General features: G+C 59.4%; 34 protein-coding genes (1 of these 34 running past the window's edge). 7 read left to right on the plus strand and 27 right to left on the minus strand.

Translation table 11 applies throughout. The features are described from left to right. Positions 1–75: 75 nt before the first annotated feature. The 18 genes from H1B37_RS18440 to H1B37_RS18525 form a co-directional block, all read right to left on the minus strand. Positions 76–3,465 carry an FG-GAP-like repeat-containing protein gene (locus H1B37_RS18440; protein WP_182868134.1) on the minus strand — a complete coding sequence of 1,130 codons (3,390 nt, stop codon included), beginning with the start codon at positions 3,463–3,465 and terminating at the stop codon, positions 76–78. A 452-nt stretch (positions 3,466–3,917) separates the two neighbouring features. Beyond that, positions 3,918–4,718, minus strand: coding sequence for a leucine-rich repeat domain-containing protein (locus tag H1B37_RS18445; RefSeq protein WP_182868135.1), 801 nt, complete (start codon positions 4,716–4,718; stop codon positions 3,918–3,920). Between the two features lie 653 nt (positions 4,719–5,371). Then, a complete protein-coding gene (locus tag H1B37_RS18450; protein WP_182868136.1) occupies positions 5,372–8,989 on the minus strand; it encodes a M56 family metallopeptidase in 3,618 nt (1,205 codons plus the stop codon). Continuing rightward, positions 8,986–9,384: a BlaI/MecI/CopY family transcriptional regulator gene (locus tag H1B37_RS18455; protein ID WP_182868137.1), complete on the minus strand. Its 399-nt coding sequence runs from the start codon at positions 9,382–9,384 to the stop codon at positions 8,986–8,988. The genes H1B37_RS18450 and H1B37_RS18455 overlap by 4 nt, the downstream gene beginning before the upstream one ends. Before the next feature lie 170 nt (positions 9,385–9,554). Then, entirely contained in the window at positions 9,555–11,066 is a 1,512-nt protein-coding gene (proS, locus tag H1B37_RS18460) for a proline--tRNA ligase (protein ID WP_182868138.1), read from the minus strand. A gap of 45 nt (positions 11,067–11,111) precedes the next feature. Beyond that, positions 11,112–12,107: an adenosine kinase gene (locus H1B37_RS18465; protein WP_182868139.1), complete on the minus strand. Its 996-nt coding sequence runs from the start codon at positions 12,105–12,107 to the stop codon at positions 11,112–11,114. A 375-nt stretch (positions 12,108–12,482) separates the two neighbouring features. Next, the gene (locus H1B37_RS18470; protein ID WP_182868140.1) at positions 12,483–13,418 is read right to left on the minus strand and encodes a lactate/malate dehydrogenase family protein; all 936 of its coding nucleotides are present in this window, start codon (positions 13,416–13,418) and stop codon (positions 12,483–12,485) included. Positions 13,419–13,598: 180 nt separating this feature from the next. Beyond that, a complete protein-coding gene (locus tag H1B37_RS18475) occupies positions 13,599–14,468 on the minus strand; it encodes a class II aldolase/adducin family protein (RefSeq protein WP_182868141.1) in 870 nt (289 codons plus the stop codon). A gap of 70 nt (positions 14,469–14,538) precedes the next feature. After that, positions 14,539–14,817 (minus strand): EutN/CcmL family microcompartment protein, encoded by a 279-nt coding sequence (locus tag H1B37_RS18480; RefSeq protein WP_182868142.1) that lies wholly within the window; start codon positions 14,815–14,817, stop codon positions 14,539–14,541. Beyond that, the gene (locus H1B37_RS18485; RefSeq protein WP_182868143.1) at positions 14,814–15,452 is read right to left on the minus strand and encodes a hypothetical protein; all 639 of its coding nucleotides are present in this window, start codon (positions 15,450–15,452) and stop codon (positions 14,814–14,816) included. The genes H1B37_RS18480 and H1B37_RS18485 overlap by 4 nt, the downstream gene beginning before the upstream one ends. 35 nt (positions 15,453–15,487) lie before the next feature. Next, positions 15,488–15,754 carry a EutN/CcmL family microcompartment protein gene (locus H1B37_RS18490; protein WP_182868144.1) on the minus strand — a complete coding sequence of 89 codons (267 nt, stop codon included), beginning with the start codon at positions 15,752–15,754 and terminating at the stop codon, positions 15,488–15,490. 2 nt (positions 15,755–15,756) lie between these two features. Continuing rightward, entirely contained in the window at positions 15,757–17,190 is a 1,434-nt protein-coding gene (locus H1B37_RS18495; RefSeq protein ID WP_182868145.1) for an aldehyde dehydrogenase family protein, read from the minus strand. A 20-nt stretch (positions 17,191–17,210) separates the two neighbouring features. Then, positions 17,211–17,534, minus strand: coding sequence for a EutN/CcmL family microcompartment protein (locus H1B37_RS18500; RefSeq protein WP_182868146.1), 324 nt, complete (start codon positions 17,532–17,534; stop codon positions 17,211–17,213). Between the two features lie 46 nt (positions 17,535–17,580). Continuing rightward, a complete protein-coding gene (locus H1B37_RS18505; protein ID WP_182868147.1) occupies positions 17,581–18,813 on the minus strand; it encodes an acetate/propionate family kinase in 1,233 nt (410 codons plus the stop codon). 98 nt (positions 18,814–18,911) lie between these two features. Further along, on the minus strand, positions 18,912–19,181 hold the full coding sequence (locus H1B37_RS18510) for a BMC domain-containing protein (protein WP_182868148.1): 270 nt from the start codon (positions 19,179–19,181) through the stop codon (positions 18,912–18,914). Between the two features lie 92 nt (positions 19,182–19,273). Continuing rightward, on the minus strand, positions 19,274–19,573 hold the full coding sequence (locus H1B37_RS18515; protein ID WP_182868149.1) for a BMC domain-containing protein: 300 nt from the start codon (positions 19,571–19,573) through the stop codon (positions 19,274–19,276). 41 nt (positions 19,574–19,614) lie between these two features. Continuing rightward, on the minus strand, positions 19,615–20,343 hold the full coding sequence (gene pduL / locus H1B37_RS18520) for a phosphate propanoyltransferase (protein ID WP_182868150.1): 729 nt from the start codon (positions 20,341–20,343) through the stop codon (positions 19,615–19,617). A gap of 55 nt (positions 20,344–20,398) precedes the next feature. Further along, a complete protein-coding gene (locus H1B37_RS18525; RefSeq protein WP_182868212.1) occupies positions 20,399–21,187 on the minus strand; it encodes a DeoR/GlpR family DNA-binding transcription regulator in 789 nt (262 codons plus the stop codon). Between the two features lie 530 nt (positions 21,188–21,717). Here H1B37_RS18525 and H1B37_RS18530 point away from each other — a divergent pair. Continuing rightward, positions 21,718–22,536, plus strand: a complete 819-nt coding sequence (locus tag H1B37_RS18530; protein WP_182868151.1) for an SDR family NAD(P)-dependent oxidoreductase — start codon at positions 21,718–21,720, stop codon at positions 22,534–22,536. A gap of 204 nt (positions 22,537–22,740) precedes the next feature. Here H1B37_RS18530 and H1B37_RS18535 read toward each other — a convergent pair whose 3' ends face one another. Continuing rightward, positions 22,741–25,218: a sulfatase-like hydrolase/transferase gene (locus tag H1B37_RS18535; RefSeq protein WP_182868152.1), complete on the minus strand. Its 2,478-nt coding sequence runs from the start codon at positions 25,216–25,218 to the stop codon at positions 22,741–22,743. Between the two features lie 505 nt (positions 25,219–25,723). Here H1B37_RS18535 and H1B37_RS18540 point away from each other — a divergent pair. After that, positions 25,724–45,058, plus strand: a complete 19,335-nt coding sequence (locus tag H1B37_RS18540; RefSeq protein WP_182868153.1) for a PKD domain-containing protein — start codon at positions 25,724–25,726, stop codon at positions 45,056–45,058. A gap of 31 nt (positions 45,059–45,089) precedes the next feature. Here the strand turns inward: H1B37_RS18540 and H1B37_RS18545 are convergent, their stop codons facing one another. The 4 genes from H1B37_RS18545 to ftsH form a co-directional block, all read right to left on the minus strand. Next, the gene (locus H1B37_RS18545; RefSeq protein ID WP_182868154.1) at positions 45,090–45,836 is read right to left on the minus strand and encodes a ZIP family metal transporter; all 747 of its coding nucleotides are present in this window, start codon (positions 45,834–45,836) and stop codon (positions 45,090–45,092) included. 138 nt (positions 45,837–45,974) lie between these two features. After that, the gene (locus H1B37_RS18550; RefSeq protein ID WP_182868155.1) at positions 45,975–46,451 is read right to left on the minus strand and encodes a hypothetical protein; all 477 of its coding nucleotides are present in this window, start codon (positions 46,449–46,451) and stop codon (positions 45,975–45,977) included. Positions 46,452–46,622: 171 nt separating this feature from the next. Then, positions 46,623–47,225, minus strand: a complete 603-nt coding sequence (locus H1B37_RS18555) for a hypothetical protein (RefSeq protein ID WP_182868156.1) — start codon at positions 47,223–47,225, stop codon at positions 46,623–46,625. A 105-nt stretch (positions 47,226–47,330) separates the two neighbouring features. After that, positions 47,331–49,316 carry an ATP-dependent zinc metalloprotease FtsH gene (gene ftsH, locus H1B37_RS18560; RefSeq protein ID WP_182868157.1) on the minus strand — a complete coding sequence of 662 codons (1,986 nt, stop codon included), beginning with the start codon at positions 49,314–49,316 and terminating at the stop codon, positions 47,331–47,333. Between the two features lie 464 nt (positions 49,317–49,780). Here ftsH and H1B37_RS18565 point away from each other — a divergent pair, with 464 nt between their 5' ends. Further along, positions 49,781–50,317, plus strand: a complete 537-nt coding sequence (locus tag H1B37_RS18565) for a DUF2267 domain-containing protein (protein ID WP_182868158.1) — start codon at positions 49,781–49,783, stop codon at positions 50,315–50,317. A 16-nt stretch (positions 50,318–50,333) separates the two neighbouring features. On the opposite strand, the gene H1B37_RS18570 is transcribed toward H1B37_RS18565, so the two are convergent. Further along, entirely contained in the window at positions 50,334–50,621 is a 288-nt protein-coding gene (locus H1B37_RS18570) for a hypothetical protein (protein WP_182868159.1), read from the minus strand. A 334-nt stretch (positions 50,622–50,955) separates the two neighbouring features. On the opposite strand from H1B37_RS18570, the gene H1B37_RS18575 reads away from it, so the two are divergent. After that, positions 50,956–51,213, plus strand: a complete 258-nt coding sequence (locus H1B37_RS18575; protein WP_182868160.1) for a hypothetical protein — start codon at positions 50,956–50,958, stop codon at positions 51,211–51,213. Between the two features lie 85 nt (positions 51,214–51,298). Here H1B37_RS18575 and H1B37_RS18580 read toward each other — a convergent pair whose 3' ends face one another. Further along, a complete protein-coding gene (locus H1B37_RS18580; RefSeq protein WP_182868161.1) occupies positions 51,299–52,432 on the minus strand; it encodes an ATP-binding protein in 1,134 nt (377 codons plus the stop codon). A gap of 423 nt (positions 52,433–52,855) precedes the next feature. On the opposite strand from H1B37_RS18580, the gene H1B37_RS18585 reads away from it, so the two are divergent. After that, a complete protein-coding gene (locus H1B37_RS18585) occupies positions 52,856–53,503 on the plus strand; it encodes a response regulator transcription factor (RefSeq protein WP_182868162.1) in 648 nt (215 codons plus the stop codon). A 544-nt stretch (positions 53,504–54,047) separates the two neighbouring features. Here H1B37_RS18585 and amrS read toward each other — a convergent pair. Further along, on the minus strand, positions 54,048–55,190 hold the full coding sequence (gene amrS, locus H1B37_RS18590) for an AmmeMemoRadiSam system radical SAM enzyme (protein WP_182868163.1): 1,143 nt from the start codon (positions 55,188–55,190) through the stop codon (positions 54,048–54,050). A 149-nt stretch (positions 55,191–55,339) separates the two neighbouring features. On the opposite strand from amrS, the gene H1B37_RS18595 reads away from it, so the two are divergent. Further along, positions 55,340–55,819, plus strand: a complete 480-nt coding sequence (locus tag H1B37_RS18595; RefSeq protein ID WP_182868164.1) for a MarR family winged helix-turn-helix transcriptional regulator — start codon at positions 55,340–55,342, stop codon at positions 55,817–55,819. 107 nt (positions 55,820–55,926) lie between these two features. Next, positions 55,927–56,844 carry a pirin family protein gene (locus H1B37_RS18600; protein WP_182868165.1) on the plus strand — a complete coding sequence of 306 codons (918 nt, stop codon included), beginning with the start codon at positions 55,927–55,929 and terminating at the stop codon, positions 56,842–56,844. A gap of 368 nt (positions 56,845–57,212) precedes the next feature. Here H1B37_RS18600 and H1B37_RS18605 read toward each other — a convergent pair whose 3' ends face one another. After that, positions 57,213–57,671, minus strand: the final stretch of a protein-coding gene (locus H1B37_RS18605) for an FAD-dependent oxidoreductase (protein WP_182868166.1). It continues 969 nt past the right edge of the window; the window shows 459 of its 1,428 coding nt (coding positions 970–1,428); the start codon falls outside the window, past its right edge — the gene reads right to left on this strand; it ends in the stop codon at positions 57,213–57,215.

Raw genomic sequence — 57,671 nt, forward strand, 5'->3', positions numbered from 1 at the left:
ACCCGCCGAAGACAAAAAAGAGGCCTGACCCCTTTGTTACTCGAACGAAGACAAAAAAGAGGCCTGACCCCTTTGTTACTCGAAGGGGAGTTTCTTTAGGAAACGCTGTCCGAAACGGCCGTAGTCTTGCCCGTCGACATCGCCGTCACCGTCGCTGTCGAAGGCGGTGTTAAAGGCCGGGTGGCTGTCGGGTTTTAGGAACGTCAGCCCGAACCTTCCGTAATCTTGTCCGTCGACGTCTCGGTCGCCATCGCTGTCCCCCAGGAGGGCAAAAAAATTGTCGATTTCGGAAGTTCCGAATTCGTAGACACCGCCTTGCTGCTGGTCTCCATCGCCGTCTAGCAGGACCGTGCTGCCGTATCGTCGCACTTTGTTGGGATCGATGGTCAGTTGATAGTTCCCATCGACCAGCGCGTTGTTTGCGCCCCGCGTCAGGCCGCCGGTAAAGTTGATCGTGGCGACCGAGTTTCCCTGGACGTATCCGAGGGTGAAGGAGTGATCAACGACGCCACCGCCCGGACCACGTTTGATCACCTGAAATGCACCCGGGGCAATCTCGACGCGGTCTTCGAAGGTGACGTTGATCTCGGTGAGATTCGAGTGTTGAGGCTGATTGGGATCGTCGTTGACGACGACCTCGTCGACCTGGGCGATGTCGAAAAGCTTGACCACGTAAATCAGGTCACTTTCGATGTGGTTGTCCCATGCGGTCCCGACCGGGTTGGCGGGATAGACAGCTGTGGCGAATTCACCTTGGAAATCGCCGGAGTGGAACAGCCGAGCCGACGCTCCGACTTTGACGCCACCTCGAAAAGCGACGTCCACGACGAGGTCTCCGCCAAAGACGATCGGGCTGGACGAGACGATCGTCGCGAATTGATAGCCGGTAAATTTGGTCACCGGGCCGAGTTGAATCGGCTGGTCGGCGTCAAGGCGGAGTCCGTTAAACTCCGCTTCAAGCTCTCCGTCCAGCGAGATCTGCACCATCCGATTGATGTCAACATCTTTGGTGCCAGAAAGTCGGATGACCGACGTCACGCCGTGCTGTTCGACTTCGATCTGGCCGTTGCCGACCGGCAGGTTTTGCGTCTTGTAGGTTGCATTGGAGTTGTCTGTGCCTCGGATTTCGACATGCTGCGCGACGGTCCATTGTCCCGTTAGGGAAACGCCGTTGATGTCGATGCCGTCGGGCAAGGCGAAGAATCCGCTCAGAAAATTGACGATGACTTCGTTGCGAAAACTTCCCATGTCGATGGTCAGGGAGTTCGTTGCGGCGAGCGGTGTCGACGAGAGCACCTGATTGGGGAATCCGTAGGCAATGACCAACAGGTCGGTTCCATCGAATTCGATCTCCACAGGCGTCGTGATTTCGTCCGAAAGCTGCACCACGACGTCGCCACCGACCACGACTTGGTAGTCCTCGATTTCGCCGTCGGCCGCGTAGCCGGTCGGATCGGTGATCGTTTCCGAGCCGATCCGCACGCGTGCCATGCGTCTGCCGGACTGAATGTTTGGCGGGACGTTGTAGTTGAGCGTTTGCAATCCGGGGATCACATCGGCCCCGGTGCGAATCCTTTCCTCCGGTTCCCAGACGCCGTCGTCGTCCCAATCGATCCAAGCGGTGACTTTTGCCGCCGATGCGTTTTGCAAGTCGATGTTGAATCCCGCCATCTGCCCCGGTTTGATGTCACCGAATAGCACGCCGTCTTCATCCGCCCCATCGCCGTCGGCGTTCGCCGACGATTGCCCATCACGTTCGACGTCGCGCGTCGGCCCCAGCCTTGGTCCGCTCGCCGCATGGTACGCGCCGAAGTCTGTGATCGCCGTCGGGTAGGGCTCGGGAGCATCCCCGAAATCGGGCTGGTCGAGGTTTCGGTGCCAGGCGAAGACGCCGATGCCGGTGGAGGCCGTCACGACATCCAGATCATGATCTTGATCCAGATCAACCAGCACGACTTCGCGTGGCCCAATGACGGAGCGAATCAAGATTTCGGTAAAGACTTGATTTCCCTCGTTGCGGTACCAGAGGACTTGGTCGTCCTCAGCAAGGGTCGCGACGACATCGGTGTCACCGTCGCCGTCCAAGTCACCGCTGCGCACCGTCCCGACGGCGTTTCCGGTCGACCGCAGGGTTCCGCCGTTGAACCAACCTGCCGCGCCGCGGTATTCAAACCACTCGATCTTGCCGGTCGAAGCACCGGTGAGCAAGTCGAGGTCGCCATCACTGTCCAGGTCGAATAAATCGAAGGACATAAACGTCCGATTGAGGATCCCTCCTAGACTATCAATCCCGAAGCCACCCGAACCCAGGTTTTCGAAATAGACAATCCCGGTCCCATCATTGGGTTTTTCATCGGTCACGAAGACATCCAAATCGCCATCGCCTTCGAAATCGACCAGTGTCAGATCTTTGGGAAGGTCGGCGATGTATCCGAACGCGCTGGTCGGCCGCAAGTCAAATGTCATGTCACCGCGATTGGCAAACCAATAGACGCTATTGTCGCGGGGGACTCCGAATGCGATGTCGATGTCCCCGTCGGCATCGATGTCACCGGCGTCGACCGAGATCGCACCGGACGAGAACACACTGCCATTGATCGAGCGCGCGACAAAGTCGCCGGGCGACACGTTTTCGTACCAGGCAATCACGCGATCACCGTTCCCTTGCGCGACGACGATGTCTTTGTCGCCGTCCCGATCCAAATCGCTGATCACAATGTCCGACACGGTGACGTGGTCGATCAAGTGCGATTGAAATTGATCGGTGCCGTCATTCTCGAACCAGGCCAACTGATTCGTCGATGGGGAACTCGCGACTAGGTCGACGTCGGCGTCCCCGTCGACGTCGGCTGCCGCAAACGCGCCGATTTCGGGAGTGGTTTCATCGTCGATCAAATGGTGTGGCAAAACAACATCGGTTGGTGCGAGCCCGGCGATCGAAAGCGGGTGATCTTCGATTTCTCCGTCCAAGGCTTCGCCGGTAACACCGAGGCCTCCTGCGGTGGACAAGCGAAAACGGCTGTAGGCCAAGCCGGAATCTGCACCGATCGGGACATCAAACCGGACGCTGTTGAAACCGTCGCTCATCGAAAGTGACGATGCGATCTTTTCTTCATCACCGTCCCAGCGGCCGTTGCGATTGAAGTCGATCCAGGCATCGAGTTTCGCCGGACCGTTTTGGACGTTGACGATCACCAAAGCGCCGACTTGTCCGACGTAGATTTGTCCGATCGTCACCCCGTTCTCATCCGCCCCGTCCGCCAACGCGGCGGGCGAAGGCTGCCCATCGGGTTCGGTGTCACGGCTGGCCCCCAGTCTTGGTCCGACGTCGACATGCCTGGCCCCGTCGTCGGCCAGCGTCGTCGGGTACGGTGTCGGGGCATCGCCGAAATCACTGGCCAGCAGATCCCTGCGTTCCAGGAACTCGGCGGTAAGCCGCCGTCGCCGGTTTTCAGTCCTGCTCATCAGAACATTCGAGGCCTCGCGTTTCTTACGCATGTCTTGTCGTTCGCCGATAAATAGGGTCTGGCGGAGGAACGTCAAAGTCCGATCCTAACAAGCCTGCAACACGAGCAGAATTGTCCGTTGACACACCCGCTACCACCTCATGTGATTGTTACGGTGTGCCAGCACTCCTCGGCGATCCCCATCGATGTTCCGAGTGTAAAGGGACAATTCTACTTCAGCTTGCACCTGGCAACCAACTGCCGAGCCGATTCGCGGCGGAATTCCCGACCCCGTTGTTTCGTGGCGTGACACCGCTCACGAACTCTGCCTTGAGGAAATTCTGATACCAATGGTCCGCGCTAAAACGTTGACTGTTTCGGAAGACGGACGCGGCCGGGAAAACGCGTCATGCTCGGCAGGTGGTCGACACGTTCGTTAAAAACAAGCGGCGAGCGGGCGAATCGGTTGTTTTACCTTCCTGCTGTTCTGCGAGCTTTTAAAACTCTCCGTTGCTTCTGGTCCAACCGATGTCGCTCCTCCACTGAAAGGCTGCTGTAGTCAAATTCGAATCTCGTCAATCGGGGGTGCTTAATGAACGCTGCGACTTGTTCGACGCTGAGTCTGACGCGATTGGCTCGGAGCTGCTCGAGCTGCGTTAGGCGACATAGTTCTTCAAATCCTTGGCCGGTAAACTTGCTGTCATTGATGTCCAGGACAGCGAGGGAAGTCAGCTTCAATAGTCCTGGAATGCTGGGGTCGCCAACATCGGTCTGGTTGAGACTCAACTCTTCGCAAACCGTCGCTCTGGCGGCTAGTCGTAGGATGTGATCGGAGGACACATGGTTCCCGTTCAAATTGACGATTTCGGCATGATCAAATAGCCCGCAATCGATCAGGCGGGTAAGAAATCGTTCGCCGAGATTGCACGCGGCAAATGAAACGTTTATTGCCCTGACGCCGGTTATCGAGAACTTTCCCGGTGCGATGTGACAGCCGGTTAGATCCAGACTGCCGAGCGTTGCGATGCGAAGCAAAGCCTTGAACGCCGTTGAGCTGATGTCGCAATTGATCAGAGCGACGGACTCAAGCGACGCCTTGTCGGAAAACCAATCTTCGTTGACCGCAATGCGTTTGTCTGGAACGCTCCTGAGGATTAGTTTGCGTAGTTTTTTTAGGGAAGAAATTTGGCCCAGCAGGTCGTCATTAGGCGACGCACCTTCGTAGCCGTTGATCTCGACGATTTCACCTGTCGAGTCGGTCGTGGTCTTCATGACTGGATTTGCGGCAGAGGGAAGAATCAGAAGGCATAGTAGCACGCCTGAAATCAACTCTCGCGTGACTGCTCACCCAATGCCGCTTCAAAGGATTTCCAAGAATCTACTCAACTGATCGCCCGGGCTCCGAAACGCCAAAGAGTTTCGCTTCAACGATGCGGGCGTTGATGATAGCGTAGCATGGAGCTGCATTACGGAAAAAGAGGTTTGCCAATCGTGTTCGTCGGCTTGGCCGTTGGACTGATGAATGGGCCGTCAATGTAGAGCCGTTGTCCTCAACTGCTCTCCGCTGACCGCGGGAGCGGGAAGAGGATGCCGGGGTCAGCCGCGGGCGGCTGAGGGGGAGTAGTTGGGGACAACGATTCTACAATGGCGTGACCGCGGGAGCGGGAAGAGGGGGCCGGGGTCAGCCGCTGGCGGCTGAGGGGGAATAGTTGGGGACAACGATTCTACAATGGCGTGACCGCAGGAGCGGGCAGAGGATGCCGGGGTCAGCCGCGGGCGGCTGAGGGGGAATAGTTGGGGACAACGATTCTACAATGGCGTGACCGCAGGAGCGGGCAGAGGGTGCCGGGGTCAGCCGCGGGCGGCTGAGGGGGAGTAGTTGGGGACAACGATTCTACCATGGTGGGCTGTGGGAGCGGGGAGGACTACGGTTGTTCGTCCGACGCTTCGGAGATGGTTTGGTAGGCGTACTTCACGCCGCGATAAAAGCCGGAGTTTTCGAATAGAAAGTCATCGCTTGATGCGTAACCGCTTCGGTCCTCGGTGTTGGTGACCTGGGCGGTCAATCGAATGACACCGGTCGTCCCTTCGCGAGTGACGAATAAGAATGAATCACCGCCGTGTTGTGAATCTCGAGGCTTTGGGATGACGCGGCGTGGCACCAGCAATTCGACCGGCTCGGACAGCGGATAAGGAACTTTGCCTTGCGCCATCGCGGGCAGATTTCGGTGGTCGTCCTCGGTGATCTTCCAGACATGCAATCCCAATGGCATCAGGCAATACAGCGGTTCGGTTTCACCGTCGGGCGTGTAGGTAATGCCCACAACATCAAACCCTTCGCGACGTGCCCAGTCGCGGAGATCGGCGGAGTCCAATCGAGTTTTGCCGAGCTGTGCGAGCTCGCTAGGCCAGCCTGCCAGCCGGCCGGTGTCGAGGTCGAAAAAACATTGCTTGCCGGAGTCGTGGACGGACTGGATGATGCCACCGAAACCGCCACTGACGAGTTCGGCTTTCGGGTCGACAAGTGGTTCGTGGGGCTTCGCGGGCGTGACTTCCAAGTCGGTCGACGATTTCAAGTTCACTTTTGAGAAGTCGGGGTCTTCGACAAAGTCTTTCCAGTCGGCTTCCCACCAAGTTGCCCACTTTTGGGCAACACGATCAAACTGCTGATGTGCGACGCGCCGTTGTACCTTTGATCCTTCCAACCTGACCCAATTCAACTCCATTTCATTGAAGCTTTGATTCGTCAGTTTGTGTAACCCGCCGACCACCTCTCGAAAGGCTCGACCGTAGTGGAAGGTTTTCCCACCGCTGCCTTTGCCGAGATCGTGTTGTTGCATGAACCGCCGAAGTTCTTCGTCCTCTTCCAGCAGGAGGCCGAAGTCGCTGCGGCCGGGAAGAAGCGTCCGCGGCAGGGCCCGGATCAATGCGGGAACGGCACGGGGATCGCCGACCGCGCGCAACGCGAACGCCAACTTGCTGATGGGATGATCCCGTTGCTCTTCGTCGAGCGTTTTGGTCAACGCCGGCAGCGCTTCCTCGGGATGCTCGGTCAAGAACTTGATCGCCCGCGCCCAGACCATCGTCGGATCAATTCGGGGACCGTCGGTGAGGATCTCGATGGCATCGTCGATGGTGTTGATCGGCGTCGCGTTGATCCGGCGTTTTTGTTCGATCTCGGCAGCTTTCTTGTCGGAGGCTTCTTTTCGCGTGCGTTCGATCGCGTCTTGAGTCAGTTGATCTGACCAAATGTACTCGAAGGGCGCCTGGCCGGTTCGGTCAGTGACTTTGACGCCCGGTTCGGGCAAAGCGTTGGCTGCGAGTTCGTCCATGTCGAAGTCATCGATCACGTCGACCGTGATTTTAGAAAGGTAGTATTTGAATGTCTCTTGACCCTGGCCACTGGGGTGCACCACGACGCGATCCGCCGTCATGGGCCAGCGGACACCGGGTGCAATTTCTTGGTAGTCTGAAAAGACGGTGAGGTTGCCCGGGTGCATCTGGTCCCATGCGGCGGCGGCCCAACGAGCACGCAGCGCTGTTTGTTCCTCGGTCGACAATCCTCGGCGAAAACGATCGTATTCTTCCTGGCTTCCGATCGCTTTTCCGGCCGCGTCGGAGGCGATCTCCCATCGCTGCTCCGCAGAAACCCTTGACAGATAGTGGCGGCTGACCGCTTTGACAAGCCTGGTCTGCGCTGTGACCCAAACCTGTTCGCTGCGTTCCGGGCCGACGTAGACATCGCACAGTTCGCCGTCAATCGTCTCGGTCCCCGCGTGGCGGTAATGTGCTTGCGATGGAGCGACACTCTGTTCTGCAGTCCGCACCGCTTGACCGGGCCAGGGCAGGCGGTCCCCGGAGGCGGCCCATTGAGGGTAGCTGAACGGATGGACGTGTTCGGTCAGTTGTTCAAGGGAGGCGTAGCGATAGACGTTTTTCGTTTTCTTCGGCTTGGTGGACTGGATTTCACCGATCCAACCGTCTCGGCCGTCCCAGAAGTGCGTTTGACGCCAGGACTGGTCGGGCCGGAAGATGCTAAGGCTGCTGAGCAGCAGTCGGTCGCCGTCCCAGGCGATTTGCGATTCGGTACGGATCTGATTCGGTTGCTGATCCGCCAACTGGCTGCCACGTGCTTTCCACAGACTCGCCAGGTCACGCTTGGGAAACGTCTGCATCCCCGGGACGTTGATTTGGCGAACGTTTTGCTGGAAAGCGATCCGCTTGGTGTTTTGCAATCCGAACGTCCGGGATCGGGCTTCGGCCACGGCGCGGTCGGCATCGGCGCGGTCGGTATCGGCGATGGCGTTTTCCGACGTAGCGGCTGTCCGGTCCGAACCGGATTCTTGCGTTGTGACCTGCGCGTTGGCCTGCCATAGCAGCGAAGCCCAAACCAACGGGACCGACGCGATGGCGATGGCAAATCCGCGACGCGGAAGCTGCAACGGTTCACGCAGTGGTTGGCCCAGCAAACGTGCGATCCGCCGGCGAAGGTCCGAGGGTGCATGGCCGTCGGCCGCGACGGTCGCCAGGTTCGCGGATTCTATGGGACAGGTTGCTTCGGCAACCCGCAACAACGCTTCGGCGTAGCAACATCGTGCTGCGCTGTCGCTCGATGTGTCACCCTCATCGGCACCCCGGCAGGCAATTTCGTCGCAACAATACTCACGCAGCAAGCTGGTTCGACGACTGATCATCCATAGCGCCGGATTAAAAAAGAGCAGTGACTCGGCAAGACGCTGCAACAAGTTGACCCACATGTCCTGCCGTTGCAGGTGGGCGAACTCATGCGCCAAGATCATTTCAAGCTGTTGCGTCGAAAGCCCCATCACTGCCGACGCGGGCATCATGATCGTCGGTTTCAGCAGGCCCAGCACCTGAGGGACCGCGACTTGTTCGGTCGTCGCGAGTCGAGGCAAGACGTGAAGCGACCATCGCTCTGCCAACCGGCGAACGGATGCTAGCAGAGGCCCATCGGTTACCGCACGACTTCGCAGGCGAATTCCTTCGGCGCGGATCATGTCCCGTCCGAGTCGGATCAGCATCACGATCACGCCAAGAAGATAGAGCCCGACAATCCATGAAGGAGCGCCTCGCCACATGTTCTGCCCAATCGCGTTGCTGATGCGATGGTCGTCGCCCACTGCACTGGAATCCGCGTCCGAGTCTGTCGCAGTCGGGCCGGTTCCGGCGACTGCATCACTGCTTGACGACTCGACGACGACCGCCGGCAACGGCATGAATTCTGGTGAGCCAACGTCAGGGAAAGTCCCGGTTCTTACGGTCGCGGGGCCAATGTCCACGGCGCTGATCTGGTCGTTCGCTGGACGGCCGTTCGCAAGCAAAACAAACGTCAGCGGCACGATAGAAATGCTCAGGAACAACCCCGCAACATGCAGTAGGTATTTCCGCTCGACCGTGCTCCGCCCCCATCGACAGGCCAGCCAAATGAACAGCGCGATCAATGGAATCTGCCACAGCGAATGCAGTAGCGCCGCGCAAATCTGCCAACTCAGCTCTGTCGACACGAAGTCCCCAGCGTTCATTGATTCTGCTCCCTACGTTTGCGATTGACCATGCGTCGGATTTCATCCAGCTCCTCGCGATCGATTTCGCCGGTCTCCAGCAGATTCAGAACCATCGCGGTCGGTGAACCTTCAAACAGTCGCGAAAGCAGGTCCGAAACCATTCCTCCGCTGATGCGTTCCTTTTCGACTTTCGGCGAAAACAGGAATGCTTTGCCGTCTTTTTGGCGTTTCAGAAAACCCTTGCGATGCATGATGTTCAGCATCGTGATCACGCTGCTGTGGGTGAGCGTGCGGCCCGCGTCGGATTCCAGGCGGGCGCGAACTTCCCGCACGGGAAGTGGAGACTGGTCCCAAAGGACCTTCAAGATCTCAAGCTCAAGTTCCGTCGGGTATCCCGACTCCGGGCGCGCCATCGGCTCCTCCGCACGACAATCGTTTAATTCTTTAAAAGATTGTAGCGGGCGGCGTGACCGAAGTCAAGAAAAGCGTATCAAGATCATCTGCACGTGTAGACGCGCGGTCGACCACGTGTTCGATGCCCGTCTGAGGACGACAAAAAGAGGCCTGACCCCTTTGTCGCGAATTAGTAGGCCTTGGCGAAGATCGCTTGCTTGGCGGCCGGCTTGCCGGTTGCAAAGCAGGTTCCCGGCGTGTCGTTGTTCTCGCTCGGGACACAACGGATCGTCACCTTTAGTTCTTTCAACAGTGCGTCGATGCTCGCTTCGTCGGCGAAGTGGCAGAGCGCGAATCCGCCGTGGATTTCGGGGGTGTCGGGATTCTTGGGGGTGAAGAAGTCGCGGAAGTCGGCTTCGTTGGTGATCGTGACCGTGTTGTCGCGACGCAATTGATCGGCGCGATCGTAGAGCGATTGCTGGATCTGGCCGAGCAGCGAGCCGATGGTCGAAACGAGTTCGTTGCGATCCATGCCGACGCTTTTCGGTTGATCGCGTCGCCCCATGAAGACGGAGTTCTTTTCCATGTCCTTGGGGCCGACTTCCAAGCGGATCGGGACGCCCCGTTTGACGTGGTGCCATTTTTTTTCACCACCCCGCATGTCGCGGTCATCGATTTCCACGCGGACCGGAGCACCGTCGTAGGATTGTGCCCGCAGTTCATCGCGCAGGGCGTGGATGTATTCCATCACGGCGGCTCGCGAGTCGTCTTTGTAGATCGGCAGGATCACGACGTGTGTGGGTGCCAGTTTGGGCGGCAGCACGAATCCGTCGTCGTCGCTGTGGGTCATGATCAGGGCACCGACCAAACGTGTCGAAACACCCCACGAGGTGGTCCACGCGTATTCGCGTGATCCCGATTCGCTTTGAAAGACGATGTCCTGGGCTTTGGAGAAGTTTTGGCCGAGGAAGTGGCTGGTGCCGGCCTGCAACGCTTTACGGTCTTGCATCATCGCTTCGATCGACAGCGTTTCGATGGCGCCGGGAAACCGCTCGCCGGCGGTTTTCGCACCGATCGTCACCGGCATCGCCATCCAATTGCGGGCGAAGTCGGCGTAGACATTGATCATCCGCTCGGTTTCTTCGATCGCTTCGGTATCGGTGGCGTGAACGGTGTGCCCTTCTTGCCAGAGGAATTCGGCGGTTCGCAAGAACATCCGCGTCCGCATTTCCCAGCGAACGACGTTGGCCCATTGGTTGATCAGAATCGGCAAATCACGATAGCTTTGCACCCACTTGGCGTAGGTCGCGCCGATGATGGTTTCGCTGGTCGGCCGGACGATCAATGGTTCTTCCAACTGGCCGGCCGGTCGCAATCCGCCTTCGGGGTCGGGTTCCAAGCGATGGTGCGTGACGACCGCGCACTCTTTGGCAAACCCTTCGACGTGTTCGGCTTCCTTTTCCAAGAAACTCATCGGAATGAACAGCGGGAAGTAGGCGTTCTGGTGCCCGGTCGCTTTGAACATGTCGTCCAACGCGCGCTGCATATTCTCCCAGAGCTGGTAGCCCCAGGGTTTGATCACCATGCAACCACGGACCGGCGAGTTTTCTGCCAAGTCGGCTGCCTTGATGACTTGCTGGTACCACTCCGGGTAGTCGTCCGCGCGGGTGGGGGAGATTGCGGTCTTGGGGGCTTTGGCCATGTCGAATCAGAATTGTCAGAGAACTGGAAACATCCCTTCACTCAGTTAATCGGTCAATCGACTGAGGTCCTCGATTTCTTCCTTGGTGAATTTGCGGTCCAAGCGGGCACCCAGTTGGGAGACGACGCGGGCGGCGGCGTGTGATGCCAGGTGGCCGGACGTTCGCCAGTCCAGTCCGTTGGTGATCCCGTAAAGCATCGCCCCGGCGTACATGTCGCCGGCCCCGGTGGTGTCGACGGCATCGACCTTCACGCCCTCGATCGGGAATTCTTCGCCGCCGTGCATGACGATCGATCCTTTTCCACCCAGCGTCAGCGCCACGTTTTCGCAGTGTTCGTGGATCTTGACGGCGCACCGAAGCGCGTCGGTTTCACCGGTCAGCGACTTGGCTTCCTCTTCGTTACAGAAGAACAGGTCGACCGGACCGGTGATCAGGTCCCAGATCTCGTCTCGGATCAAGTTGACCAGGAAGGGGTCCGAGGCGGTAAAGGCGACTTTGACGTTGTGTTTTTGGGCCAGTTCGAAGGCCTTGTAAGCGGCCGCTTTGGTGGTTTCACCGGTCAGCAGGTAGCCTTCGACGTAGACATACTTGGAGCTGGCGATCTTGTGTTCGTCGATGTCCTCTGGGCCCAGGCTGGTCGAGGCGGCCAGGTTGGTCAGCATCGTCCGCTGGGCGTCGTCGGTGATCAGGACGGCACAGGTGCCCGTCGGCTGGTCCGCCGGTGTGACTTGGATCGAAACGCCCAGGTCACTCATGTCTTTGAGAAAGAATTCGCCGATCGCGTCGCCACCGACTTTGCCGATGTAGCCGGCCGAGCCGCCGAATTCCGCCAGAGCGACGATCGTGTTGGCCGCCGATCCGCCGGCACAGCGATTCAGCGGGCGTCCGTCCAGACGGCTGAGCACCCCGGATTGTTGTTCATCGTCGACCAGGGTCATGATGCCCTTGTCGAGGGAAAGTTCACGCAGCAGCGCGTCGTCGACGCGTGCCTGAATGTCAACCAGCGCGTTGCCCACGCCAAATACGTCATACAAAGCCATCGGGAGGCCTCTGGGAGAAAACGGTCAAACCGGAAGGCCCGATAGCGTACTGGAGCGGCGTGATTTCGGGAAGTTGCCCCGTTGATCGCGTAAATTTTCCTACCTCCAAGGTCTTCCTACCCTTTCCGCCCCGCTACCGTCCCTGTCCCGTCGGGAGTCAGCAGGGGGATGGCAGAATGATGCGGGGCAGAATGATGCGGGGCAGAATGATGCAGGGCAGAATGATGCAGGGCAGAATGATGCAGGGCAGAATGATGCAGGGCAGAATCATTCGGGGCCTGAAGGCTGTTGTTGGACGGCTGAACGTACGGGAAACGTCAGGAACGGAAGCCGTCGAAATCCCCGACTGAATTCCAGGAACGAAGTTGGACCTATTCAGCCGACCCGTTTCAGGACCACGTCCAGGGTCTTGCGCAGTGCCGCGCCGCTGGCTCGCATGCCTTGGACTTCTTTCGGCCAAAGGTCGATTTCCATCCGGTCGACGACGCCGGTTCGGCCGACGACGGTGGGCACCGACAGGGCCACGTCGCGGACGCCGAAACAACCGTGTTGGACGCTGCTGACCGGCAGCACGCAGCGACGGTCCAAGATCACCGCGTCGATAACATCGCGGATCGCAATGCCGACGGCAAAGCCCGCTCCGCCCTTGCGTTTGATCACCTCTGCACCGCTGCCCCGCGTTCGTGTGAACAACTGCGCCGCAAGCGTCGGCGACCAACCGGGGTACTTGTCCAGCGGCAGCCCTGCGATCGTCGCGCTGCTCCAAATCGGCACCATCGATTCACCGTGTTCGCCCAGGATCAGCGCGCGGGTTTGAGTCGGCGGCGCGTTCAGCTGTTCGGCGATCAACGAGCAAAATCGGATCGTGTCCAGCTGGGTGCCCAGGCCGATGACTTGGTTCTCCGGCAGCCCCAACTTTTGAGCGGCGACGTAGGTCAGGATGTCGACCGGATTACTGACGACCAAGACGATCGCGGTGGGCTTGGGGCCGGCAGCTTTGACATCGCTCAAGATCTGCATAAACAGATCGGTGTTGCGATTGATCAAATCCAATCGCGACTCGTCCGGCTTGCGACGCAGGCCCGCGGTGATGCAGATGATGTCGCTGCTGGGGATGTGTTCGTAACCGCCGCCGGAGATGACTTGGTCGGCAACGCTCGGACCGCCGTGTTGCAGGTCGAGTGCCTGGCCGACCGCCAATTCTTGGTTCACGTCCAACAGTGCGATCTCACGTGCCAGACCGCCACACTGCAGGGCATACGCGGCACAGGAACCGACCAGTCCGCCGCCGCCGATGATGGAAACTTTCATGATGCTGATTTGTATTGGAGGAGTGTTTGTAGGGAGAGATGTCGCGGTGGATGCGTGGGATAGGCTTCCAGCCTGTCGGTTCGGCAATGACGTAGCGGAACGCGCCAAGCGTTTCGATCGGGGGACGGCGCCACGGCGAAAGTCTTGGCGACTTCCGCTACGGCCGTCTGTCGTCCATGCCTAGGCTTTCATCTGCCGCATGACTTCGTCGGTGATCAGTTTGACGAGCTGCTCTTCGTCGATGCCGCCGGGCAGCCCTTGGCCGCCCGCGTCGTCGGCGGGCTTGGCGGGCATCGCCGGCGGGGCGGCGAACGCACGTCGCTCGACGCCCGACTCTTTCCACGAGTCGCGGAAAATGTCGTTGGCGCAGATGTCACAATCCTCGTACGCCTTGGTGTTCCGCGGATCCTTGTATCCCCACTGGTCCTTCAGGTCCAACAACTCTTGCGACTTCTGTTGATCCAGGAAGGAAACGTTGCCGAGTTGTTTGGCGAGCATCAGCATGCGGCAATACGAATCCAGGATTTCGGTCCACCAATACGCCTGTTCGACGGTTTCGCCGTAGCTGACGGTGCCGTGGTTGGCCAGGATCATCACGTTGGTCTTATCGACAAAGGGGATGATCGTGTCGGCGAATGCCTGGCCGCCGGGCGTTTCGTACTTGGTGATCGGGACGTCGCCCAAGAACACTTCGACTTCGGGCAAGATGCACTGCGGGATCGGCTCGCGTGCGATCGCGAATGCGGTGGCGTGCGGCGGGTGGCAGTGCACGACGCTGCGAATGTCTTCGCGTTGTTTGTAGATTTCCAAGTGCAACAACGCTTCGCTGGACCGTTTCTTTCGACCGGCGATCTGCTTGCCGGTCATGTCGATGGTCGAGATGTCTTCGGGGGTGAGGAACCCTTTGCAGTGCAATGTCGGCGTGCACAGGACCTCGTTGTCGCTGATTCGCACCGTGATGTTTCCGTCGTTGGCCGCGGCAAACTGACGGTTGTAGATGCGACGGCCGATGTCGCACATGTCCTGTTTGATCTTATGAACGTTTTGCATGGGATTCTCGGGTGACAGTGGGAGGTGTGTGGTGAAGTGTGTTGGTCGAAGGGGAGTGGGGCTGGGCGAGTTACAATTCGACTTCGTCCAGCAGCGCGACGATGGAGGCGTCGAGTGGCTTGACGTCCGGCTTGAACGGTTGAGCGGCTTCGGGCCCCTCGGCCAAGGCGACCAGATCGCCCATGCCGGTGCCGCACAGGTCCCAGGCCACGATCGTGTCTCCGCCCAGTGGCTCGGTGTCGATGCGTTCGATCGAATCGACGACTTCGACAAGCCGCAGCTTGGCGTTGGCCATCGCCGGATGTGACTTGGAAAGCGTCATCGATCCGATGGTGCGTGCAAGTTTCATCGCGAACCTCCGTCGTTGGGTTGCACGGACTTTGCCGCACAACGGGCGATCCGAACGGCCACGTTGACGGCCGCAATCAGGTTCAGTTTTTGCCGGTCCAAGACCCAAACTTGGGGCGCCATTTCATCGTGGAAGCGTTCGACGTCCGACAGGGCGGCGATCATCGCCGCCGGCTGTCCGTTGCTGCAGCACCGATAGACTTCCGCGGCCGGTTCATCGCACCAACGGATCTCGACTCCCGCGGGCAACACAACGTTGCGGCGATCCAATTGGTTGCGAAGGCTTTCGGGAAGCGACGCCGGCAAGCCGTTGGCTTGATGGTTTGAGTGGCAATCGGCTTGGCCTGCCGCAGCATCGACCGCCGGTTGAATCGTGATCCCACGCCGCCGGGCTTCTTCGCGGGCGGCCGGCGTGATGATCGCGCCGGCTGCGGCGACGACTTGGCCGGTTGCCGCGTGGCGGTCCAAGGTTTCGATCGTGATCAGTTTCTCACCCACGACGGCCGTGGCGGGATTCGCCGAGGACGCAACAGCACCGCCCGATGAATCGCTTTCGCGCAATTGCCGAACCACCCGGCGCGCAATGTCAGCGATCATTGCGGTGTCGTTGCGGCGGTCGTGTGAAAGGCGAGTCACGGTTGGGTTCTTTGGCTGTTTGTTGGTAGGTGTCGTTAGGAATCGGTGTCGTCGATCAGCCCGATCACGGTCCAGCGGGCGGGCGTTCGGTCGTGCCGGCATGCCTCGCGGGCATACGAGCCGTCGCTGGTGATCATCACGCGATCACCTTTGCGCGAGCCCAGTTGGTCCAGTGCGACCAGCGGCGGGCCGTCGGCCTTGTCGGCCACGCCGATCGGCTGCAAAACCACCAGCCGCATGCCGACCAAGCTCTCATGCTTGACGGTGGCGTGGGTCGATCCGAGGACAATCGCCGGCTGCATGCTTAAACCACCCTCAACTCCCCGATCATGCTGCACCGTCTTTCGCGGGTGAACGTGGTCGGAGTGGTGACGCCTTCACCGGTCGGTCCGGCGATGGAAAAGGACAGGTAGCCTTCGCCGCCGAGTCCAAGCGAGGCCATGCAGGGTCCGTTTTTGACGTACAGCGTGGTGTCCAGTTCACGCCCCATCTTGGTCATGTTGCGGACGTTGCGTGAATGGATGATCGCGGTGTGGCGGAAGCCGTGTTCGTAGTGCTTGGCCATCGCGATCGCGTGATCGACGTCGCGGGCGCGAACGAAGGGCAAAAACGGCATCATTTGTTCGACGCTGACGAAGGGGTGATGTTCGTCGGTTTCACCGAACACCATCTCGGTCCCCGGCGGGACGGAGACGCCCGCGGCGGCGGCCAAGAACGAGGCGTCTTTGCCGATGTAATCTTTGCACGCGGCGTCATGCTGGTCATCGCCGACGGTGACGATCGCTTTGCTGGTCAGCTGGGCGATTTGTTCGGCATTGAGCTGGACGGCGCCGGCGCGGCGCATCGCAGCCATCATGTCGTCGAAGACCGAATCGACGACAAAGACTTCTTTCTCGGCGATGCACAGCAGGTTGTTGTCGTAGGCGCCGCCGGTGATGATCGAGCGTGCGGCCTGGTCCAGGTCGGCGGTTTCGTCCACGACGACGGGCGGGTTGCCGGGACCGGCGACGATCGCGCGTTTGCCGCTGTTGAGTGCGGCGCGGCCGACCGCGGGGCCGCCGGTGACACAGATCAACGCGATGCTGCGGTGTTTGAACAGGGCTTCGGCAGATTCCAACGTCGGTTCGGCGATCACGCAGATCAAATTGTCGATCCCGACTTCGGCCGCGATCGCTTCGTTGAATCGGCGAACCCCTTCGGTGGCGACCTTCTTGCCCGACGGGTGCGGGTTGACGACGACGGCGTTGCCGCCGGCGATCATGCTGACGGCGTTGCCGGTGATCGTCGGCAAGCTGTGGGTGACCGGGGTGATCGCACCGATCACGCCGAACGGGGCTCGGTCGATCACGGCCAAGCCGTAGTCACCGCTGAAGGCACGCGTTTCCAAGAACTCGACGCCCGGCGTTTGCTCGCCGAGGGTCTTCAGTTTTTCGATCTTGTGTTCCAGTCGGCCGATCTTGGTTTCTTCCATCTCCATCGTGCCCAGCTCTTCGCATTGCTCGATCGAGATTCGGCGGATGATGTCGATGATCTGTTTGCGATCGGCCATCGTCCGCTCACGCAACTGCTCGAACGCCGCACGCGCGGCGGTGACGGCCGAATCGGCGTCATAGAAAACGCCGTTGCGACCGACGGCCGAAGCCGCTTGCTTGGCCGCCCCGTTTCCCGGCGGCATCGGACCGACCTCGGCCAGGACCTGTGCGACTACGTTTCGGATCAGGTTTTCGTCGTATTGCATGGTGGGTTGCTAGTGGTGGATTATTGGTCGTTTGAATCGTTGCGGGAGTAAACGTTCAACTTGTCGATGTGGACTTGATCGACGATCCCGATGATGACCGCATCGATCGGTAAATGCTTTGTCTCGGGAGTCAGGCGTGCGCTGCTGCCTTGGGTGATCAGGACAAAATCGTTCTGGCCGGCACCCAAGGTGTCGACGGCGATGAAGGTTCTGCCGGTGGTGACGATCGACTGACGTTTCTTGTCGTCCAGCCGATAGGGCTCGACGACCAGCAATTTGTGACCCGTCATCGTCGCAACCTTTTGAGTGCTGACGACCGATCCGGTGACTCGGGCGATGAACATTCGTGTCAGGCTCGCTGGGGTAAAAGGGGAAGATGAACGGTCCGGTTCACGAATGTTTCAATGCGTGCAGGGTCTGGCGAGCGACAATGACTTCTTCGTTGGTCGGGATCACCCACAACTGAGTGGCCGAATCCGCGGCATGAAACGAGGCCTCGCCCATGTCGTTGGTCCGACCACGCAGTCCTTCGTTGGCAGCCGAGTCGACGACGATGCCCAATCGCTCCAGTCCCGCACAGACGCGCTGGCGTACCAGGGTGTCGTTTTCACCGATGCCGCCGGTAAAGACGATCGCATCGGCGCCGCCGAGTGCGACCAGCATCCCGCCCAGGTGACGCCGAATCTCTTCAACATACACGTCCAAGGCCAATTGGGACTGGGCGTCGCCTTCGGACGCGGCTTGCTCCACGTCGCGAATGTCGCCGCTGCGGTTGCTCAACCCCAACAGTCCGCCTTTGCTGGCCAATTCTTTCAGGGCTTGGTCGAGTGAGAGACCGGTGCGCTCCAAGATCAGGGGCAAGGCGAAGGGGTCGAAGTCGCCGACGCGGTTGTTTTGCGGCAGACCGGTTTGGGGCGTCATGCCCATCGTGGTCTGGACGCTTTGTCGATTTTCGATCGCCGTCACCGAACTGCTGCCGCCGAGGTGACAGGAGATCACACGGGCGTCCTGTCGGCCCAGGATTTCTGCACTGCGGTAGGCGATGTAGCGGTGGCTGGCACCATGGAACCCCCACTTTCGAATGTGGAATTCGTCGGCCCACTGACGTGGGATGGCGTACTCCTTTCGAGCCGCGGGAATGGTTTGGTGAAAATCGGTTTCGAAGGCGGCGACCAAGGGCAGGTCGGGAAACCGGGCCTGCAGCGTTTTCATCGCCGCGATGTACGGCGGGTTGTGTGCCGGTGCGGCGGCGTTCATTTCGGCCATCGCGTCAAGCACCTGGTCGTCGACGACAAAGACGCCCGAGAGACGTCCGCCGTGAACGGCTTTGAAACCGATCGCGGCGACCTGCGACGCGTCAGCAATCGCACCGTGATCGGGGTCGGTCAATTGATCCAGGCAGGCTTGGACGGCCACGCCGTGATCGGGAACCGCCATCACCAATTCATTGGACCAATCGCCGATTTCGACCGTGCAGTTGCTTTGCGCATCGCCGATCCGTTCGACCGCGCCTTTGGCAAGGCAACGAGCGTTTTGGATGTCGTCGATCGCTCCATCGTCGGTCATTTCAAACAACCGATACTTGAAACTGGTCGATCCCAGGTTTGCAACCAGGACGAGCACGGGCGATACCCTCTGCGAGAAGTTGGGGGCTGGTGTTGGCGTCAGTTTGTTCTGGTCATCCCGCGGGCGGCCCGGTGATTGCCGCGGCGGGCTGACGCTTAAGCCAAAAAAGCTTTTGCGACACCTTCGGCGGGGCGAGGGATCACGTGGCTGGAAACCAGTTCGCCGACTTGCGAGGCTGCGTTGGCGCCGGCTTCGACCGCCGCGCGGACGCTGCCGACGTCACCGCTGACGACGGTGGTGACGTAGGCACCGCCGATGTCGACTCGTTTGACAATTTCCACGTTGGCCGCCTTGGCCATCGCGTCGGTCGCTTCGATCAGTGCCAGCAAACCTTTGGTTTCGATCAATCCGATAGCGTCATTCATGTTGATTCTGTGTTGTTTCGATTTTGGTGGGGGGAGATTCGATCGCGCCCGATGGCGGGATCGTTCCGACGGTTGCTACTTGTTAGCCGCGACTACTTCTTTGTGGTCGGGGCGCTGGTCTTGAGGACCTTGTTCAAATCGTCGTGTGGACGTGGGATGACCTGAACGCTGACGACTTCGCCGATCCGTCCGGCCGCTGCCGCGCCGGCGTCGGTCGCCGCTTTGACCGCAGCCACGTCGCCGCTGACAAACACGCTGACCAGGCCGCTGCCGACCTTGTCCCAGCCCAGAAATTCGACGTTCGCCGCTTTCAACATTGCGTCGGCTGCTTCGACCAGGGAAACAAACCCTTTGCACTCGATCATGCCGAGCGCTTCATTACTCTTCGCCATTGGAAATCTGCCTATTGATAGGAGAAAAGGAGGTGTAAGAACTATTTGTGGCAGCCGCAGCCGCCCTTGGTCAATTCGACGGTCGAGGCACCGTCCAAGAAACACGCGTTGCCTTCATCGGTGTCGATGTGGACTTCTAACTTGGCCGCCTCGTCGGCACGCACCAGCACATCATCAAAGATCGTCGTGCAATCGTGGCTGGTGACTTTCAATTGCATCATGTCGCCGTTGGAGACACCGAAGTGTTCCGCGTCAAAGTAATTCATGTGGACGTGACGCGCCGCTCGAATCACGCCCTGTTCCAATTGGACGCTTCCGACCGGTCCGACCAGCACACATCCGGGCGTGCCGTCGATGTGGCCGCTGTGGCGAACCGGTGCATCGATCCCCAATGAGATCGAATCGGTGAACGCCAATTCGACTTGGCTGGCGCCACGTGTCGGCCCCAGCACGCGGACGCTGGGCAACATTCGGCGCCGCGGGCCGACGATCATCACGGTCTGTTTGGCCGCGTAGAAGCCGTCCTGGTAAAGGTCTTTGTCCGGTTCCAAGACCGAACCGGCACCGAACAGGATTTCGACGTGCTCGTCGGTCAAATGGACGTGTCGCGCGGAAATGCTGACACGCAAGTTCGGTTTACCGTCGACCCAACCGGGAGGGTTGTTTGCAGGGCTACTGTCGGGCCGAGCCGGCGAGGTGCCGAGACCGCCTGCGATCGCGCGACGAACCAAGGATTCGATTCGGCCGCGGTCAATTTGAGTCGCGTTCATTCGGTTGCGAAAAGAAAGGTTGGGAGGGGGGGAGTTAAATCGGAGACCGTGCCGCTTAAGCGTCGGGTCGGATGTCTGTCTGGGAATCGGTGCCGTTTTCGTCCTCGCGCCGGTTGTCCGCTAACACTAGTTCGATGCCGGCGTCGTCAATCCGCTTTTTCCATTGCGAAGCCAGACCGCGGTCGGTCACGACACCCTGGACGTCCTCCAACCGGCACAGATGGGACAAGCTGACTTTGCCAAACTTCGTGTGATCGGTGACCACATAGGCCTGGTCGGCTGCGGCCAGCATCGCTTTTTCGCTTTCGACCAGCATCATGTTGTTGTTGAAATAACCGCGCTCGTTGATCCCCGCGACCGACAAGAACGCCAGTCGAACGTTGATCTGACGAAGCATCGATTCGGCCATCGGCCCGATCGCCACCGCCGTGCGGCCGCGGACGCATCCGCCGATCGTGACCAGGTCGATCGAGTCACTGCTGGACAGCAGATGTGCGACCGGCAAGCTGTTGGTGACCACCTGCAACCGCCGGCCGACCAGACAACGCGCCAGTTCATAGGTCGTGCTGCCGCCGTCCAACAGAATCGTGTCGTGTTCCTCGATCAACTCCGCCGCCGCCGCGCCGATCGCGGCTTTGACCGACCACGTCGTGTCTTTGCGGCCTTCAAACGCACGGATCGTTGCACTCTCGCCGGTCCAAAACACGCCGCCGTGGGTGCGGCGGACGTCGCCGGATTGCTCCAGTTGCTCCAGGTCGCGGCGGACCGTCGATTCGCTGACCGAAAGCGATTCGGCCAACTCGCCCAGCGACGCGAATCCGGTTTGGCGAACCATCCGGCGCATCCGCTCCCGCCGCCCGCCACTGGCGCCGGATCGGGTGTCGCTGGGGATGCGGTTGGATGAATTGATGGTTCGAACCACAGAAATTGCCTAGTTTGCGCAGGTAATGCGTTTGGTGATAGCTTTCTCTCAAACGTGGAAGATTTCAAGCACCTTGTGACGAAAATTCACCATTTCTGAAAGAATCCTTCCTTTTTATGAAATGGGTGGCATCTGGCTGCAAAGAAGAGGGGGCGCCGTGACGTAGCTACGCTCGCCAGAGCGTGGGAAACACCGGGACGTAGCTACGCTGGCCAGAGCGTGGAGGGGCGCTGGAGGACCACCTTCTGGCGAAGGTAGCTACGCTGAAACGGTGGAGGGCGCCGGGGGACCACCTTTTGGCGAAGGTAGCTACGTTGAGACGGTGTTCTCGCCTGTTCTTTCGGCTCTCTGGTTTCCGCGCCGTCGCCGCCGCGATACGCTTTTTGCGAATCTTGCGTTTTGCGGAATCACCGGGCGGACTTTTTCACTTCTTGCAGCGTCAACACACCACCATGACTGAACTATCGGGAAAGCGGGCCATTGTCAGCGGGGCATCACTCGGGATCGGCCGCGGCATTGCGGTTGAACTTGCCCGTGCCGGGGCAACCGTCGCGGTCAACTATCGATCCAACGGCGACCAGGCCGACGAGGTGGTCGCCGAGTGCAAGGCGGCCGGCGGGGATGCGTTCAAGGTCCAGGCGGACGTTTCGGTCCAAGAAGAAGTCGAGGCGATGATGCGGTCGGCGATCGAGCGTCTGGGCGGGCTGGACATCGTGGTCAGCAATGCCGCCTACAGCGACCGGCACCTGATGCTGGAATCGGACATGGCGGAGTTCCGCAAGACGATCGACGTCAGCATGTGGGGCGCGTTCTACATGGTTCGCTCCGGCGCGGCCGAACTGGTCAAGGCCGGCAACGGTGGAAACATCGTCGTGATCAGCAGTCCCCACGCGCATTTGGCAATGCCCGGCGCGATGGCTTACAACATGGCCAAGGCGGCGAATGACCAAATGGCACGGACGGCCGCCTGCGAGTTGGCCCAGCATCGCATCCGATGCAACATCATTCACCCCGGCTGGATCAACACGCCGGGCGAACGAAAGTTTTTTTCCGAAGAGACGCTGCAAACCGAGTCGGCCAAGTTGCCATGGAAACGCCTCGGCGAGCCCTGTGAAATCGGCCGCGGCGTGGTGTTCCTGTGTCGCGAAGAGAGCGAGTACATCACCGGCAGCACGCTGACGATCGACGGCGGCATCCAGTTGCCGTGGCGTGACATGTTCCGCGTCGACGAGACGGCGTCGACGGCCAAGCCGATGTCGGACAACCGTTGACGCATAGTGGGATAGGCTTCTAGCCTGTCGATGCATTCCGAAACGTCGCCGTGTTCTCCGAACTCGGCGAGCCCCAAATGTCGCCGTGTTCTCCGAACTCGGCGAGCCCCAAATGTCGCCGTGTTCTCCGAACTCGGCGAGCGCGAAAAAGCGAAGCTATACCCCGCGCCGACCTCGGAGAGGACGGCGACTGTGCTTGCCGCGCTACTTCTCTTCTCGGATCTCCGCGAACGCCTCGGCGTAACGCCGACCGAATTCCAACAGCGACTCTCGATCGAAGTGAACGTTGTCGCTTTTGAGTGTCAGTCCTGTCGATTCGACGAACGCCGATCCCGGAAGCTCCGCAGCGACCTCGCGATGAGCCTGGTCGACTCGCTTTCGGTGTTCGGTCCACTTCGGCGTGTCGCGTTGTGCCAGCCCGCCGATGATGATCGGAGTCTTCTGCCCGACGTGGCTGCGGAATCGATCAAACACGTCGATCAGGTTGGCCTTGTATGCCTCTGCCAGTCCCGGTTTGGAATCTGATTCGCCTTGATGCCATAGGATGCCCTTGAACGTCCCGCTGGCCATCGCGGTTTGAATTCGCGCCAGAGCATCGTCATAGGGATGCGTCTTGGTTTGCCGGTGGAATCCGCCCGGAGCCCAAGCGGCGATGGGCGATCCGCCAACCGCACAGGGGACCAGCCCGACGGTGATGTCGGGGTGTTGGGCCGCGTAGTGCCTTGCAAAACTCCTTCCGAGCCCGACGCCGGCGATCGATTTGTCGAAGTGCAGCGGGTCGGACGCGGGAACCCAGTTTCCCTCGCGGTCGAGCATCAGAATTTTGGGATCGGGGACGCGGTCGGCCGGTGTCACTTTGCCGCGACCGGCCATGTTGGATTGCCCGGCCAACAGAAACAGATGGAATTGTTCTTTCGCCGGGACATCGGCACTGGTGATTGTCACGCCGCCGAGTTCGATCATCGGGCCGTCGCTTTGACGCGATAGTTGAAGCGTCGCTTTTCCCGCGTCGAGGTTCACCATGCCGAGCGACTGCTGCGCGAAAAACAGCATGCGGCGGGGAGTGGCCTGGGAATCCCGGTCGGGGCGAACCACCGATTCGGATTTGAATCGTCGCAGCGTCGACGAGATCTCTTGATCGGCGATCGACGCGGCGACGGTCACGTCTTTGGCGTCACAAACATAATGCAGTGTGATTTGGTAGCGGCCGGATTGGGCGATGTCGACCGGCCAAGCGACTTCGTCGGTCGCGGCGGTCCAATTGTCGACCCAACTGTGCGCCCAACTGATGCCGTCGGCAAAGCCCGGGTTTCCGGCTAATTGTGCGTCGACCGATGGGATGAAGGTTGGTCGCTGTTTGGTGACCGGAACATGTCGCGGCGACGTGATGCTGTCGGTGATGGAGTCGACATATCCTTCGATTTCGGATCTCAGCCGCTCGGTCGTTTCCGGGTACCGGTCAGCGATGTCGTTTTTCTGTTCCGGATCGGCGATCATGTCGAACAACGCCGCCTTGCCCTTTTCGATCGTCAATCGATATTGATTGGTACGAACGGCGGCCTTGCCGAATTTTTCAAGGTGCAATTGGTTTGGGCGATACGTCAAGATCGAGCGGTCGGCCAGTGTCGGATCGACGCCGTCACGGATCAATGTCACCAGGCTCTTTCCGTCCAACTTTGCTGAATCATCCAGCGGAACATCGCACCACTGGGCGAGCGTGGGTAGCAGGTCGATGTGGCCGGTGATCTGCTGAATCGTTCGCGGCTGGATCATTTCCGGCCAGCGGATGAAGCAGGGCACGCGGCATCCGCCTTCGTGCACGCTGCCTTTGGCGCCGCGCATGCCGCCGTTGAATCGTTTGCCGTTGGGGCCGTTGTCGGTCAAGAACAACACGATGGTGTCGTTCGTTTTCCCCGACTGTTCCAGCGTGCTCAGCAATCGCGCGACGTTGTCGTCGATGTTTTCGACCATCGCGTAGACCGCCGCGGTCTTCTCGGAAATCTCTCCGGTGTCGTACTTGTCGAACAGATCCTGACGGACTTGGAAGGGACCGTGCGGTGCGTTGTAGGGCACGTAGCAGAAGAACGGCTGGTCGCGTGGTGTTTTGAGGAATTCGATCGCCGCATCGGTCAGCACGTCGGTGATGTAGCCCTTGGTTCGGACAGGAATCCCGTTTCGCTCCAGGATCGGGTCGTCGTACAAGTTGAAGTGGCCGCCACAGAACCCGAAGAATTCGTCAAACCCTTGACCGTTGGGGTGCAGCGGCATTTGGGCGCCGTTGTGCCATTTACCGAAGCAACCGGTCGCGTAGCCGGCATCACGAAACCGTTCCGCCAGCGTGGTTTCGGCCGCACGCATGACCTCGCGGCGACCGGTGACGCCGGCGACACCGGTGCGTTCGGGGTACCGCCCGGTCAGCAGTGCCGCCCGCGTGGGCGCGCACACCGGCGAAACATAAAACCGATTCAGCCGAACACTTTCGTCGGCCAAGCGATCCAGCGTCGGCGTCGAAACGATCGGATTGTCATGGGTTCCCAAGTCGCCCCAACCCTGATCGTCGGTCAAGATCAACAGGACGTTGGGCCGAGTGGTTGATTCGGCCCTCAGCAACGGCGTGATCAGGGTCGCAACGACGAGGACTGCAAGTGTCGTGATTTCATGGAGCGAAAGTCGCGGGAACATGCTGGCGGGGACCGGGCTATCGAGGGTGGGGAAACTTGGGGACCGCGCTAGATCTTATCCAAGTTTGTCCGGCCTCGGGGGCAAAACGATGGGGGACAAAACGATGGGGGGCAAAACGGTCATATTCGGAAATTGTTTTGTCCGCATTGTCTTGCCTTTCTTTCGAGGACGAAGCAGCGACCGTGCATTGGGACTAACAGGACACATAGGACTTTTACGTCCCCTATGTCCTACTGGTCCTATCGAGCGTGCCATCTCGGGACATGCCGCGGGTCCCCTTCACGCCGACGATGGCGTTCGTCTTCTACCGGCTGAATTCACCCCAGGTGAGTCAATCAAATCGGTGTTGAACCTCAAAAATCGCGTCATGAAAAAAACTCAAAAATTCCTGAAGGGGTTTCAAAGGTTTTCTCGCAGGTAGGCAGTGGAGATACACTCGCGGCCGCCCCAAGCGGGGCCCGACGCTGATTTCGACCGAAAAAAAAACTGCCTCAAAGACTTCATCATGCTGTTCCAGCACCGCTCTGGGTCCTCCCGGAAACGCTCCGCACGCCCCTCCGCACCGCGTCCCGAGAGTCGCCAAACGCGTCAAAAACGGCGCCGGACGGTCGAAAAGCTGGAGCAACGACAGTTGTTGGCCGCCGATCCGCTTTCGCCCGACCAGCAATCCGCACTCGACGTAGGCTTGGATGCTCTGGCGGACCACGCGGCACAAGTCGCCTCGCTCGGATCCCTGAACGAGCCGCTGTCCCTGGTGGGAGGGACTTGGGGGCAGCAATTCGATTTCGGGTCGCTGATCGAAACCGAGTTCGCCGACCCGTTGGCCATGTTCGTCACCGACACGGCCGTGCCAACCTCCGATGAAGTTGTCGCGTTTATCCAGGGGCTTTCCGGTGGAAGTGACGGGTTGGTGTTTGAAACCGGTGCGACCTCGGTCGAATCGGACAACGGCACACTGACGTTCGATACGGCGCTGTATGCCACCAAAACGGTCGACTACACGCCCGATTTGAACCACGACGCGTTGCGGCTGACCGGTGGTGGATCGCGTGAGGCGACGTTTTCGTTTGATTATGAATTCGAATTCGGCGTCAATGCGTCCGGCGAGTTTTTCGCGACCATCGAATCACTCACGCTGGACGTCCGCGACACCGTGCAACTGACGGCAACCGACGACGCACCCGATCCGGCTTTGGTCGACCGGCCGATTGAGTTTTCGCTACTGGTCAACGACTCCATCGCGGTCCGGGCGACACTGCCGGCACACACCGACGGAAATCTGACTCCGCTGACCGAACGACTTAACGAAGCGATACGTCAGCCGTTGATCGACGCCGGCTTGGCGGGCGATCTCCGCTTCATTGAAACCGGGGGCCGACTGGCGATCGAATCAACCTCCGCACAGATCCGAAGCCTGCGGTGGAATAGCGACGAAGGGGAAGGGTTGGGGTTTGCCGATGGAACGTCAAACTCCAACGCGTTCGACCCGACGCTGGACTATGGCCTGATCGGATTGGATACCCATGACGGTGGCTTGGCAGCCGTCGTGCACATGGACATTGAGACATCGAAAAGTGGCATGCAGCTGACCGCCACGGAATTGTCCAATCCCACACTCGACGTCGAACGCTCGCAAGATGTGCGGGTGCGATTACCTGTCGCATTGGCGACCGGCGAATTGATCGCGGGTCAACCGACGATCATCGCCTCGCAACCGGAGTTTGGCCGTCCCGTCTTGATGACACTGGATGCGTTTGACGAAGTCGACGCCCGCCATGATGCGATGAGTCAAACGCTGCGGGACGGATTTGCCGCAGTCACCCAATTCGGGTCGCGTTTGGAATCGCAGTCGGAGTTTTCCAGCTCACTGCCGCTGCTTGACACAACGCTTGGACAGGCGACCGACATCGACACGCTGTTGAAATCAAAACTGCAATCGACGGTCGAAGGCCTACTGCAATCGAATCCGCGCCCGAGTTGGGATCAGGTCCGCACGGCGCTTCATCGCGTCGAGGGTGTCACGGTGACACCGGGCGATACCGACCGCGACCGGCAAATCGAACTCGGCCTTCGCGTTGAACAAACACAAACCTCCAGTCATCGCATCACTCTGGCTGGAGCGGCAACTGAGGGCGGTTTGGCGGTTGCCGAAGACGCCTTGCCCACGATCGATCTGGAAACATCCAGCATCATACCGCTGAACGTGCGAATCGATCGAGCTGCGACCGCGTCGCCACTCGATGCGTTCTCGGTTGCCTTCGGGACGACGGGCGATCCTGTTCAGCAGAGCATTGAGATCAGCAACCAATCGATCGGGTTTCTCGACGGTCAATTCGGATTTTTGTCCGTTACCGCCGACGGCAATTTCAATGCGGCAGCAACGTTGGACACGGCGGTTGCCGGCGGCGGGCATGTCGCCGCATCGGAACTGGCGAGCGCCGCGATCGCTCTGACGGCCGGTGGAACCGCAAACGCCGACCTGTCGGTCACGGGATCCATCGGGTCGAGCGGGTACACGGGCACTTTCGGGGTAGCGGTTTCTGATGCGGACGTCTTTTCCGGCGACGCAGAACTTCAACCGATCAACATCGACGCGGTTGCTCCCTTCAACAACATGTCTGCCGACTCGTTTGCCGGCGGGCTGGCTCAGGTCTCCCAGTGGCTGGGGAACTTTGTCGATGAGAAGCTTGGCGACGCGATTCCACTTTCCGGGGGCAGACACTACAGCGAACTGGTTGATTTTCGAACGCTCTTTGAAGACCAGGTGCTGTCGTTGCTCAAGCAAGACGGGCAACTGCAGTTTGCAACCGCTCAGGAGTTTCTGGCGCTCTCGCCGCTGATCACCGGTGTCAGCTACACCGGCAACGACCTGATCTTTGATCTGCAACTGACACCGCTGGTTGAAACACTCGACGCCGATCTGACGTTTGATCTCGAGCTGGGCGATTTGGTGGGCGTCACCTCCGACGCGACGCTCTTGCTCTCGGCCACCGTGGGCGGAAGCTTTCAATTTGGCGTCGACCTGACGCCGCTTGGTGCGAGTTCCGCTTCGATCACCGAGGCGACGTCGATCGAAAAAGGCACCGCCGGCGCGATCAACGGTGGGAAAGGCGTGATGATCCAATCGGGCCAAGACGACTTGATCGTCACCTTGCGAGACGGGACGGAGCAATCCGTCAACCTGGACGGCATGTCGACACTCGGGGATGTGATCGCGGCACTGGATGCCGTTTCACCCCAGTTGTCCGTTTCGATTCGGCAAGACAATGGCAAAGGCGTCGCGCTGCGGATTGTCGACCGCAGCGAAGGCGATTCGGCACTGAGTATCCGCGCAGCAGGCGACTCGTTGGCCGGTCTGGGGCTGGGGATCTTGGGCGACGTTGAAACGACCGAAGACGGCTCGGCCGCGGTGATCGAGGGATTGCCACTGCATGGCGACACGATCGCGGACCACCTGTTCGTGCAAGAAACGAACGGCGAGCCGATTCTGTCGGGGGCGATCGAATTGTCCCACGCGGATTTTTCGGCCGATGCCAACCTGGGCTTTACCGAAGTCAGTATTGTCGGCGGACGTTTCTTGCCCAGCGTCGTCAACGCAGGAATCGGCCTTCCCCGATCCCGAATGACACCGGCCGATCTGTTCGCGTCGCTTGAAGAGGGGGTCTCGCTCGCTGCCGAGGCCGAGCTGAGCGGGTTGATTCAATTTGAATTGCCGGTCATCGGCAGTGTCGGCGGGCGTGATTTTGGAGCCCCAGGTGAGAAATGGATCGCCAGCATCGATCAGTTCGGTGGAGATTTGGTTGCCGACATCCGCGGTTCGATCGACGACGTTTTGGAACAGTTGGTGGATGTCGACGCAGGAGACTTGTTGGATGGACTGAAGGATGGTTTGCGTCAGCTGTTGTCGGCCGAGGGGCTGACATTGCCGTTCATGGACGTCAGCTTGCCCGAAGCGATCGGACTGCAAAAGTTCCTGGACGATTTATTGGCGTCGATCGATCGCATTGGCAGTTCCACCTTGGACGTCTTGAGTGCAGGCGTCAATCGGATGGTTCAACTTTCATCGTCGGCCGCCGATCCGCCGTCGATCGATTTTCCCGAGATCGCGATCTCGTTGCCCGAACTGTTCGGATTCTTTCGCGATTCGACTCAGGTTCGCGATGCCTCCGGCGGCGTGGTTGCGTTACCGGATTTGAACGCCCTTTTCGAAACGCACTTCAATTTTCAAGTCGATCTGCCGGATGTTGATGTCAGCCAAAAGGACATGGACGAGTTTCTCGGTGGCGTTGCATCAATCTTGGATGTGTTGCAATTAGCCGGCCCGGGCAGTTTGCAAGGGTTGGAGACAAAACTGGAGCAGACACTCGGTCTTGAACCAGACGCGATCCGAATCTCGATCCTGACGCCACCGGGCGGGCCGGTCGAAGTGCGGTTTGATTTGGACCTCGGCAAATCGATCGAAACGTCATTCCCGTTGGCGGTGGATTTGAGTGATCTGAATCTGGCCGGCATTGGCGACTTGGTCGACGTCGGTGGTTCGTCCACGCTCCGGTTGTCCGCGGCAGCCGACGCGAAACTGTCACTCGGAATGGAAGTCTCTGCCGCCGGGGTGAAACCATTTCTTTACACCGATGCGGGAGGCAGCCGACTGAGTCTGACTGCAAACGCAAACGCGGCCAACATCGATTTCGAAGCGTCACTCGGACCGCTGGGAGTCGAAATTGTCGACGGCGACGCGAGTATCGGCCCGGCTGAGTTTGCGTTGACGTTCAATGACGCCGATGGACGTTATTTCTTTTCGGATGAATCGCTGGACCTCGAAACATCGGCCACCGGAACCGCCGGTGCGAATCTACCCCTCCAGTTTCCGGTCGGCGCGCCGGTGACGTTGGTGATCAGTTCGACGGATTTGACTTCGGCGCCGACGTTCAACTTGGCGGAAGTGCAAACGGAAATCCAAGATCGGATCGATCAGCTGGGCAACATCGGCGACAACCTGCTGGCACTCGTTGGCGGTTGGGAAGGTGCCTTTGACCTGTTGACGGACACGATGCGGGGCCAGGTTTTGGGGGTGCCGCTGCCGCTGATCGGAGAGGCACTCGCTGACGAAGCCGACTTTTTGGATGAAATCAAACAATCGGTGTTACAAAACATCGATGGGTTGGCCGGCCAGGGTGTCTCGGTCGTGCAGTCGGCGATCTTTGACGCGTTGAACGGATTGGAAATCCTGCAGGATTCGACCAGCGATTCTAGGGTCACCGTCGACGATGTCCTGGTCAGTGCCACGAGCGACATTCTGGCCAACAACCGTGTCGATTTCGACGTCAAACTTGGCCGTGCACTAAAGACCGTCGAAGTGCCGATCGATTTTGATTTGGGGTTGCCGGGATTGAATCTCAGCCTCAGTGACACGACGGTCGAGTTGGATTTCGGGTTCGAGTTCAATCTCGGTTTCGGGGTCGGTATCAACGAAGGCTTCTTCATCGACACCGCCGACACGGATTTGACCGTCCGTTTCGATGCATCGATTCCGAACCTCGATGCGCGGGGTCAGCTGGCATTTTTGAACATCGATGCGACCAGCGGGATCGATCCGGTAACCGGGTTGCCCGAAACACGCTTCGACGGCAGCTTTGAAGTCGATTTGAACGATCCAAACGGTGACGGCCGTTTGACGCTGGGCGAGATGTTTTCCAGCGACTTTTCGACGCTGGTCAATCATCAGTTGAATGCCCACGCACAAGCCAATCTGCATCTGGTCGCCGGCGTGGGTGACAGTCGCATTCTGCCGAGCTTGCGTACCGATCTGGCGGTCAACTGGGGATTCGGCAGCGCATCGGGTGTGCAGCCGCTGACGGTCGAGTTCCAAAACGTTGAAATGAACTTGGGCGAATTCTTCGGCGGGTTCGTCGGCGACATGTTGGGAAGAGTGCAGGACGTGCTGCGGCCGGTTCAGCCGATTATCGACGTGCTGCAACAACGGTTGCCGGTGATCAGTGACCTTGGCGGCAAAGATGTGACGTTGATCGATTTGGCCAGGCTATTTGGCAAAGCCGACGTCGCAGACTTTTTGCAATCCGCCATCGACGTCAACAATCTGATTCTCAGTCTGCCCGGGCCGGAATCATTCAGCGATTCGAATCGTTGGGTCGCGCTGGGTAGTTTCGAGGTCGACCCGGATGCGTTGGGAGGATTTACCCCTGGCCAGAGTCCGAATTCGATCAGCAAGGACCTGTCGATCGTCGACGGATCTCAAGTGGTGATGGATGCGTTGGGTTCACTGGGACAAGGCGAAACCCCCGGCGGCGGCTTCAAAAACAACTTGGCCGGCGCGAAGGGCGAGCTGAGTTTTCCGCTGATCGAAAATCCAACGTCGGCCTTCAAGCTGCTGCTGGGCAAAGACGTGGATTTATTTCTTTACGACGCACCGGCGTTGGGAGTAGATTTCAGCTACACGCAATCGTTTCCGACGCCGATCCCGGCTCTATTTGCCAACTTCGGGGGGCGGATCGCAGCGGTCGCCGACTTTGCGTTCGGGATGGACACCTCGGGAATTCGAAAGTTCACCGAGAGCGGGTTGGTCAGCAGTCTGGTCGACGGTTTTTTTGTCAGCGACCGGTCCGCAGCGGACGGGACGGGAGCGGATGTTCCCGAAGCCTACCTGCGTGGGGCGCTGACGGCTGGCGCCAGTGTCAATGTGTTGTTGGCCGAAGCGGGAATCGAGGGTGGCGTTTTCGCCGACGTGAACTTCGACCTGCACGACATCGACCGAGACGGTCGGGTGCGTGCGAGCGAGATTGCGGACAACGTTGCTCTCGGGCCGATCCATCTGTTCGATGTCAGCGGAAAAGTCGACGCGGGGCTGACGGCGTTTTATCGCGTCCTTTTCGTTCGCGATGAGTTTGAAATCGCGCGGGTGAACCTGTTGGATTTTGAACTCGCTCGTCCGACCGCCGCGGCGCCCTCGCCGCTGGCGATTCAAGCCGGCGACGTGTTGACGATCCAATTCACCCAAGGCAATGACAACTACAAGGTGCTGCCGGGCACGACGACGGGTTCGATCATCGTTCAAGGCCAGGGCCGTCAGAGCGGCGAATTCTTTGGCGTCGGCTCGATCGTCGGTCATGCCGGCGACGGAAACGACATCGTCACGATCGCGCCGGATGTGTTTGTGCCCGTCACGATACACGGAGGAACCGGCGACGATCAATTGAGTGCCGGGGGCGGGCAAACGACGTTCTATGGCCAGGCTGGCAATGATCGACTGACCGGTGGAAACGACGACGACCTGCTGGACGGCGGTGACGGCGACGATGTCCTGATCGGCGATTCCGGCGACGACACACTTCTCGGCGGCGCAGGAGAGGATTACGCCGACGGCGACCGCGGACGCGATCAAATCCAAGGCGGCGCTGGTCGTGACGAACTGCATGGCGGTTTCGATGATGACGAAATCGACGGCGACGGTGATGACGACCAGATTTTCGGTGACCGCGGCAATGACCTGCTTCGCGGCGGTGACGGAAATGACAAAATCGAAGGTGGCCGTGGCAACGATTCCGTCTTTGGCGGACAGGGCGACGATGAATTGACCGGGCAGGAGGGTTCGGACGAAATCGATGGCGGCGCGGGCAACGATACAATCAATGGCGGCCAACGAATCGACATCCTGCGTGGCGGTGCCGGGAGGGACTCGATCAGCGGTGGTACGGGAAACGATGTGATCCGCGGCGGCGACGGCGATGATCTGCTCCGCGGCGGTCTCGGCGGCGATGACATCGACGGTGAAAACGGCGATGACCTGATCTTTGCCGATGACGATGCACTTGGTGCGGCCGAAACGGTGACCAACATCCTGTCCGGCGGAGACGGGGACGACACGATCCACGGGTCACGGGGAAACGATGTCATCAGCGGCGGATATGGCGCCGACGATTTGAAGGGTGGTCCGGGACGTGATCTGATCTGGGGCGGATTGGCCGCGTACGCTGCATCGAACTTCGATCCCGCACAGACAGACCTGTTTGAAAAACCGCCGCGGTTCGACGAGGCCACCGCGTTTGGCGGCAGCAGCTATACGCTGCCGCGATTGATCACGCCGACGGTTGTTGGCGGGTTGAGCGTCGGCGGCGAATTTGCAGACGCCGGCGACATCCTGCGCGGCGGAGATGACAGCGATTGGCTGTTCGGCGGTGGCGGCGATGACGATCTGTTCGGCGGCAGCGGTCACGACTACATCGACGGTGGACTGGGCAACGATCAAAACATTTTCGGCAACGACGGTGACGACGTGATTCGCGGCGGCTCGGGGGCGGACGCGATTCACGGGGGCCTCGGGATCGACCAAATCTATGGTGACGCAGGACGCGACACCTTGTATGGCGATGGGGGAACCGCCGCGGGGTCCACCGACGGACAGAGGTTGTTCGGCGGCGACGATGTCGATTCGCTGTACGCTTGGGCGGCCACGACAACGCCGGTTGATGCAAAAGGCGACGAATTATTCGGAGGCGGCGATGGCGACTTCTTGTACGGCAACGTTCGTAACGAATTGCTGGTCGGTGAGTCGGGACCGGATTTCTTGAGCGGTGATTGGGCTGTCGGTCCGGGCTACTCGCGAAATGTCAACGCGTCGATCGCCGGAGCCAATGACACGTTACATGGCGGTGGCGGACAAGACCAATTGTACGGCGGCGGTGGCAACGACCAGCTCAGCGGCGGCGGCGACGCAGACTGGATCGAGGGACAAGACGGCATGGACACCTCGATCGGCGGCGGCGGAATCGATTTCTTGGTACTGGACGTCGATCCGGCCTATTCGGTGCTCGGTGGTGAGGTGTTCGACGGTCACGGCGACGGCAGCCCCGATGACAACGCCACCGATGTGATGCTGATCAATGGCACGGCCGGCGACGACATCATCACGCTGAGCGCCGGTGCAGACGGTCGGATGAAGGTCACATTGACCACATTCACCGATCCGGCAAACCCGGCCACGCGGGTCGACACCGAAATCGAATCCGTATGGACGAAGGTGAACGCCGATGGGGACACGGTCGCGTTGGTGGAACAATTCCGTCTGTCGACCGGATTGGGAAACGACACGGTCACGTTTGATCCATCGTTGGACCTTTCCATTCTGTCGCAGCGGAGCCGCGATTGGGTGACGGTGATCGACGCCGGGCCGGGCGATGACACGGTAATCGGTTCGGCCGCGCGCGACCGAATCGACGGCGGACGTGGCAGCGATGTGATCCGTGGACTCGCCGGTGACGATCGGCTGTGGGGCGACCAAGGCCCCGGCGATGGCAGCGTCACCGATCACGATGTCATCTTCGCCGGCGGAGGAAACGATGATTTGCTGGGCGGCCAAGGCACCAACGCGCTGTATGCCTGGTCCGATGATCCCGCCGCTGACGATCCGTTCGGGATCGTCGATCCCCAGACCGGTGAATTGGAAGACACCGGGTTGAACCGCATCATCGGCGGCCCCGGCGATGATCGGTTGTTCGGCGGGACGGGACTGGATTTGCTGTATGGCGGCGACGGCAACAACCAATTGTTCACCCGCACCGGTGAAGCCTTTGAATCGCTGGACGGCGGCGATGCGGGAGATGGCTGGAAGGAGTACGCAAAAAGCACCAACCAGGCCTGGTATGTCGGTGGCACAAACACCAGCGATCTGATCACCGTCAGTTACGTGACCGAACCGGGGATTCTGCAGGGCCATCACTTGGTCACGCGTTTGACGAATAACAACGGTTCGTTCAGCTTTGATGCTCAGGTGCGTTTGGATTTTGCCGCGACCGATGGCGAGGGAAACCTGATTTGGGATCCCGACGTGGTCTTCGCCGGAGGCGATTTGGCGGTGGAGGATCCGATCATCCGCGCCCAGTCGCTCAATCAAACCTTCAACGACCGCAATTCTCTCAGCCGCTTGCTTCCGCCGGAAGACGATTTCCGGGCGATCATCATTGACGCACTCGCCGGCGACGACATTGTCAACGTGGGACCGACGGTTCAAAAAACCGTCTGGATCGATGCCGGAGACGGCAACGACCAAGTCACGATCGAGTCGGGACGCAGCATCTTGATCGACAAGACCGATCCGATCGATCGTCGCAACGACTCCGCGGTAGAGACCCTTGATGCGATGGGTGAAATACGGTCCGCTCCATTCGCGTTGCAGGGGACGCCCGTCATTGTTGGCTCCAGCGTGAATGTCACCGACGGACAATTGATCGACGATGCAACGTTCTATTTGATTCTGGATGATTTTCAGGATCACATCCGCGTCGATGTCGCGGCGTCGATGACCGACGGAACCGAGCAGGGGACTTCGCCCAACCGTGATTTGACGGACCTGATCGACGACATCAATCGAGCGATCGGGCAGACGGACGCTGCCGGGCGTGTGGTTGCGACACGTGCCGGCGACGCGATCGCAATTTCGACGCTGGTGATTTCCGATCCCTCTCGGTTGGCGATCTCAATTGCGCCGAAAAACGCGGCCCACACACAACTCGGTTTGCCGAACACGGCGACGGCAATGGTCGATTCGGTACTGACACGAAGCATCCGTTTTGCCGGATTGACGATCGATTCGCCGGAGGATCGGGACTACTATCGCTTCGCAGCTCCTCAATCACTCAGCCCGATTCTTCGGGTTGCCAGTCTCTCGGCCGATGACGGGATCGAGGCGCAATTGACGGTGGAAGAAACACGCGACGGTCTGACGCACTACTCGGTTCAGGTTTCGTCGAACTCCACACCCACCATTTACGAATTGACCGTGGATTTCGGAGACGGACTTGAACCGATCGTGTCCGATCTGTCGGCCGAGGTGCAATTCGAACGCCAGGACGTGATCTTCGGGGGACGCGGTGACGATGTGCTGCAAGGCGGCCCGGGTGAAGATTTTGTGTTCGGCGGTCCCGGCAATGACATTCTGTCGGGAGGCAACGATCGCGGGGCGAGCGACTTGCTGTTCGGACAGCGGGGCGACGACTTGTTTCAAACGTTGCCGGACGAATTGCCGGTTCTGAGAGGCACCAGCACGACATTCCTGCCGACGCAGAGCGATCGATTCGATGGAGGCGTGGGATCGGACAGCGTGGTCTTTTTGGGTGGCGACCTGGATGATTCTGGTCGCCCGATTGACGACGTGGTTTCGCTGCGGATCGATCGACTGCTACAGCGTTACGAAGTGTCGTCACTGGTCTGGGACGCAGCAAACCAGAACTTTGCCGTCGATTCGATTGACCCGTCCGACCCGAGTGCACCACTCCGCAGACGCTATCATTTTTTCACAACCGTCGGTCTGGAAAATCTGGTGTTCGATTTGCGCGCCGGCGACGACGAGTTTCGCGGCGATGCGGGGTATCGTTTCGAGGGCGATGCGTCCGAGTGGGGGCTGGCTGAAGGTGATCTGCAGGCCAGCGGCGGAAATCTGTTGCCGATACGCATCATCGGCGGTGATGGGAACGATCGGCTTTCGGGAACCCCCAACGATGACGTGCTGCTGGGCGGCGACGGAATTGATTTTCTGGCCGGTGGCGGCGGCAACGACGTGCTCGATGGGGGAAGCGACAATGATTTGCTTTCCGGCGACCGAACAAGCCGTCCGGACCGGTTGGAGTTCGTGTCGCGTGGGAACGTCAGTGGGGCCAACGACCGCTTCCAGTTCGCAGCTCCGCTGACGTTGGTCGGCGGCGATTCCGCGAGCGACCTTTCGTTCCACCTGGGCGACCGACGCGACGTCTATTTGTTCCAGCCGCTCAATGAACGGACGTTCGCCGGGCAGCCGAGCGTCAGCCAGCCCTCCGATCGGTTGAACATCGTCCAGGTGATCGACGGCCAAATGACGGCGAACACGATCGCATTTCAAACCGTCGCGGCGCAAAACATCGGCAGCGAAACCGAGCCGATCTGGGAGCCCGTGGAAGACGATTGGTTCGGTGTCGCGGAAGCCTATTTCGTGATCGTCGATTATCCCGCGCAACTCGGGGGAACCGTGACCAGCGGGGATGCGATCGATTATGCGATCCTATTTGAGGAAGCGCCCGATGCGACGAGTGAGGTTTCGATCGACGCTCTCAGTACGGACAACAGTGACGGATTGATTCGCGATACGTTCGACTTTGGCAGTGGTGCGGGCGGACGCGGCATCGTGGTTCCCGCAGGCGATTTTAACGGGGACGGATTCCAAGATTTTATTTTGACGTCGCGTGATCGCGTGTTGGGGACCGACTTCTTTACGTCTCGATTCGCGTATCTGTATTACGGCGGCCCCAATACGATTTGGGATCCAACGGCCGAGGATTTGGTGGGGAGCCCGCTGACCGAATTGAGGTTGCCGGGCACGCTGTTCAACGCCAGCGGTGATGAGAACATTGCCATCATCGGGACGCCGGGCGATTTCGACGGTGATGGCAACAGCGACATTGTGATCGGCAGCCAGTCCAACGGACGGGCCCAGTTGGTGATCTACTTTGGTGGGAACACGATCGTCGATTCGCTGGCGCCGGGCGACACCAACCACCCTGACCGTGTGTTGGAATTGTCCGGCCAAAGCGAATCGGTGAACGAAGTTCTGGGCGGCGGCGTCAGCGACCTCAACGGAGACGGCATAGACGAACTCGTTTTGACGTACCGTCAAGAAGGAGCCGCCGACCAAACGTTGGTGTTTGAAGGCCAATCACGGGCTGACTGGTTTGCGGCACCACTGACGCTTGCCGACGCGACACGGACGTTCGCGTTCAGCGCGACGGAGCATGGACCGGTCGGTGACATCAACGGCGACGGCGCGCCCGATTTCGCGGCAGTCAATGACAGTCAAATGATGATCGTCTATGGCAGCACGTCCGACAGCATCGCGGCGGCGACCAGCCGTGTCCTGGCAAGTCCCGATGCCAACGGCTTTCGTGGCAGCCGCGTTCTGGCGGCCGGTGACATTGACGGCGACGGGATCGACGACGCGGTGCTCAGTGGGCGTGAAGAGTTCGGACCGTTCGGTTTTCCGATCGGATCGGGACTCAGCTATCTTGTCAGCGGTGGTCTGGGAACGGCACAGACGCTGACCTCGTTTGCAATCCCGTATTTGATTCCGATTGATGATTTCAGCGGTGACGGCCGGACCGATTTGGCCCGCCTCACACGCCTTCCCTTCAACGGTTTGACCTATCCCGCCGCGGAAGTCTTTCTTTCGGACGACTACGCCGAATTGATCGCCCGCTTGAGTGGATCCGAACCGAACCCGCACTTGCGTTTTGTCGATGAGCGTTCCTGGTTGTTGCCAGCGGACGCGTCCATCGCCCGGAGTACCAGAACACCGCTGATCGGCAGCGTCGGCGACTTGAACGGGGACGAACGCAGCGATCTGGCGTTCTTTTCTCCGGGGCAGACAAATTTCTCAGTTGTCTTTGGGGCAGCGCTGGCAGTCCGCCCCGGCGGACCGGGCAACCCCGAGCCGCCTTTGGAACCGATCGACTTGCCCGACACGGGACGTCTGACGCGGGCCTGGCGGATGGCGATCACTCGCGAGGAGAGTCTGGCGAAAGCGGCGTTTGACCTGTTCGATCCCCAGCCACGCCTGATTTCTGCCGCGGTCGGGGTGCTCGGGAGCGTTGACGGAGTCGAGTTGTCGGCACCTCGTTCGATCGGCGACGTCAACGGGGATGGCCACGACGACATGGTGTTCGCCACTGCCGACGGCGACGTGTTCGTCGCCGGCCCGTTTGTGGAGTCGGCGGATTCCACGATCGACAACCTGTCGGCTGTCGCCTTCCTGGATTCGGTCCATGCATTTCCCAGTGGCTTGCAGGAAGTGGATGGCCGCGTCGCGATGGGAAGCGGCAATCTGCAAGGTGATCCCGTTGATGACCTGGCATTACAGCGACTGGAGGCGTCGGGGTCTGGTTTCGCCGTGGATGTCCGTGTCTTTGAGGGGGGACCTGGATTGCCGGCGCGTGTGACATCGGATGACACCCTGTTTCAGCGAGTCTACGATTTTCCTGCGCAAGGCACCCAACCGGAGTCGTCACAGATTCGATGGCTGAATGTGGACGGCGATTCCGGCGACGATTTATTGATTTCCTTGGTTGGTGCAGACGCCGATCGAGTGGCGATCGTTGACACACCGTCGTCCGCTGCCGGCCAGAGCGTTCTTTCGGTCGATGTGTCTGCTCTCGCAACATCGGCTCCCGCCAACCATGTGGTCAACACCGCGGCGACATTCAGCACGTTTGCCATCGGGGACATCAATGGCGATGGTCTGGATGACATCGCGGTGACCAGTGAAACGCTTTTCGATTCTCGTTCGCCGGCATTCGGGCAACCCGAGGCACCGTACGATACCGGCGCCGTGTTCATTCTGCTGGGTGGATTTGTCGGCAACGTGAATTTGGCAACCCAACGCGACCACCTGCTGTTGATCCCCGGCGGCGTTGATCGCGTCGATTCCCTCGGCGACTTCGATGGCGACGGATACGACGACTTTGTGATCTATCGCAGCATCGAGGGTGACAACATCTTGGCCGGCAAAGCGCTGATCCACCGCGGCGGAAGCGTATGGAACGCGGCAACCGCGGCGCTGCCGCCGGCTTGGTTGAAAGTGTCGCAAGGGGCGGTGTCGGAGGCGATCGCGATCGAGGACCATGGAACGTTCACCGTGACCATTGGCGATCTCAATGCCGATGGGCGTGCTGATCTGGTGGTCGGGCGACCGATTGCTGATGTCGTGCTATTGGATGGATCGCGACCAACGATTCAGTCCAACCGCCGCGGGCAATTGAGTGTCTTCTTTGATATCGAAACGGTGCGGCAATTCACGATCGGTGATTCTGTCTCGATCAACGCGGCAGATCGTCTGTTTGAGGGGCAAGCGAGTAACGAACGACTGGGATCGCGTTTCGGTGGAACGCTCTCGGACTTTGATGGCGATGGTGTGGATGACCTGTGGGTCGGAACGCCCGGTGTTTCGGCGGACCAAGGTGCGGCGAGATTCTTGCCCGGTCGCCGTACCGCGACGACGCTGCCGATCGATCTGTCGGTCGTGCACCCGATTCAGAATCGCGACCAGTTTTTGGTGCAGGGTGCCGACGGCCAGCCGGATCGGTTCGGCGACCTGGATGGAATCGGCGATCAAGACGAGTTTGTCTTGCAACCCGGTCAACAGCAGGCTTGGTTCCGCATCATCACCGCGGGTGACGGTGCGGCGGGTGACTACGTGCGGATTGAAACCGACGCCGCGGAGCCAGGTGTGCGACTGGATTGGTTCGACGCTGACGGGGTTCCACTGCAACGCGGTCAGACGCGATTGGAATTCCGCAACGCGAAAGCGGGTTTGTATTACATCCGTGTGGCCAGGTCGGAAACAACGTCAAGTGACACGTCGATCGGGTTCGTGATCGAAGCATTTGCGCCACGTCTGGGGGCGTCCCATCCGACACAGGATCGCGACCGAATCTTCGGCGGCGAGGGGGACGATCAACTGATCGGTGGTCGCGACGTGGACCATTTGGTCGGCGGCCCGGGAACCGATCGTTTCTTGACCGAGAGCATTTGGGAAACCGTCGATCGTGAAACGTTTGATCCATCGATTGATGAAACCATCGACGTCGCGTTTTACGAGACGACCGTGTTGGCCGCCGATCCGTTGGTCGACCCGCTGCAAGTCACGAGCCCTGGACTTCGCGCCGCGATTGCCCAGACGATGGGGCATCCGGTGACGGTTAACGCCGTCGGGGATCCCGTGTTTCATCGGCCATGGTATGCCAGTGAACTGGCGCAGATTGAGTACTTTGACCTGGCGGCAGGCTTGGGAATCAGTGACCTGGCGGGACTGGAGCTACTTCCCAACCTGCGTCGCGTCGACCTGCGGCAAAATCAATTCACTCAGTATCCCGAAACACTGCTGCAATTGCCGCTGCTGAAACAGGTCGTCTTGGATGGGAATCCGATCGAAAGCCTGGAGCCTTTGCTGGGGATTCGAGTCGTCGATGGCGGTGATTCCGCCTTGGAGTTGTTTGGGCAATGGTCGAACCAACCGATTTCGCCGGATTTCGCTTGGGAAGGCGACTACTTGGTCGGAGTCAATGGTGCGCATGCGGTCGCGACGTTCGACGTCGGTGAAGCGGAAGTCGATCTGTTGGTCACTTGGCCGCCGCTCAATGAAGTGCCCTCGAATCTGACCTACACGATCTTCGATTCGCGCGGCGAAGTCGATGGAGTGCTGGGATCGGTTGACGTGGACGCATCGATTCCGCCGTCGCCGAATCAATCGGATGCCTTCGGCGGCAAACAGTGGCTGAACCTGGGCCGCTACCAGTCCGGCCACGGGCCTATGCGGGTGCGTGTGGAAACGCTGGACGGATCGAGTGTGCTGGTCGATGCGTTTGCGGCACGAGAAGCAGTTCCGCCGCAATTGGCGCTCGAGTCGCTGTCTGTGTTGGACGCCCCGCTGGACGCGACGACGCGCGACATCATGCTTCCGATCCTACTGGCGCAGAATCCCCAGCTGGATGTCCGTTTCACTCCGAACGACGTCACGCCCGAAGTCGTGGCGTTGTCGTTTGACGCCGCGCGTAGCCAGGTTCTGGGATTTGACGACGACGTGGTCGAATTGCCGCCACAAATTTTGGACGGTGCCGATTCATTCTTGATCGAATTCTGGCACCGCTCGGACCTGCCGAAAACGTCTACCGGGTTCGACGCGATCTTTTCGGCGGTCAGTGCCGCTGGAGAGGATTTCTTCCTGTCGCGATGGTCGCAAGACACGCTGGTGGTTCAGTTGAACGAGGTCGACGTGCTCCTTGATCCGTCGGTCAGCTTGTTTGACGGGCAATGGCGACACGTCGCGCTGGCACGGGACCTGAGCGATCCGGCCGCACCGACGTTGGGGCTGTGGATCGATGGCGTGCTTGTCGATCAGGTGTCGCTGCTGGGGATGGACGCCCGTGTGCTCCAGACGTTGGATGTCGCGGGACTGACATTGGGACGCGAACAGGATGTTCCCAATGGCGGATACGGACCTTCGCAGTACATTCGCGCCGATCTGGACGACTTCATCGTCTGGGACGGGTTTTGGACCTCGCCGTCCGAGTTCGCCACGGAGGTTGCGGCGATCCTGTCCACCCGCGCCGATGCCAATCGTCCTGTGGACAGTCGCATGAAGGCGTTTTACCGCATGAACGAAACCAGCGGCCGGGCACTGGTCGACGCAACCGCGGGCGCGTGGGATGGATCGTTGGGCAGCACCGAGACCGGGACGCTGCAAACCGGATCGGTACCGGTTCGTGTTTCGACCGGTTCGATCCAAATTGACGACGCCGTGTTCACCGACCCGAACTGGATTGATTCGGACGGCCAAACGGTGCAGGTGTCTGCGGCATCGAACAGTCCCGGTGTGGCCGTCAGTCTGGACGGCGATCAAATGGAGGTCCGGTATGACGGAAGCATCGACGGAAACGCAGCGATCACGATCGTTGCGGACGACGGGTTGGGACGCACCAGCCAACTTGTTCAGCCATGGGATGTTCGGGTTCCCTCGCAACGCGACGTCTCGGGCAAGGAGATGATTCGCCCGATCGTCAACGGCACGGTCGTGGATGCCGCCGACCAGCCGATCGGCAATGCGGTCGTTCATTTATTGGACATTGTCGGAAACGTGATCGCATGCACGGCAACCGACGCGGAGGGCGCCTATCGGATCGCCCCGTCGCTGGCGGCCGATGTCCACGCGGTGCAGGTGATTCGTGACGGAAGTGTGGTCAATGATGCCTACGTGCTCGGACGCGGTGGTGACTTTTTCTACGACTTCGGAATCAATCCGTTTGATCCCGCCAGCGTCGACCTGGATGGCAACGGCCAGCAAGACCTCAACCCCGAAAGCGATCTCTTCTTTCAGAACCCGACCGTCAGCGGAAGTCTGCTGACACTGTCCAACGGTCAACGTGTCGGGAACAACACTGACACCACCACGATTTGGGCGACCAGTGACATCACGGTGGCTTCCGGCTACACCGTTTTCATGCGAATGCGAATCAATGCGACCGGTCCGGCGGAAGGATCTCGGGGGTCATTCAGCATGGCTTTGTCCCCGCGTGATACCGCCAAAAGCGCGTTTCTGAGTCTCGGACGCCAGACGGTCAAGTTCGGCGATTTCACCGCATCGATGGACAACACCGGCTGGCACGACTGGCGGATCGTGCAGCTACCGGGGGATGCCGATGCGATTTATGTGTTCCGCGACGACGTGTTGCTGAACCCGGACGGCATTCCGTTTCCCGGGATCACCTTCGCCGGCTTCAACGAAAATCGAATGGTTTTCGGCGATTTGGGAATCGGCGATGCCGGGACCTCACAGATCGACTGGATGGGGATCACCAAGGGTGTCTTCTTCGTTCCGGGCACTTTAGATACCAACGTTGACTTGTCCCCGACGCGGCGGCTGGACATCGGCCCGAACCGTCATGCTGCTCAAGGGACGGCGCAATCGTTTGTCGCCGAGAGCGACGGCGTACTGCCGGCCGTCAATTGGCGCATCACAGGTCCTGGGGCATTCAACCTGTCGGGCAGCGGCACGTCGGCCTCGTTCACGCCGCAGGAAGTCGGTGATTACACCGTACGATTCGAGTACGACAGCGACCCCGGCGTTTTTGATACGGCCAGTGTCTATGTCTACCAGTCGTCGCCGGTCATTTCCGCGGCGACGCCGCCGCAGTCTGCAGCGCCCGCACCGGCCGCACCGGTGTCTCAAGCTACGTCTCAAGTGGTCGTCGAAGAAGGGGCGACGATCGACCTGGTCGTCGACCCGAGTTCATTCAGGCTGCCCGGCCCCGTGACATCGGTGACGTGGGTTGCGACCAACGCGGAAGGCGCAATGGAGACCGGCCCCGATGCGTCGCAGTGGTCATTCACCCCGCCCGATGAAGGGCGTTACACGATCACGGCGACCGCAAGTGATGGAACCCACAGCGCCACCACGGCGCCCTTTGTCCTACTCGCGACCAACGTCGAACCGGACCTGATGCTCGATCAAGGCTCTCAGGATCTGAATGCCGATTCCGTCGTGGTCTCGGGAAGTTTTACTGATCCCGGCGAGGATCTTTGGTTGGCCACGGCGGATTTTGGTGACGGCACTCGGCGTCCGATTGTCCTGGATGCGGACAAATCATTCCGAATCGAACATGATTTCGAAACGCCCGGGATCTATCGGGTCACCGTGACGGTCGATGATCAAGACGGTGGCACCGAGCAAGCCACCTTCGACGTCACGTACCGGTCGGAAATCGACGTCCAACGCGTGGTGATCAACGATGGAACGGCCAGTCGGTCCGCTGTGACATCCCTGGAGGTGACCTTCAATCAAATCGTGGAAGTCCCACGGGAAGCACTCGCGCTGCGAAACCGCGAGACGGGGGGCGAGGTCGAAACGTTTGCCTACCAGATCGACAACTCCGCGGGAGTGACCGCCTTGGAACTGACATTCCTGCCCGGTCCATCGGTCATCCAGCGAGATTCGGGCAATTCACTGGCCGATGGGAATTACGAGTTGATCTTGCGTTCGACGGGGGTGACATCGACCAACGACTCGGTTCGTGCGATGCCGCGGGACCATGTTTTCGGCCGCGATGCCACCGATGAGTTCTTTCGATTCTACGGCGACCGCGATGGTGATCGCGATGTGGACGGCCGGGACTACGGGCGATTCGGCACGACGTTTCTAAAATCCGCAGGCCAAGCCGGTTATGACGCGGCATTCGATTTCGATGGTGACGGCGACGTCGACGGACAGGACTACGGACGATTCGGGAGGAACTTTCTGCGAGCCCTCGGGTGACATGATTGCATGGGAGATGCGATGCGTCACGTCAGCTGTGAGGAAACACCAGTCGCAGCACGAGCAGGAGCAAGACGCCGAGGACAAATGCGGCAAAGTGCAGGGCGTTCGTTCGGATGTCGTGGCTCTTCTTGATCTCCGGGATCAAGTCAGCCGCGGCAATGTACAGAAAATTTCCGGCCGCAAACGGAATCAGAAAAACGACATCGATTCGCGCGGAAGCGAAATAGGCGACAAGTCCCCCCGCGAGAAACGTGAGAGCCGAAACAAAGTTGTAGACCAGAGCCGTTGACTTCGACCAGCCGCCGTGAACGAGGACACCAAAGTCACCCAATTCTTGCGGCACTTCGTGTGCGGCGGCCGCCAACCAGGCAACAAGCCCCAGTCGAAAGTTGATCAAGAAGCTTGCGCCGACAAACAGCCCACCGATGAAATTGTGAACGGCGTCGGCGATTAAGATCAGGTACGTCAACGGCTGTCGTTCGCTCGGTGCCTGCGAATGGCTATGGTGCCAGTTCAGGAATTGTTCCAGCGCCAGAAAAAGGATGAACCCGGCAACCAACCAAATGTACAGAGCCAGAGCGTTGTCCATCGCCTCCACCGCCGCCGGAATCATGTGAAACGACGCCCCACCGATCAGCGAACCTGCAGCGAAGGCCACTAGCGGGAGCAGAATCCGATCCAACGTTTGTTGCTTCAAGACCAACGTCACACTGCCGACCAAAGCAATGCAGCTCATCAAGAAACCAAACAGGATGATCCAAAGCAGCGTCGTCATCGTGGAGTGGCTCAGGCATCAAAATAAGACGAAACCCTCCCTGGCAGGGAGGGTCGAGCGTAGCGAGGGGAGGGGCGATGGGTGGTGTTTGATCGAATCCGAGCCGCAGCCAACCCTCCCCGCTCCTGGCACATCTCGCTACCGATGCATCTCTTCGGAATCTGCGGCTTCCGGGGCTTGATGCGTGACTTTCTCACGTTCGTCCCGTTCGGCCTCTTGCACGAAAAGATACAGGTAGGGGATGTTGATCAACACGGCCAATAGGAATCCCGCGGTGGCGACGGCTCCGACCAAGGGCCAGTCGAACAAGGCTGCGGCAATGATGAAGGTTCCGACCGCCAGCAAGAACACAATGCCGAGTCCTGTCAAGATTCCGGCGTCCTGAACATCGAGTTCGATTTCTTTTTTCGAAATGGATTGCTGACCGGGTTCTCGTATCGCAGTCGCCCTGGACTGGCGTTCAAGCAGACCGAGTACGACATCGATCACAAATAGAATCGGGATAGGAATCGCCCCCAGGTAAGCCGCCGGCCGGACAAAAAGAAACATTACGATGGTCGATACCAGCGCGACGATTAGCAACCAGCGCACCGTCGTCTTCGCGCGTCGCATCATGATGTGAGCATCTGGTTCTCCCAGGACGGGTTGGGTCGTTGATGTCGAGTTCATAATCTTTCTCACTGCCTAAGACCTAATTGGGACGACGCAGCACCAACGTTGCATCGCGGTCGTGCGTCGCCTGAATAATGCTCTCACCAGGATTCCTCTGCCGAAATGCCTGGCGAGCTACATGCCTGATTCCATCGCTTGCTTCAAGAGACTGAGCTGAGCCATCACGGTGTGGTGGTGCTTCTTGATCCGTTCGTGTGCTTGACTCTGAGTTTCATGCTGCCGTGCTCGCCGGGCGTGTTCTTCCGCGAACGCCTCTTCGTCGTGTTCGTTGCTCGCTCCCGTCACGTACCCAAACATCGCTTGGTCGTGCTTGCGTTCAACGCATTGATGCTGCTCGATCACTTCCGCGTGATTTTGCACCGCTTCGCCGTGCATCCGGATGAGCTCTTCCATTTGTTTTAATTGGGCGACTGCTTGCTGATGTTCCTGCTGCCATTGTGCGATGTCCTGCAACCAATTGGTGTGGTCGTGATCCCAGTGCCGATGATCAGCCCGCATCGTCGCAAAAGTGCTGACTTCTGTTGCCATGGTTCTTCCTTTCTTATGGGTCAGGTGAAAAGGGAAACAGTGGATCAAAAGGAGCAAACCTCGGGCCAGCGGCCGCTGGTCATAGGCCATTACACTGGGATTTCGCATATTTATTGCGAACCCGTGCAGTGTGAATTGTCCTTCAAATGATCTTGCAAAAGAAAAGCCGATCGGCTGTGATCGATTCATCACAAGACCGTGCACGGCACGTGCGGTGGCGGATCAAGTTGTGCAAAATTGCACGGCGTGCCTGAGGTGTGCACCCTCACCGATCGAGAAATCCACGTGGTCCGCTCAGGCCGGCCGGGATTCAACGGCCCCTTCGTCTGGCTGTCTACGGCAGGTCTGATCGTGCGGCGGCCGTGTGTCGCGATGGATCAGTTGTTGGAGCTCTTCGGCCGTCAAGGTTTCGCGCTGGAGCAAGGCTTGTGCGATCGCTTCGACGCTTTCCCAGTGATCACCGATCATCTGCTCGGCGTCGTGGTAGGCCTCGTTGACCAAGGTTTGGATCGCATCGTCGATTTGCTTTGCCGTCTGTTCGCTATATCCACGGTCGACCAGCAACCGTTCCTCTTCGGCATCGGTGGCGACGCGAACAAATCCGATGTCGTCGGACATGCCCCACATCCGCACCATGCGATCGGCCAGTTCGGTCAGTTTTTTGATGTCGTCTTCGGCACCCGAAAACGCGTCGCCGGTCTTTCGCATCTCGGCGATCCGACCGCCGCACAGCACTCGCATTGTCGCCAAGATGTACTTTCGTCCATACGTGTAACGCTCTCTCTCGGGCAGCGCGAACGTGGCACCGAGTGCGCGCCCTCGAGGGACGATGGTGACTTTTTCAACCGGATCGGCGTCCGGCAATAGCGATTCCAGCAACGCGTGTCCGGCCTCGTGGTAGGCGCTGATGGTTCGTTGCTGTGCGTCAATTTCCCGACTGGTTTGGGCGCGTCCGAATTTCAGTTTGTCGCGTCCGCGTCGCATGTCTTCCATCGTCACCGCGGATTTGTCACTCAAGGTGGCAATGATCGCAGCTTCGTTGACCATGGCTTTCAAGTCAGCGCCGGAGAACATGGGGGTCGCGCGGGACAACTCCTGCAAATTCACATCGTCGGCCAGTTTGACTTGCTTGGTGTGGATCCGCAGGATGTCTTGCCGGCCCTTGGTATCGGGAAGCGGCACGTCGACTTGACGGTCGAATCGTCCGGGTCGCACCAGCGCCGGATCGAGCACATCGGGGCGGTTGGTCGCGGCGATGACAATGACTTGGTCGTGGGGTTCAAAGCCGTCCATTTCCGAGAGAATGGCGTTGAGCGTTTGTTCGCGTTCGCCGTGGCCGCCGCCCGCGATCAATTCCAGCCCTCGTTTGCGACCGATCGAATCGATTTCGTCGAGAAAAATGATACACGGCTCACTGTGTTTGGCTTGTTCGAACAAGTCACGGACGCGACGCGCCCCCACACCGACGAACATCTCCATGAAATCGGAACCCGATATCGAGAAGAAGGGGACGTCGGCCTGGCCGGCGATGGCGCGGGCCAACAGTGTTTTGCCACAACCGGGCGGTCCGAGCAGCAATACACCGCGTGGGATGCGGGCGCCGATCTTTTGAAACCGGCCAGGGTTTTGCAAGAACTCAATGATCTCGCCGATCTCCGCCTTGGCTTCGTCGATCCCCGCGACGTCATCAAGGGTGACGTTGACGGTGTCCTTGGATGCCATGTGGTGCTGTGATCTGCCGAAGCCACCCAACATTCCGCTGCCGCCTTCGCCGAAGGTCTGGCGCGTTCGGTACAGCAGGAACCAGAAAAACGCGATCAACACGATCATCGGCAGCCAACTGAGCAGAATCGTCCACCATCGGCTGACCGAGGTGTCGAGCCGGTAGGGGACCTGCAAGCCATCGATCTGCTGGATGAACCAATCTCGGTTCTCGCTGTCGATGGCGACGAACACGGGGACCGGCTGATCGGGCTGTTTGGCGATCGACAGGGACTTCTCCGGAACGAAGTCGGCTTTCAGTGTGGCTTCCACGCGGTCATCGCGGATCGTGACACTGTCCGGATCAATCGCTTGATCGACAAGCAGCTTCTTAAAACCCGTCCACGAGGGAATCTCCTGACGAGCCGAATCCACCGTCCTCAGTTGCAGTGCGATCAACAATCCGACCGTCAGTGCGATCCACCAGAACAGTGGCGAAAAGGATCCGTGGCCGCGGAAAGACGTGCCCGAATCGTCGTCGCGACGGTCGGCCGGTTTGGGAGCGGGCGGTTGGGGCATGGTCAATGGATCGCGCGGGGACGTTTCGAAAGTTGATTGAGTCGCGGGACGTTATGACGAGGTGCTCGCCGCGAGCCGTTGTGGTTTGCTGAGCCCGCAACGCGGCCGCCATCCGCTTGTTGATCGTGCATTTCGATTCAGCTGACGACGTGCGCGGTGCCGCCCCCTTCTGATCGCCTGGGCGACGGTTCGGACCGCCCATCGTCCCTGGGCGGTCTTGTTGCACAGGCTGTGCCAATCCGTTTTGTGGCGACTTTGCCGGCCTGCCCCTGTGTTCTTTAGCTTGCTGGAGTGCCTCGACCGTGCGGTCATGCACGCCCTGGGAACTCGGAGCGTGCTGCAGCGACTCGCTTTGTGAAATCCGATAGGATGAACGGTGTGGGGGCTAACTTTCGGGATCACTTCGGCCCGCAACTTGCATTGACGGTTCGGTGTTCCCCGACGCTTTCAAGGAGCACTAAATCATGGCTGGCAAAGTCGTTTATCAGAACGTGCACGGTATCGAGGAGTGTTTCATCATCGCCGACGATGAGCCCGGCGATGAATCTGGGGTTCCCAAGGTGTCACACCGTCCGCACAAGAACGTTCCCGCGCTCGCTGCGACGGTTCAAAAGACAAAGCATTGGATCAAAGACTTGATGCGGGAATTGGAATGGGAAGATGCGCGGAGGGCGTATCACGGTCTGTCGGTGGTGTTGCACGCCTTGCGAGACCGTTTGACGATTCACGAGACCGCTGACCTGGCCTCGGAGTTGCCGATGCTGCTTCGTGGAATGTTCTACGAAGGCTGGCAACCGGACCATGTTCCCGTCAAAGACCGCTCCAAAGCCGCGTTTTTGACGCATGTTTCCGACGCCTTTCCGGATGATCCCGAGGTGGAGGCGGAGCGGTTGACACGCGCCGTGCTGAAGGTCCTTGCGGACCGCGTCAGCAAAGGAGAGATCAATGACATCCGTGCGGTCATCCCCGAGTCGCTGCGTGAACTGTTTCCCAGACGTTGAATGCACCGGTCGCATTTCAACGATCGGGCTCACGCGACGAATCCGTTTGAGTTGGTGGTCCCTCGATTGATGCCGCGGTCTCTCGGTTGGTCGACAGGTGATGGAGATGGAGAGATGCGGGGTGCGGGAATGCCTTGCGATCGAACGGATGATGGAGTTGCTCGCCGGCGCGAAATCGAGCCTGCATCACGGCGAGTTTTTCGGGCGTTCCGGGAATCGCGAGCGTGGGCGTCGGGAGTTGCCACGGTTCGGATCCCGTGTCATTGGTGTGGGGACAACATTGGTTGTGGACAGGCCGTTGCATCGCTCTTCATGCTCCGTTGATCTCGGGTGTGGCGGTGCGGTAAATGTCAGCATTCAGCTGCGCCCCGTTCAAAGACAAACCCTGGAAACGTTTGCTGACAAAATCGCAAGGTCACCGGTTTCGAGGAGTCAGTGTCAAGGCGGGCGGAATCAACTGGAATCAGGGACACGCGGAATGGCATGTAGGGAATGTCACCACAGACCGATTCAAAACACGACAAGGGGACGTGAGTTGCGAATCATTGATTCGCCGGTTTGTTATCATGACGTGATGCAGGGCGGCACCTTCCGTCGAGTGAATGTTCGGGCGATCTCCTCTCCCCAAGGAATTGACGATGCCACACTCAACGCAACAAACAGTGATCGAGTTTATGGGCGGTCCGTTGGACGGGCATCGCGAACCGCTGGCGGTCAATGTCGAACGTCTACCCGAGAAGATCGTTTGCTACATCAGTGCGAACATCTTTCGCCAGCTTGAGGGCGGGCAGCACGAGTATGAAACCGTGGTCACCAGTCGGGTGATCTACCAGCGCGAGAACCAGAAGCATCAATGGAATTACGCGTTCGCGGGTTCGTTTGCGCCCCGGCGATAACAGTCCGCCGACAATCATCGCAACAATTGGTCGGACATCAAAAGACGCCCCCGCAGGACGGGGCGAATCCTGCGGGGGCCTTGCTTCAGGAGTTCCCAAAGCAAGTGAGTGGCTCTTCGAGTTGGGCCGTATCAGCACGACGGCAATCGTCGGATCGAGACTGCAGCGAAAACGAAATGGTGGCGCCGGCGGTGACGCGGGGCACAATGGCAATGCGTCCACCGTGCTGGTCGATGATGCGTTTACAGATCGCAAGCCCGAGACCCGTCCCCGTCTTTTTGGTGGTGAAGAACGGTTCAAACGCCTGCTCGCGCTGGTGCTTGGAGAATCCAGCGCCGTTGTCGTGGACGGCGATTTCCATCATACATTCATTTCGGATGGTGGTCTGTTCGGCAACGATACGGATGCGACCCGCCCCCGCGCCGGCCGCGTTTTCGATCAGATTGCGGAACACCTGTTCGATGCGAATCGGATCCAGGACGACGACGTGATCGGGGACCTCCAATTCAACCGTGACGCCGGCGAAGTTCGGGGATAGGCGAAGGCTATCGATGGCCGCTTGGACGATGCTCTTCAAGCTGCACGGTCGCGGGTGCAGTTCGATCAAGGCGCTGAATTCGCGTAATTCCTCGAACATGCATTGCAAACCATCACATGCCTTTTCAATGGCCGTTAGATCGTCGAGCAAGGCTGCATTGTCTCCGGCATCCATCCGAATCAGATCAACCCGACTCTTGATGCACTGCAGGGCGTTGCGACTCTCGTGACCGACCGATGCGACCACTTCTCCGATCGCGGCAAGCCGTTCCGCCTGGGCGGCTCGGTGCTCCGCTTCGGCCAGCTGTCGGATCCGCGTGAGACTGGCGCGGAGAGCATCGGGGCGGATCGGTTTGACAATGTAATCCGACGCGCCCTCGCGCAAGGCGGTGATCGTTCCGCCCAAATCCGCGTCACCGGTCACGACGATGCACATCGCATCGGGGGCGAGCTGGTTCAACCGCGGCAACAAATCGTCGGCGGTTCCGTCGGGAAGGTGTCGATCCAGGATAATCGTGGTGAATTGGTCCAGGTTTCGATGAGCCAGCGTCTCGGCCACGGTGCTCACGCCAGAAACTGAGTAGCCGTCAAGTTCCAGAATGTCACACAAATTCGCCCGTGTATCGTCGTCGTCTTCGACGACCAGGATCTGATCGGGGGCGCGGCGATCTGCATTCGGCATGGCTAATTCCGGTCGCTCGAATTGGCACGATGATTCGGCGGATGCGGTCGGTGACTGCCGCAGCTGGACCCGGCTCTGCCTTGATCGGCAGGAGTCCCGATTCCGCAATGGGCTGATCTTTCCAAGGTATCGGTCCCGACCCGCTGCATTAGTCACGAAGCTACTTTGTCGAAGGTAGGGTTTCCCAGGATCGGCGTGTCAGGAAAAAAACGACTCGGTGAGACCTCGCCTGCGTCGTCTCGTTGCCATGTCGGTTGTCGGCAGCCACGGGATTTCCTTCGATCCTGCCCTCCGCGGAGTCAAATGGAACACAGGTTGCAATGTAGACTAAATTGGGGCCTTTGGATCCAGGGTGCGAGCCGGCAGCCGAGCCTGTTTGACGGCTCGTTCCCCACGCAAACTCTCAACGTGACAGAGTCCAAGATGCCCAGAATCGTCATCATTGATGACCACCCGTCAACTCGTGAAGGATTGATCAGTCGGATTGATTTGGAAGCCGATTTACAGGTTTGTGGCCAAGCCGATGACGTCAACGATGCACTGGAATTGATTCGTCGTCAACAGCCTGATCTTGCGGTCATCGACCTGTCCCTGAAAACGGGCAGTGGCATCGATTTGATCCGGATGCTCAAGGCAGACAAACTCAAGACGCACGTGTTGGTGTGGTCGATGTATGAAGATACGCTCTATGCCGAGCGTGCGTTGCGGGCCGGTGCGATGGGCTATATCAACAAAGTCAACGCAACCGATGCCATCGTCGACGCCATTCGCGCGGTCCTCAAGGGCGATGTGTACCTGAGTCCCGAGATGTCGGCAAAGGTGCTGCATCGTGTGGTGCACGGAAAGGACATGTTGCGGAAAATTCCGTCCGAGGCGCTGTCGGATCGTGAACTTCAAACGTTCGAGCTGATCGGCCGGGGAATGAAGACGGCTGATATCGCATCGTCGATGCAATTAAGCCCGAAGACGATCGAGACGTACCGATCGCGGATCAAGGAAAAACTGGAGCTGGATGACATGGCGGCACTCGCGCGTGAAGCCGTCCATTGGGTGATCGAAAATCGGGAGTGATCCCACGAATCGCCGTTCGGCAGCCTGCATCGAGCGACAAAGCACAAGCAGCTGGCGATGCAACGTCAAATGTCCATCAGGAATTTTCTGACACCATTTCGGGTGTCTATGTGACTGTCTGCGACGGTCGGCACGCATAGATTGAAGATTCAAGGTGGTCGCGATGTCGGCTGCGATGGAGGTCGATTGCGAGGGACGACGCAACTTTTTTCGACGGCGTTCACCTGCCCGGGGCACTCGTTTCTGAAATCCAAATCGGCGACACGTTTTTTCAAGGCGGACAATCGCGGTGAGCAGGAATCAGGTCTACTTTCGACAGGAATGCACGGTCTGTGGCCGCGGGATGCGGGTGCGAATTGAATTGCTCGGACGCGAAGTCTGTTGTGCCCATTGTGGTGCAATCGCCGTGGCTGGCGGCAGCCGTCAAACTGGAACTGCCCGGGCGGATCTGTCTGTGGAGCAGCGGATCGGAAACCTGGAACGCAAATCTCGACAGCTTGCGATGCGTTGAACATGCCGACCGAGACGCCGCGCGCGTTTCGTTTCACACGCGTGCCTCGGTTTCCAGCGATCTCAACAACGCCGCCGGATCGACCGGCACGCGTTTGGTGCCCCAGTGGCCCGGTTTTTCACCGAAGTGACCGGCGATCGTGTGGCCGCAGTTCCGACAGCGGTTCTGATCCAGTTGATAGGTGTCGATGTCGTACCAGCGACGTCCGATCAAGGGAGCCTTGCAGCCGGGACAGTACGTGCTTTGACGCTTCGGATCGTCGACGTTGCCGACATACACGTAATGCAGCCCCGTTTCGAGCGCGATCCGGCGGGCATCGACCAACGTCCGCGAGGGAGTCGGAGGAGTGTCCATCATCCGATAGTCGGGGTGAAACGCGGTGAAATGAAGCGGAACCTCGTCGCCGAGTTCGTCGTGGATCCACTGGCACATTCGCCGGATGTCGTCACGGTCATCATTTGCCCCCGGGATGACCAGATTGGTGATCTCAAGCCACACGGAACTCTCGTGCTTGATCCATTGCAACGTTTCCAGAATGGGCTGCAAGTGAGAGAGCGTCAGGTGCCGGTAGAAGTGCTCGGTGAACCCCTTCAAGTCGACGTTGGTTGCATCCATCACTTCGAAAAACGCTTGCCTGGGTTCGGCGCAAATAAAGCCTGCCGTCACGGCAATCGTTTTCAAGCCGCGATCGTGGCAGGCGTGAGCGGTGTCGATCGCGTATTCCGCCCAGATGACGGGATCGTTGTACGTGAAGGCAACACTGTCGCAGCCGAGCCGGACCGCCGCGTGTGCGATCATCTCGGGCGTCGCTTTCTGGCTCAGGCGATCGAGCACTTGTTTCGACTTGGTGATCTCCCAAGCCTGACAAAACTTGCAGCCCATGTTGCAACCGGCCGTGCCGAACGAGAGCACGCTGGTGCCGGGGAAAAAGTGGTGCAGCGGCTTTTTCTCAACCGGATCGATGCAGAATCCCGTGCTCCGCCCATAAGTATTCAATACCAATTGGCCGCCACAATTTTGGCGGACGAAGCAGAAGCCGTAGTCGCCGTCTTTGAGCGCACAGTGACGTGGGCACAAATCGCACACCACGCGTGCTTTTTGCCTGTGCCACCAGCGTGCCCGATGGCGATCTGAGACGGCCTTTCCGCCATGGGGAGGCGATTCGAGAGGGTTCATCGCTTCGCTCCTGGGTCCGATCATGTGCCTGGAGACGTCGATCGCAGAGCGGATGCAAATCTCGCGCCGGCTGGCCGACTCGAACGAGCTTGAGGCAGACGCGACGTGGCGGACTTGACAAAGTGTCTGTTGCAACATATATTTAAGGCATGGAACCGGACAAGGCAAAATCGTTGGCGGACGAGATCGGCAAACGCGGTCCGTTTGCCAGTCTGCAACAGGAGACGTACCTGAACCTGCTGCGGACCTCGACGCAATTGCACCGTGCGTTCGTTCAGCTGTTTGAATCGGTCGGGCTTTCCGATTCCCAGTACAACGTGCTGCGGATCCTGCAGGGAACCGGCAAGCCGATGCAGATTTACCAGATCGGCCAACACATGATCACGCCCCAGGCGGACATTTCGCGTCTGATCGATCGATTGGCCAAAGCAGAACTGGTCAAGCGGGAACGCTGTGACGAAGACCGCCGGGTCGTTTGGATCCAGTTGGCACCGAAAGGACGCGCGGCGCTGAAAAAACTGGCCAAACCGCTGGAGAAACTGCATCAGACGCAATTTCGGCACCTTTCCGATCAGGATCTGGCGACGTTGAACGAGTTGTTGTTTCGCGCGCGACAGAGCGAACCGTGAGCATTTTTTTTGGCCTGATATCTGTTGCAACAGATAGTTGCCGTCGCTTTGACGCCGACGCTATCAATCAATTTCCCTCTCCCCTCTTTGAAAATGAGAAAGCTTCGATGACCGATTCAACGACCAACGTGCGACAACCCAAACGCATCACCACGTCGCGACCGCTGGTGGAAGGCGCCGGTGTTCATCTGCATCGCGGGTTCGGTTTCGGCGAAACTGAACCGTTTGACCCTTTCCTGTTGTTTGATGACTTTCGCAACGAGGACCCCCAGCAGTACGTCAACGGGTTTCCCTGGCATCCGCATCGTGGAATCGAGACGATCACGTATGTCTTGGCCGGGACGGTCGACCACGCCGACAGCTTGGGCAACAGCGGACAGCTGGCGACGGGCGATATCCAGTGGATGACGGCCGGCAGCGGGATCATGCACCAAGAAATGCCGCACGGGGACGCCGAAGGTCGGATGCACGGGTTTCAGCTGTGGGCCAATCTTCCGGCCAAGCACAAGATGACCAAGCCACGCTATCAGGACATCAGTGCCAAGGATGTCCCGCTGGTGGTGGAGGACGACGGCACGAGTGTGCGAGTGCTGTGCGGAGATTTTTGGGGCAAACGCGGTCCGGTCGAAGGCGTCGCAGCCGACCCCCGTTACCTGGACATCAGTTTGCCCCCGAACACGACGCGATCGATTCCGATCGAAACGACGCGTCATGCGTTCGCGTACGTGTTCGCCGGATCGGTGCGATTCAAAGACGCGTCGGATCCACGCGACGTGCGGGTGGAAGACCCGATGAACCACGGAAAATCCTTAGACGAGTTTGCCGGAAATCGTTCCCTGGTGTTGTTCGACCAAGGCGATTCGATTCGCGTGGAGTCGGGCGAGGAAGGCGGCAGATTCTTGCTGGTTTCCGGTGAACCGATCAAGGAACCGGTCGCCTGGCGCGGCCCGATCGTGATGAACACGCAAGAGGAAATCCGGCAAGCCTGGCGGGAACTGAAGGAAGGATCGTTTATCAAGTCATGACCCTCCGATGGTCGCGAAAAGGAGGCAGCAATCGCTGGTGTGCAGGCGATAGAAGCCCACTGTCGCTGCGAGGGACGTCGATTGTATTACTCTAGCTTTTCGCAACCGATTTAGATTCTCTCCCTTTGGGAGAGACGGCGTTTGCGTAGCAAGCAAACGCCAGAGAGGGCTAGCGTTGTAAATTCGCCGCCGGCGTTGATACATGAAGCGGATCGAATGAATCAATGGTGTAGCGGAACTCGTCAAGAGTTTCGCCCGCGGCTGAAAACGGAAGTCTTGACGACTTCCGCTACGATCAAATCTGTCACTGATACAATCGATGTGCCAAGCAGCGACCGAGAATCGCCTAAAGGCTAGACACCAACGGCTTAGCTGTTTTCTTTTCGGATCGCTTGGACGGTTTGGTCGACGTTTTGGTAGGCAACGGTATGCGGGGCGGTTTGTGACTTGCTGGCGGTGGCGGCGGCGACGCCGGCGTATTCGCCCATCGCGACTGCGTTGCCGGTCACACGGTAACTCGAGTGCGCGATGAAGTCGCCGCTGATGCACCTTCCGGCCATCATCAGATTGTCCACCCCGGCGGCGACCAGCGCTCCCATCGGGATGTCGAACGGCTTGGCCCTGATTCCGCGGTTTCCGTAGCCGCCGTCGGTCTTCTTGAGCGCATGGATGTCGACGCAGAACCCGGACGTGCAGACGCTTTGGGGATCCTTTCGTCCCGCGACCACGTCGTCCTGCGTCACGCGACTGCGGCCCTGGATCCGACGGCCGTCGCGAACACCGATCTGTTCGGCGGTGGCGACCAAACGCAGGTCTTTCCACTCCGG

The organism is Stieleria mannarensis, assembly GCF_014154935.1.
Taxonomy (GTDB): domain Bacteria; phylum Planctomycetota; class Planctomycetia; order Pirellulales; family Pirellulaceae; genus Stieleria; species Stieleria mannarensis.

What these genes read in the sequence shown, in the direction of transcription:
- H1B37_RS18440 (WP_182868134.1), bottom strand. Translation starts at nt 3,465, where the DNA reads ATGAGCAGGACTGAAAACCGGCGACGGCGGCTTACCGCCGAGTTCCTG.
- H1B37_RS18445 (WP_182868135.1), bottom strand. Translation starts at nt 4,718, where the DNA reads ATGAAGACCACGACCGACTCGACAGGTGAAATCGTCGAGATCAACGGC.
- H1B37_RS18450 (WP_182868136.1), bottom strand. Translation starts at nt 8,989, where the DNA reads ATGAACGCTGGGGACTTCGTGTCGACAGAGCTGAGTTGGCAGATTTGC.
- H1B37_RS18455 (WP_182868137.1), bottom strand. Translation starts at nt 9,384, where the DNA reads ATGGCGCGCCCGGAGTCGGGATACCCGACGGAACTTGAGCTTGAGATC.
- proS (WP_182868138.1), bottom strand. Translation starts at nt 11,066, where the DNA reads ATGGCCAAAGCCCCCAAGACCGCAATCTCCCCCACCCGCGCGGACGAC.
- H1B37_RS18465 (WP_182868139.1), bottom strand. Translation starts at nt 12,107, where the DNA reads ATGGCTTTGTATGACGTATTTGGCGTGGGCAACGCGCTGGTTGACATT.
- H1B37_RS18470 (WP_182868140.1), bottom strand. Translation starts at nt 13,418, where the DNA reads ATGAAAGTTTCCATCATCGGCGGCGGCGGACTGGTCGGTTCCTGTGCC.
- H1B37_RS18475 (WP_182868141.1), bottom strand. Translation starts at nt 14,468, where the DNA reads ATGCAAAACGTTCATAAGATCAAACAGGACATGTGCGACATCGGCCGT.
- H1B37_RS18480 (WP_182868142.1), bottom strand. Translation starts at nt 14,817, where the DNA reads ATGAAACTTGCACGCACCATCGGATCGATGACGCTTTCCAAGTCACAT.
- H1B37_RS18490 (WP_182868144.1), bottom strand. Translation starts at nt 15,754, where the DNA reads ATGCAGCCGGCGATTGTCCTCGGATCGACCCACGCCACCGTCAAGCAT.
- H1B37_RS18495 (WP_182868145.1), bottom strand. Translation starts at nt 17,190, where the DNA reads ATGCAATACGACGAAAACCTGATCCGAAACGTAGTCGCACAGGTCCTG.
- H1B37_RS18500 (WP_182868146.1), bottom strand. Translation starts at nt 17,534, where the DNA reads ATGTTCATCGCCCGAGTCACCGGATCGGTCGTCAGCACTCAAAAGGTT.
- H1B37_RS18510 (WP_182868148.1), bottom strand. Translation starts at nt 19,181, where the DNA reads ATGAATGACGCTATCGGATTGATCGAAACCAAAGGTTTGCTGGCACTG.
- H1B37_RS18515 (WP_182868149.1), bottom strand. Translation starts at nt 19,573, where the DNA reads ATGGCGAAGAGTAATGAAGCGCTCGGCATGATCGAGTGCAAAGGGTTT.
- pduL (WP_182868150.1), bottom strand. Translation starts at nt 20,343, where the DNA reads ATGAACGCGACTCAAATTGACCGCGGCCGAATCGAATCCTTGGTTCGT.
- H1B37_RS18525 (WP_182868212.1), bottom strand. Translation starts at nt 21,187, where the DNA reads ATGCGCCGGATGGTTCGCCAAACCGGATTCGCGTCGCTGGGCGAGTTG.
- H1B37_RS18530 (WP_182868151.1), top strand. Translation starts at nt 21,718, where the DNA reads ATGACTGAACTATCGGGAAAGCGGGCCATTGTCAGCGGGGCATCACTC.
- H1B37_RS18535 (WP_182868152.1), bottom strand. Translation starts at nt 25,218, where the DNA reads ATGTTCCCGCGACTTTCGCTCCATGAAATCACGACACTTGCAGTCCTC.
- H1B37_RS18540 (WP_182868153.1), top strand. Translation starts at nt 25,724, where the DNA reads ATGCTGTTCCAGCACCGCTCTGGGTCCTCCCGGAAACGCTCCGCACGC.
- H1B37_RS18545 (WP_182868154.1), bottom strand. Translation starts at nt 45,836, where the DNA reads ATGACGACGCTGCTTTGGATCATCCTGTTTGGTTTCTTGATGAGCTGC.
- H1B37_RS18550 (WP_182868155.1), bottom strand. Translation starts at nt 46,451, where the DNA reads ATGATGCGACGCGCGAAGACGACGGTGCGCTGGTTGCTAATCGTCGCG.
- H1B37_RS18555 (WP_182868156.1), bottom strand. Translation starts at nt 47,225, where the DNA reads ATGAATCGATCACAGCCGATCGGCTTTTCTTTTGCAAGATCATTTGAA.
- ftsH (WP_182868157.1), bottom strand. Translation starts at nt 49,316, where the DNA reads ATGCCCCAACCGCCCGCTCCCAAACCGGCCGACCGTCGCGACGACGAT.
- H1B37_RS18565 (WP_182868158.1), top strand. Translation starts at nt 49,781, where the DNA reads ATGGCTGGCAAAGTCGTTTATCAGAACGTGCACGGTATCGAGGAGTGT.
- H1B37_RS18570 (WP_182868159.1), bottom strand. Translation starts at nt 50,621, where the DNA reads ATGCAACGGCCTGTCCACAACCAATGTTGTCCCCACACCAATGACACG.
- H1B37_RS18575 (WP_182868160.1), top strand. Translation starts at nt 50,956, where the DNA reads ATGCCACACTCAACGCAACAAACAGTGATCGAGTTTATGGGCGGTCCG.
- H1B37_RS18580 (WP_182868161.1), bottom strand. Translation starts at nt 52,432, where the DNA reads ATGCCGAATGCAGATCGCCGCGCCCCCGATCAGATCCTGGTCGTCGAA.
- H1B37_RS18585 (WP_182868162.1), top strand. Translation starts at nt 52,856, where the DNA reads ATGCCCAGAATCGTCATCATTGATGACCACCCGTCAACTCGTGAAGGA.
- amrS (WP_182868163.1), bottom strand. Translation starts at nt 55,190, where the DNA reads ATGAACCCTCTCGAATCGCCTCCCCATGGCGGAAAGGCCGTCTCAGAT.
- H1B37_RS18595 (WP_182868164.1), top strand. Translation starts at nt 55,340, where the DNA reads ATGGAACCGGACAAGGCAAAATCGTTGGCGGACGAGATCGGCAAACGC.
- H1B37_RS18600 (WP_182868165.1), top strand. Translation starts at nt 55,927, where the DNA reads ATGACCGATTCAACGACCAACGTGCGACAACCCAAACGCATCACCACG.